Source organism: Pseudomonas sp. MH9.3 (genome assembly GCF_034354675.1).
Classification (GTDB): domain Bacteria; phylum Pseudomonadota; class Gammaproteobacteria; order Pseudomonadales; family Pseudomonadaceae; genus Aquipseudomonas.
Map to the genome: position 1 here is coordinate 3,382,720 of NZ_CP133785.1, position 55,928 is coordinate 3,438,647.

At 61.6% G+C, this 55,928-nt stretch carries 53 protein-coding genes, 1 other RNA gene and 1 pseudogene (2 of these 55 only partly in view); 22 read left to right on the top strand and 33 right to left on the bottom strand.

Annotated features, from left to right (window positions below; translation table 11 throughout):
* A protein-coding gene (locus RHM60_RS14985; RefSeq protein WP_057006451.1) for a glutamine synthetase family protein crosses the window boundary here: on the bottom strand, positions 1 to 1,068 show its 5' portion. Its footprint begins 291 nt before the window's first position; only the first 1,068 of its 1,359 coding nucleotides appear in the window; the start codon lies at positions 1,066 to 1,068; the stop codon falls past the left edge of the window.
* A 79-nt stretch (positions 1,069 to 1,147) separates the two neighbouring features.
* Entirely contained in the window at positions 1,148 to 1,387 is a 240-nt protein-coding gene (locus RHM60_RS14990) for a hypothetical protein (RefSeq protein ID WP_231422767.1), read from the bottom strand.
* Positions 1,388 to 1,665: 278 nt separating this feature from the next.
* Here RHM60_RS14990 and RHM60_RS14995 point away from each other — a divergent pair, with 278 nt between their 5' ends.
* Positions 1,666 to 3,042, top strand: coding sequence for a glutamine synthetase family protein (locus RHM60_RS14995; RefSeq protein WP_003234758.1), 1,377 nt, complete (start codon positions 1,666 to 1,668; stop codon positions 3,040 to 3,042).
* Positions 3,043 to 3,262: 220 nt separating this feature from the next.
* Positions 3,263 to 3,892, top strand: a complete 630-nt coding sequence (locus RHM60_RS15000) for a TetR/AcrR family transcriptional regulator (protein ID WP_209986129.1) — start codon at positions 3,263 to 3,265, stop codon at positions 3,890 to 3,892.
* A 109-nt stretch (positions 3,893 to 4,001) separates the two neighbouring features.
* On the opposite strand, the gene RHM60_RS15005 is transcribed toward RHM60_RS15000, so the two are convergent.
* From RHM60_RS15005 to argE, 10 genes are all read right to left on the bottom strand, one after another.
* On the bottom strand, positions 4,002 to 4,217 hold the full coding sequence (locus RHM60_RS15005; protein WP_003176783.1) for a TOBE domain-containing protein: 216 nt from the start codon (positions 4,215 to 4,217) through the stop codon (positions 4,002 to 4,004).
* Between the two features lie 19 nt (positions 4,218 to 4,236).
* On the bottom strand, positions 4,237 to 5,043 hold the full coding sequence (gene ssuB / locus RHM60_RS15010) for an aliphatic sulfonates ABC transporter ATP-binding protein (RefSeq protein WP_322212141.1): 807 nt from the start codon (positions 5,041 to 5,043) through the stop codon (positions 4,237 to 4,239).
* Complete coding sequence (gene ssuC, locus RHM60_RS15015) at positions 5,040 to 5,828, bottom strand: aliphatic sulfonate ABC transporter permease SsuC (protein WP_209986136.1); 789 nt, start codon at positions 5,826 to 5,828, stop codon at positions 5,040 to 5,042. The genes ssuB and ssuC overlap by 4 nt, the downstream gene beginning before the upstream one ends.
* Before the next feature lie 9 nt (positions 5,829 to 5,837).
* A complete protein-coding gene (ssuD, locus tag RHM60_RS15020; RefSeq protein ID WP_209986138.1) occupies positions 5,838 to 6,986 on the bottom strand; it encodes an FMNH2-dependent alkanesulfonate monooxygenase in 1,149 nt (382 codons plus the stop codon).
* Positions 6,987 to 7,011: 25 nt separating this feature from the next.
* On the bottom strand, positions 7,012 to 7,980 hold the full coding sequence (locus RHM60_RS15025) for a sulfonate ABC transporter substrate-binding protein (protein ID WP_322212142.1): 969 nt from the start codon (positions 7,978 to 7,980) through the stop codon (positions 7,012 to 7,014).
* Between the two features lie 97 nt (positions 7,981 to 8,077).
* The gene (ssuE, locus tag RHM60_RS15030) at positions 8,078 to 8,671 is read right to left on the bottom strand and encodes an NADPH-dependent FMN reductase (RefSeq protein WP_057006445.1); all 594 of its coding nucleotides are present in this window, start codon (positions 8,669 to 8,671) and stop codon (positions 8,078 to 8,080) included.
* 258 nt (positions 8,672 to 8,929) lie between these two features.
* Entirely contained in the window at positions 8,930 to 9,568 is a 639-nt protein-coding gene (locus RHM60_RS15035; RefSeq protein WP_057006444.1) for a peroxiredoxin, read from the bottom strand.
* Between the two features lie 269 nt (positions 9,569 to 9,837).
* Positions 9,838 to 11,226, bottom strand: coding sequence for an OprD family porin (locus RHM60_RS15040; protein WP_209986151.1), 1,389 nt, complete (start codon positions 11,224 to 11,226; stop codon positions 9,838 to 9,840).
* 605 nt (positions 11,227 to 11,831) lie between these two features.
* On the bottom strand, positions 11,832 to 13,130 hold the full coding sequence (gene argA / locus RHM60_RS15045; protein WP_209986156.1) for an amino-acid N-acetyltransferase: 1,299 nt from the start codon (positions 13,128 to 13,130) through the stop codon (positions 11,832 to 11,834).
* A 135-nt stretch (positions 13,131 to 13,265) separates the two neighbouring features.
* Positions 13,266 to 14,414, bottom strand: coding sequence for an acetylornithine deacetylase (gene argE / locus RHM60_RS15050; protein WP_231422769.1), 1,149 nt, complete (start codon positions 14,412 to 14,414; stop codon positions 13,266 to 13,268).
* Between the two features lie 158 nt (positions 14,415 to 14,572).
* Between argE and RHM60_RS15055 the strand changes: the two genes are divergently transcribed.
* From RHM60_RS15055 to RHM60_RS15080, 6 genes and pseudogenes are all read left to right on the top strand, one after another.
* A complete protein-coding gene (locus RHM60_RS15055; RefSeq protein ID WP_209986162.1) occupies positions 14,573 to 15,940 on the top strand; it encodes an inorganic triphosphatase in 1,368 nt (455 codons plus the stop codon).
* A gap of 316 nt (positions 15,941 to 16,256) precedes the next feature.
* A pseudogene (locus RHM60_RS15060) lies at positions 16,257 to 17,932 on the top strand (GspE/PulE family protein).
* A 76-nt stretch (positions 17,933 to 18,008) separates the two neighbouring features.
* Entirely contained in the window at positions 18,009 to 18,929 is a 921-nt protein-coding gene (locus RHM60_RS15065) for an SPFH domain-containing protein (protein ID WP_057006438.1), read from the top strand.
* 10 nt (positions 18,930 to 18,939) lie between these two features.
* Positions 18,940 to 19,386, top strand: a complete 447-nt coding sequence (locus RHM60_RS15070) for an NfeD family protein (protein ID WP_231422771.1) — start codon at positions 18,940 to 18,942, stop codon at positions 19,384 to 19,386.
* A gap of 66 nt (positions 19,387 to 19,452) precedes the next feature.
* A complete protein-coding gene (locus RHM60_RS15075) occupies positions 19,453 to 19,767 on the top strand; it encodes a DUF2388 domain-containing protein (protein WP_003234790.1) in 315 nt (104 codons plus the stop codon).
* Between the two features lie 161 nt (positions 19,768 to 19,928).
* Positions 19,929 to 21,071 carry a DegT/DnrJ/EryC1/StrS aminotransferase family protein gene (locus tag RHM60_RS15080; protein ID WP_322212143.1) on the top strand — a complete coding sequence of 381 codons (1,143 nt, stop codon included), beginning with the start codon at positions 19,929 to 19,931 and terminating at the stop codon, positions 21,069 to 21,071.
* A gap of 140 nt (positions 21,072 to 21,211) precedes the next feature.
* Here the strand turns inward: RHM60_RS15080 and gcvH are convergent, their stop codons facing one another.
* From gcvH to RHM60_RS15120, 8 genes are all read right to left on the bottom strand, one after another.
* Complete coding sequence (gene gcvH, locus RHM60_RS15085; RefSeq protein WP_209986175.1) at positions 21,212 to 21,595, bottom strand: glycine cleavage system protein GcvH; 384 nt, start codon at positions 21,593 to 21,595, stop codon at positions 21,212 to 21,214.
* A 53-nt stretch (positions 21,596 to 21,648) separates the two neighbouring features.
* Positions 21,649 to 22,731 carry a glycine cleavage system aminomethyltransferase GcvT gene (gene gcvT / locus RHM60_RS15090; RefSeq protein ID WP_209986178.1) on the bottom strand — a complete coding sequence of 361 codons (1,083 nt, stop codon included), beginning with the start codon at positions 22,729 to 22,731 and terminating at the stop codon, positions 21,649 to 21,651.
* Positions 22,732 to 22,888: 157 nt separating this feature from the next.
* Positions 22,889 to 24,505 (bottom strand): iron ABC transporter permease, encoded by a 1,617-nt coding sequence (locus RHM60_RS15095; protein WP_322212144.1) that lies wholly within the window; start codon positions 24,503 to 24,505, stop codon positions 22,889 to 22,891.
* A gap of 155 nt (positions 24,506 to 24,660) precedes the next feature.
* Complete coding sequence (locus RHM60_RS15100; RefSeq protein ID WP_322212145.1) at positions 24,661 to 25,665, bottom strand: extracellular solute-binding protein; 1,005 nt, start codon at positions 25,663 to 25,665, stop codon at positions 24,661 to 24,663.
* Between the two features lie 95 nt (positions 25,666 to 25,760).
* Positions 25,761 to 26,978: a 2-octaprenyl-3-methyl-6-methoxy-1,4-benzoquinol hydroxylase gene (locus RHM60_RS15105; RefSeq protein ID WP_322214624.1), complete on the bottom strand. Its 1,218-nt coding sequence runs from the start codon at positions 26,976 to 26,978 to the stop codon at positions 25,761 to 25,763.
* A gap of 99 nt (positions 26,979 to 27,077) precedes the next feature.
* Positions 27,078 to 28,265, bottom strand: coding sequence for a 2-octaprenyl-6-methoxyphenyl hydroxylase (ubiH, locus tag RHM60_RS15110; protein ID WP_322212146.1), 1,188 nt, complete (start codon positions 28,263 to 28,265; stop codon positions 27,078 to 27,080).
* Positions 28,262 to 29,584, bottom strand: coding sequence for a Xaa-Pro aminopeptidase (pepP, locus tag RHM60_RS15115; protein WP_209986189.1), 1,323 nt, complete (start codon positions 29,582 to 29,584; stop codon positions 28,262 to 28,264). Before pepP ends, ubiH begins: the two co-directional genes overlap by 4 nt.
* A 19-nt stretch (positions 29,585 to 29,603) precedes the next feature.
* Positions 29,604 to 30,161: a YecA family protein gene (locus tag RHM60_RS15120; protein WP_057006429.1), complete on the bottom strand. Its 558-nt coding sequence runs from the start codon at positions 30,159 to 30,161 to the stop codon at positions 29,604 to 29,606.
* Between the two features lie 138 nt (positions 30,162 to 30,299).
* Between RHM60_RS15120 and RHM60_RS15125 the strand changes: the two genes are divergently transcribed.
* The 4 genes from RHM60_RS15125 to RHM60_RS15140 all read left to right on the top strand — a co-directional run bounded on the left by RHM60_RS15125 (position 30,300) and on the right by RHM60_RS15140 (position 31,720).
* The gene (locus RHM60_RS15125; protein WP_003177365.1) at positions 30,300 to 30,509 is read left to right on the top strand and encodes a TIGR02449 family protein; all 210 of its coding nucleotides are present in this window, start codon (positions 30,300 to 30,302) and stop codon (positions 30,507 to 30,509) included.
* On the top strand, positions 30,506 to 30,823 hold the full coding sequence (locus RHM60_RS15130; RefSeq protein WP_003234809.1) for a cell division protein ZapA: 318 nt from the start codon (positions 30,506 to 30,508) through the stop codon (positions 30,821 to 30,823). The genes RHM60_RS15125 and RHM60_RS15130 overlap by 4 nt, the downstream gene beginning before the upstream one ends.
* Before the next feature lie 30 nt (positions 30,824 to 30,853).
* Positions 30,854 to 31,032, top strand: a non-coding RNA gene (ssrS, locus tag RHM60_RS15135) — 6S RNA.
* A gap of 58 nt (positions 31,033 to 31,090) precedes the next feature.
* Positions 31,091 to 31,720: a 5-formyltetrahydrofolate cyclo-ligase gene (locus RHM60_RS15140; protein WP_322214626.1), complete on the top strand. Its 630-nt coding sequence runs from the start codon at positions 31,091 to 31,093 to the stop codon at positions 31,718 to 31,720.
* Positions 31,721 to 31,727: 7 nt separating this feature from the next.
* On the opposite strand, the gene RHM60_RS15145 is transcribed toward RHM60_RS15140, so the two are convergent.
* The gene (locus RHM60_RS15145) at positions 31,728 to 31,874 is read right to left on the bottom strand and encodes a hypothetical protein (protein WP_163001020.1); all 147 of its coding nucleotides are present in this window, start codon (positions 31,872 to 31,874) and stop codon (positions 31,728 to 31,730) included.
* Positions 31,875 to 32,068: 194 nt separating this feature from the next.
* Between RHM60_RS15145 and RHM60_RS15150 the strand changes: the two genes are divergently transcribed.
* Both RHM60_RS15150 and RHM60_RS15155 read left to right on the top strand, forming a co-directional pair.
* Entirely contained in the window at positions 32,069 to 32,518 is a 450-nt protein-coding gene (locus tag RHM60_RS15150) for an EVE domain-containing protein (RefSeq protein WP_322212147.1), read from the top strand.
* A 102-nt stretch (positions 32,519 to 32,620) separates the two neighbouring features.
* Positions 32,621 to 34,612: an acyltransferase family protein gene (locus RHM60_RS15155; protein WP_322212148.1), complete on the top strand. Its 1,992-nt coding sequence runs from the start codon at positions 32,621 to 32,623 to the stop codon at positions 34,610 to 34,612.
* Here RHM60_RS15155 and RHM60_RS15160 read toward each other — a convergent pair.
* A complete protein-coding gene (locus tag RHM60_RS15160; protein WP_209986201.1) occupies positions 34,602 to 35,009 on the bottom strand; it encodes a flagellar basal body-associated protein FliL in 408 nt (135 codons plus the stop codon). The genes RHM60_RS15155 and RHM60_RS15160 overlap by 11 nt on opposite strands.
* 150 nt (positions 35,010 to 35,159) lie before the next feature.
* Between RHM60_RS15160 and RHM60_RS15165 the strand changes: the two genes are divergently transcribed.
* Together RHM60_RS15165 and glpT are read left to right on the top strand one after the other, a co-directional pair.
* The gene (locus RHM60_RS15165; protein WP_322212149.1) at positions 35,160 to 36,137 is read left to right on the top strand and encodes an NADPH:quinone oxidoreductase family protein; all 978 of its coding nucleotides are present in this window, start codon (positions 35,160 to 35,162) and stop codon (positions 36,135 to 36,137) included.
* 245 nt (positions 36,138 to 36,382) lie between these two features.
* Positions 36,383 to 37,720 (top strand): glycerol-3-phosphate transporter, encoded by a 1,338-nt coding sequence (gene glpT / locus RHM60_RS15170; protein WP_209986205.1) that lies wholly within the window; start codon positions 36,383 to 36,385, stop codon positions 37,718 to 37,720.
* Here the strand turns inward: glpT and RHM60_RS15175 are convergent.
* Positions 37,717 to 38,370, bottom strand: coding sequence for a gamma-glutamylcyclotransferase (locus RHM60_RS15175; RefSeq protein ID WP_003234823.1), 654 nt, complete (start codon positions 38,368 to 38,370; stop codon positions 37,717 to 37,719). The two genes, glpT and RHM60_RS15175, sit on opposite strands and share 4 nt — an antisense overlap.
* 221 nt (positions 38,371 to 38,591) lie before the next feature.
* Here RHM60_RS15175 and RHM60_RS15180 point away from each other — a divergent pair, with 221 nt between their 5' ends.
* Positions 38,592 to 39,074 (top strand): sn-glycerol-3-phosphate transporter, encoded by a 483-nt coding sequence (locus tag RHM60_RS15180; RefSeq protein WP_322212150.1) that lies wholly within the window; start codon positions 38,592 to 38,594, stop codon positions 39,072 to 39,074.
* 87 nt (positions 39,075 to 39,161) lie between these two features.
* Here RHM60_RS15180 and RHM60_RS15185 read toward each other — a convergent pair whose 3' ends face one another.
* The 6 genes from RHM60_RS15185 to RHM60_RS15210 form a co-directional block, all read right to left on the bottom strand.
* Positions 39,162 to 40,133 (bottom strand): CDP-6-deoxy-delta-3,4-glucoseen reductase, encoded by a 972-nt coding sequence (locus tag RHM60_RS15185; protein ID WP_209986211.1) that lies wholly within the window; start codon positions 40,131 to 40,133, stop codon positions 39,162 to 39,164.
* Positions 40,133 to 41,599 (bottom strand): 4-hydroxy-3-polyprenylbenzoate decarboxylase, encoded by a 1,467-nt coding sequence (gene ubiD / locus RHM60_RS15190; RefSeq protein WP_209986213.1) that lies wholly within the window; start codon positions 41,597 to 41,599, stop codon positions 40,133 to 40,135. The genes RHM60_RS15185 and ubiD overlap by 1 nt, the downstream gene beginning before the upstream one ends.
* A 59-nt stretch (positions 41,600 to 41,658) precedes the next feature.
* Positions 41,659 to 43,641, bottom strand: a complete 1,983-nt coding sequence (locus tag RHM60_RS15195; RefSeq protein WP_322212151.1) for an acyltransferase family protein — start codon at positions 43,639 to 43,641, stop codon at positions 41,659 to 41,661.
* 148 nt (positions 43,642 to 43,789) lie between these two features.
* Positions 43,790 to 45,049, bottom strand: coding sequence for a transcription termination factor Rho (gene rho / locus RHM60_RS15200; RefSeq protein ID WP_003176825.1), 1,260 nt, complete (start codon positions 45,047 to 45,049; stop codon positions 43,790 to 43,792).
* A 234-nt stretch (positions 45,050 to 45,283) separates the two neighbouring features.
* Complete coding sequence (trxA, locus tag RHM60_RS15205) at positions 45,284 to 45,613, bottom strand: thioredoxin TrxA (RefSeq protein WP_003234832.1); 330 nt, start codon at positions 45,611 to 45,613, stop codon at positions 45,284 to 45,286.
* A 119-nt stretch (positions 45,614 to 45,732) separates the two neighbouring features.
* Positions 45,733 to 46,428 carry a FadR/GntR family transcriptional regulator gene (locus tag RHM60_RS15210; protein WP_231422776.1) on the bottom strand — a complete coding sequence of 232 codons (696 nt, stop codon included), beginning with the start codon at positions 46,426 to 46,428 and terminating at the stop codon, positions 45,733 to 45,735.
* A 265-nt stretch (positions 46,429 to 46,693) separates the two neighbouring features.
* On the opposite strand from RHM60_RS15210, the gene RHM60_RS15215 reads away from it, so the two are divergent.
* From RHM60_RS15215 to RHM60_RS15230, 4 genes are read left to right on the top strand one after another with little or no spacing between them, the layout of a single operon-like run.
* Positions 46,694 to 47,479 carry a transporter substrate-binding domain-containing protein gene (locus RHM60_RS15215; protein ID WP_322212152.1) on the top strand — a complete coding sequence of 262 codons (786 nt, stop codon included), beginning with the start codon at positions 46,694 to 46,696 and terminating at the stop codon, positions 47,477 to 47,479.
* Between the two features lie 17 nt (positions 47,480 to 47,496).
* The gene (locus RHM60_RS15220; RefSeq protein ID WP_322212153.1) at positions 47,497 to 48,165 is read left to right on the top strand and encodes an amino acid ABC transporter permease; all 669 of its coding nucleotides are present in this window, start codon (positions 47,497 to 47,499) and stop codon (positions 48,163 to 48,165) included.
* A complete protein-coding gene (locus RHM60_RS15225; RefSeq protein ID WP_209986227.1) occupies positions 48,162 to 48,812 on the top strand; it encodes an amino acid ABC transporter permease in 651 nt (216 codons plus the stop codon). The genes RHM60_RS15220 and RHM60_RS15225 overlap by 4 nt, the downstream gene beginning before the upstream one ends.
* Positions 48,799 to 49,536 (top strand): amino acid ABC transporter ATP-binding protein, encoded by a 738-nt coding sequence (locus RHM60_RS15230; protein ID WP_209986230.1) that lies wholly within the window; start codon positions 48,799 to 48,801, stop codon positions 49,534 to 49,536. The genes RHM60_RS15225 and RHM60_RS15230 overlap by 14 nt, the downstream gene beginning before the upstream one ends.
* On the opposite strand, the gene RHM60_RS15235 is transcribed toward RHM60_RS15230, so the two are convergent.
* From RHM60_RS15235 to RHM60_RS15250, 4 genes are all read right to left on the bottom strand, one after another.
* Complete coding sequence (locus RHM60_RS15235) at positions 49,508 to 50,041, bottom strand: DUF1120 domain-containing protein (RefSeq protein ID WP_231422780.1); 534 nt, start codon at positions 50,039 to 50,041, stop codon at positions 49,508 to 49,510. The two genes, RHM60_RS15230 and RHM60_RS15235, sit on opposite strands and share 29 nt — an antisense overlap.
* Positions 50,031 to 52,502, bottom strand: coding sequence for a fimbria/pilus outer membrane usher protein (locus RHM60_RS15240; RefSeq protein ID WP_322212154.1), 2,472 nt, complete (start codon positions 52,500 to 52,502; stop codon positions 50,031 to 50,033). Before RHM60_RS15240 ends, RHM60_RS15235 begins: the two co-directional genes overlap by 11 nt.
* A 7-nt stretch (positions 52,503 to 52,509) precedes the next feature.
* Positions 52,510 to 53,208 carry a fimbria/pilus chaperone family protein gene (locus RHM60_RS15245; RefSeq protein WP_416195183.1) on the bottom strand — a complete coding sequence of 233 codons (699 nt, stop codon included), beginning with the start codon at positions 53,206 to 53,208 and terminating at the stop codon, positions 52,510 to 52,512.
* A 121-nt stretch (positions 53,209 to 53,329) separates the two neighbouring features.
* Positions 53,330 to 53,980, bottom strand: a complete 651-nt coding sequence (locus RHM60_RS15250) for a DUF1120 domain-containing protein (protein WP_322212155.1) — start codon at positions 53,978 to 53,980, stop codon at positions 53,330 to 53,332.
* Positions 53,981 to 54,427: 447 nt separating this feature from the next.
* On the opposite strand from RHM60_RS15250, the gene ppx reads away from it, so the two are divergent.
* On the top strand, positions 54,428 to 55,928 hold the 5' portion of the coding sequence (gene ppx, locus RHM60_RS15255) for an exopolyphosphatase (protein ID WP_209986242.1). Its footprint extends 2 nt past the window's final position; only the first 1,501 of its 1,503 coding nucleotides appear in the window; it begins with the start codon at positions 54,428 to 54,430; only part of the stop codon is in view: it crosses the right edge, with 1 base visible at position 55,928.

The window sequence follows — 55,928 nt, forward strand, 5'->3', positions numbered from 1 at the left end:
GTCGGCGCCTGGCAGGCGGTTTTCGACACGACGGTTCTGCGGGCCGGCATCCGGTACACGCAGGCCGACGGTGCGGTTCTCCTCGCCCCACTCCACGTTCACCGGCGCCGAGGTGTCGGGCAGGAAGCGGCGGAACGAGTTCACGTTGGGCGCAAACAGCGGCAGCAGTTCGGGGATGAATTTCTGCAGGCCGCCGATGTGATTGAGGAACAGCTGACTCATGGTCCCGTCTTCGTTGGAGAAGACGTTCTTGCCGGTGGCAATATCAATGATGCTCTGGTGCAGGTGCATCGCGCTGCCCGGCTCGCCGGTCATGGGTTTGGCCATGAAGGTGGCGGCCACGTTGTGCTTGAGCGCGGCTTCGCGCATGGTGCGTTTGAACACCAGAATCTGGTCGGCCAGGGACAGCGCGTCGCCGTGACGGAAGTTGATTTCCATCTGCGCGGTGCCGTCTTCGTGGATCAGGGTGTCGAGGTCCAGCTCCTGCAATTCGCACCAGTCGTAGACGTCTTCGAACAGCGGGTCGAATTCGTTGGCCGCTTCGATGGAGAAGGACTGGCGACCGGTCTCCGGGCGCCCGGAACGGCCAATCGGCGGTTGCAGCGGGAAGTCCGGGTCTTCGCAGCGTTTGGTCAGGTAGAACTCCATCTCCGGCGCCACGATGGGCTGCCAGCCTTTGTCGGCGTAGAGCTTGAGGACTTTCTTGAGCACGTTGCGCGGCGACAGCTCGATGGGGTTGCCTTGCTTGTCGTAGGTGTCGTGGATCACCTGGGCGGTGGGCTCGATGGCCCAGGGCACGAGGAACACGGCGTTCTGGTCGGGGCGGCAGATCATGTCGATGTCGGCCGGGTCGAGCAGTTCGTAATAGATGTCGTCTTCGACATAGTCGCCGGTCACGGTCTGCAACAGCACGCTCTCGGGCAGGCGCATGCCTTTTTCGGCGATGAACTTGTTGGTCGGCGAGATCTTGCCTCGGGTGATACCGGTGAGGTCGCCAATCATGCATTCGACTTCTGTGATCTTGTGGTCTTTCAACCAATCGGTGAGCTGGTCGAGGTTGTTACTCATAAATGCCTCTGGGCTGGGTTTCCTGGCGTCCATTAAAGGCCAGGCGTTGGTTGACGCAGCATCCGCGTCGTTTTTTCGTTCAGGGTAGGAGCTTACCTGCCATTTGCTGCAACGTTGCATTCCTCAGGCCAACCTTGTGCGTAATTTTGATCGGCGCGGCGGTCATCTGCGGCGTGATCGCAATCGAGGAGGCAAAAAAGAGGAAGACCCGGGCGTCAAGAATATTGGCCGGTGCGCGGTGCTTGGCGAGGCATAAATGGAGAGATGACAGGACTTGTCTGATACAGGTCAAGACGCCAACTGGCGGAAGGCGAGACATGAAGCACCCCGGTATTATTGCTGTTATGGGTTTGAATCGAGCTTAGCCTTGTTCATTTTTTTACACAACACCCCCGTAAAAAATACAACACGGCCCGCTTTAGGCTGCGACTCCCCAGCCGCGCAAACCCAAAAAAGCGCCGCAAAAAGCCCCAAAAAAGGCCACGCGGCGCTTTTTCAGGGCAAAAAAGGCCTCGCTTGACTTCGGCATGCCGTTCGGGTTGACTGAAACCAGAAAAGATCAATGATTGATATTTTTAACAACAAAGGTGTTGCATCATGTCGGTACCCCCGCGTGCCGTTCAGCTTAACGAAGCGAACGCGTTCCTTAAGGATCATCCTGAGGTTCTGTACGTAGACCTTCTAATTGCGGATATGAATGGTGTGGTGCGCGGCAAGCGCATCGAACGCACCAGTCTCCACAAGGTTTACGAGAAGGGCATTAACCTGCCTGCCTCTTTATTTGCCCTGGATATCAACGGCTCGACGGTGGAAAGCACCGGCCTGGGTCTGGACATCGGTGATGCTGACCGAATCTGTTATCCGATCCCCGACACCCTGTGCAATGAACCCTGGCAAAAGCGCCCGACCGCGCAATTGCTGATGACCATGCACGAACTGGAAGGTGAACCTTTCTTCGCCGATCCTCGCGAAGTGCTGCGCCAGGTGGTGAGCAAGTTCGACGATCTTGGCCTGACCATCTGCGCCGCCTTCGAGCTTGAGTTCTACCTGATCGACCAGGAGAACGTGAACGGCCGCCCCCAACCGCCCCGCTCGCCGATCTCCGGCAAACGTCCGCACTCGACACAGGTCTACCTGATCGACGACCTCGACGAGTACGTCGACTGCCTCCAGGACATTCTGGAAGGTGCCAAAGAGCAAGGCATCCCGGCCGACGCCATCGTCAAGGAAAGTGCCCCGGCGCAGTTCGAAGTGAACCTGCACCACGTTGCCGACCCGATCAAGGCCTGCGACTACGCGGTACTGCTCAAGCGACTGATCAAGAACATCGCCTACGACCATGAGATGGACACCACCTTCATGGCCAAGCCCTACCCGGGCCAGGCTGGCAACGGTTTGCACGTACACATTTCGATCCTGGACAAAGACGGCAAAAACATCTTTGCCAGCGAGGATCCCGAGCAGAACGCCGCATTGCGTCACGCGATCGGCGGTGTGCTCGAGACCCTGCCCGCCCAGATGGCGTTCCTGTGCCCGAACGTCAACTCCTACCGTCGTTTCGGCGCACAGTTCTACGTGCCGAACTCGCCGTGCTGGGGCCTGGACAACCGCACCGTGGCGATTCGCGTGCCCACCGGCTCGTCCGATGCCGTGCGTATCGAACACCGCGTGGCCGGTGCCGATGCCAACCCTTACCTGCTGATGGCTTCGGTCCTGGCGGGCGTGCACCACGGTCTGACCAACAAGATCGAGCCGAATGCACCGGTGGAAGGCAACAGCTACGAGCAGAACGAACAAAGCCTGCCGAACAACCTGCGCGATGCCTTGCGCGAGCTGGACGACAGTGAAGTGATGGCGCGGTACATCGATCCCAAATACATCGATATTTTCGTCGCCTGCAAGGAAAGCGAGCTGGAAGAGTTTGAACACTCCATCTCCGACCTTGAGTACAACTGGTACCTGCATACCGTTTAAGCGGTTGCGGTAGTTGAAAAGACGCTGCTGACTTCGGTCAGTGGCGTTTTTTTTGGGTTTATTCGGGGAGACCGAGGTGGATTCATCGGGGGCAAGCCCCCTCCCACACTGGATCTGTGACCACATTCAACATGTGGGAGGGGGCTTGCCCCCGATAGCGGTCTGGCAGACAACACACCTTCCTACTCATACAATGCCTGCTGCCTTGTAGGAGACTTCCATGTCCACCCGCCCCACCGTCACTCGCAAACCCCGCGCCCGCAGCCAGGCGCGGATCGACACGATCCTGGATGCCGCCCGCGCGTTGCTGGCCGCCGAAGGCGTGGCCGGTTTGTCGATCTACAGTGTGGCCAAGCGCGCGCAGATTCCGGCGGCGTCGGTGTACCACTTTTTTGCCAGTGTGCCGGCGTTGCTGCAAGCGTTGACGGCGGATGTGCACGCGGCCTTCCGTGCGGCCATCGAGGCCCCCATCGAGCATGACTCGCTCAAGCAATGGCGCGACCTGTCCGCTGTCGTCGAGCAGCGCATGCTTAGCATCTACGCGCATGATGCTGTCGCGCGCCAGTTGATCCTCACCCAGCACGGGCTCACTGAAGTGACCCAGGCCGACCGTCAGCATGATCTGGAGTTGGGGGATTTGATGCTGGCCGTGTTCAACCGCCACTTCGAGGTGCCGACGCTACCCAACGATGTGGACGTGTTTGCATTGGCGCTGGAGTTGAGCGACCGCGTGTATGCGCGCTCGGTGCATCAGCATGGGCGGATTACGCCGCGCATGGCGGAGGAAGGGATGCGGGTATTTGATGCGTATGTGGGGCTCTACTTGCCGGCGTACTTGCCCAAGCGGTAAGGGTGGCTGGGCGCGCCTCATCGGGGGCAAGCCCCCTCCCACACGTTGACCTGTGAACACATTCAAAATGTGGGAGGAGGCTTGCCCCCGATGACGGCCTCAAGAGCACTCACAACTTGGCAATCGACACCTCAGTGGATTTCACAAAGGCGATCACTTCACTGCCGATCACCAGTTCCAGCTCTTTGACCGAGCGCGTGGTGATCACCGACGTGACGATGCCCGAGGCGGTCTGCACGTCGATCTCCGACAAAACGTCGCCGACCACGATTTCCTTGATGGTGCCCTTGAACTGGTTGCGCACGTTGATGGCTTTGATAGTCATGGTGTTTTTCCTGTGTGGGTTATTGAGCCCAACGCAATTGCGTCGGCAGCGGTGAAACAGGTTCGGGTTCCGGCGGCACGCCGGGCAAGGACAGCACGCGGTTGAGCACTTCGGCTTCCAGTGCGGCCAGACGATAGGAACCACGGGCACGCGGGCGCGGCAGGTCGACGGTGAGGTCCAGGCCGATTTCGCCGTCTTCGATCAGGATCACCCGGTCGGCAATCGCCACGGCTTCGCTGACGTCGTGGGTGACCAGCAACACGGTGAAGCCGTGCTTTTGCCAGAGGTTTTCGATCAGTTGCTGCATTTCGATACGGGTCAGGGCATCCAGTGCGCCCAGGGGCTCGTCGAGCAGCAGCAGGCGCGGTTGGTGGATCAGCGCGCGGGCCAGCGCCACCCGTTGCTTCTGCCCGCCGGACAACGCCGCCGGCCATTCATCGGCACGCTCGGCCAGGCCCACCGCTTCCAGCGCGTCCAACGCCCGGGGGCGCCAGTTGCCCTTGAGGCCCAGGCCCACGTTGTCGATGATCTTTTTCCACGGCAGCAGGCGCGCTTCCTGAAACATCAGCCGCGTGTCTTCGATCGCCTCGTCGAGCGGCGCAGACCCGGCCAGCAACTGGCCGCCGCTGGCTTTATCCAGGCCCGCCAGCAGGCGCAGCAAGGTGCTTTTACCGCAGCCACTGCGACCGACCACGGCGACGAACTGACCGGCAGGGATATGCAGATCGATCTCTTTGAGTACTTCCCGCGCACCAAAGGACTTGCGCAATTTGCGCACCGCGAGCGGGATGCCCTTGAGCAGGCGCGGAGGTTGTTGAGCAGTCATGCCGCACCTCCCTTATGCACTTGATAGGCCGGGTGCCAGCGCAACCAGACCCGTTCCAGGCCACGCGCGGCCAGGTCGGCCAGTTTGCCGAGGATCGCGTACAACACGATGGCCAGCACCACCACGTCGGTTTGTAGAAATTCCCGCGCGTTCATCGCCAGGTAGCCGATGCCGGAGCTGGCCGAGATGGTTTCCGCCACGATCAGCGTCAACCACATGAAGCCCAGGGCAAAGCGCACGCCCACCAGGATCGACGGCAACGCGCCAGGCAGAATCACCTGCCAGAACAGGCTGAAACCGGACAAGCCATAGCTGCGCGACATTTCCACAAGTGCCGGGTCGACGTTGCGGATGCCGTGATAGGTGTTGAGGTAGATCGGGAACAGCGTGCCGAGGGCGACCAGGAAAATCTTCGCCGTCTCATCAATGCCGAACCACAGGATCACCAACGGAATCAGCGCCAGGTGCGGCACGTTGCGGATCATCTGCACCGAGCTGTCCAGCAAACGCTCGCCCCAGGTCGACAGACCGGTGATAAAGCCCAGCGCCAGGCCGATGCCGCCGCCTATCACGAAGCCCAGGCCGGCCCGCCAGCCACTGATGGCCAGGTGCGTCCAGATTTCGCCGCTGCGCACCAGATTGACCCCGGCCTCAATCACTGCGCTGGGCGCCGGCAGAATGCGCGTCGACAACCAGCCCGCCGACACCGACAACTGCCACACCGCCAGCAACAGAATCGGCAGCACCCACGGCGCCACGCGATGGCTCAATTTTTCAACATTCATGGCGTCCCCTCAGCTCTGTGACGCGGCTTTGGGAAGAATGTCGTTGGCGACCATTTCGCCGAACGGGCTGACATAGCCGGTGCTTTTCGGCTGCTCGGCCCGTTCGATATCCAGGTGCGGGAACAGCAGCTCAGCCACACGATACGACTCTTCCAGGTGCGGGTACCCGGAGAAGATAAAGGTGTCGATGCCCAGGTCCGCGTATTCCTTGACCCGCGCCGCAACCGTCGGGCCATCGCCCACCAGCGCAGTGCCCGCACCGCCACGCACCAGGCCGACGCCGGCCCACAGGTTGGGGCTGACTTCGAGGTTGTCGCGGCTGCCACCGTGCAAGGCGGCCATGCGCTGCTGACCCACCGAGTCGAAGCGCGCCAGGGAGGCCTGGGCGCGGGCGATGGTTGCGTCGTCCAGGTGGGAGATCAGTTTGTCGGCGGCTTTCCACGCCTCTTCGTTGGTTTCGCGCACGATCACATGCAGGCGAATGCCGAAGCGCACGGTGCGCCCGTGCTTGGCGGCCTTGGCGCGAACTTGCTCGATCTTTTCTGCCACTGCGGCCGGCGGCTCGCCCCAGGTCAGCACCATCTCCACCTGTTCGGCGGCCAAGTCCTGGGCGGCTTCGGAAGACCCGCCGAAGTACAGCGGCGGGCGCGGTTGCTGGATCGGCGGGTAGAGCAGCTTGGCGCCTTTGACGCTGATGTGCTCGCCGTCGTAATCCACGGTTTCGCCTTCCAGCACACGGCGCCAGATGCGAGTGAACTCCACCGAGGCCTGGTAGCGCTCTGCGTGGCTCAAGAACAGGCCGTCGCCGGCCAGCTCTTCCGGGTCGCCACCGGTCACCAGGTTGAACAACGCACGGCCGCCGGACAGACGATCCAGGGTTGCGGCCTGACGCGCGGCCACCGTCGGCGAAATGATGCCGGGGCGCAGAGCGACGAGAAATTTCAAGCGCTGGGTCACCGGGATCAGCGAGGCGGCTACCAGCCATGAGTCTTCGCAGGAACGTCCGGTGGGAATAAGCACCCCGCCGAACCCGAGGCGGTCAGCAGCCTGGGCGACTTGCTGCAGGTAGCCGTGGTCGACGGCACGCGCGCCTTCGGCGGTGCCAAGGTAATGGCCGTCGCCGTGGGTAGGCAGGAACCAGAAAATATTGAGGCTCATGGAGTTGTCTCCTGAAGAAATCGAATTACGGCGCTGTGGCCACGGTGGCGGGCGGTGTCCAGATCACGTCCTTGATGCTCAAGGGCTTGGGAATCAATTTGAGCTGGTAGAAGGTGTCGGCGATTTTCTGCTGGGCGGCGACCACTTCCGGGGTCAGGAACAGCGCACCGTAGCCCTGGCGTTTCACCGAGGTCAGGGTGATGTCGGCCGGCAGGCCAAGCAGCGGCGCCACCTGAGCGGTGACTTCCTGCGGGTTGGCCTTGGACCATTCGCCGACTGCGCGCACTTCTTCCACCAGCGCCTTGATCACCTCCGGGTGCTGTTGCGCGTAGGGTTTGGTGGCGAGGTAGAACTGGTGGTTGTCGGCGATGCCGGTGCCGTCACGCAGGGTGCGCGCCTGCAGCTGTTTCTCGGCGGCGGCCTGGTACGGATCCCAGATGACCCAGGCGTCGACACTGCCCCGCTCGAACGCCGCGCGGGCATCGGCGGGCGGCAGGAATACGGTCTGCACGTCGGTGTATTTGAGCCCGGCATCTTCCAGGGCACGCACCAGCAGGTAGTGCACGTTGGAGCCTTTGTTGAGCACGACTTTTTTGCCCTTGAGCTCGGCCACCGACTTGATCGTGGAATCCTTGGGCACCAGGATCGCTTCGCTGGTAGGCGCCGGCGGCTCGTAGGCCACGTAGAGCAGATCGGCACCGGCCGCCTGGGCGAACACTGGCGGGGTTTCGCCGGTAACGCCGAAGTCGATGGCGCCGACATTCAGGCCTTCAAGCAACTGCGGGCCGCCGGGAAATTCCGTCCATTGCACCTGCACGCCTTGGGCAGCCAGGCGTTTTTCCAGGCTGCCCTTGGCCTTGAGCAGCACCAGGGTGCCGTATTTCTGATAGCCGATCCGCAAAGTTTCGGCGGCCTGGGCGTTAATAATGACGCCGAAGGACACAGCCGCAGCAAACAGTGCGACCAGACCACGACGCAAGATGACAGTGCGCATGGCGCTCTCTCCAAATAGTGCGATGAGGGGGTTGGCTGCACCTGCTTGGCCGTTGGCGGCTGAGTAAGGTGAGTGTTACCGGATGTCGGGGTGAGGCTTAAATGCTCCAGCGAGCACTCAACAAACGTTCATTCAACACGTCCGGATCCAGCGGTTTTGGGCGGCGGGCCATGGCGCTGTAGAGCTGCTCAACGGCTTCGCGCAGTCGCGCCTCAAGCACCGGCACCAGTTGCGCCTGGACACTGCCCTCGCCGTAGGCGATCTGGCTGTCCTCAGCGAAAATGCCGTGCAGCAATTCCTGAGCCTTGAGCGCCGACAGCACCGGCTTCAAGGCGTAGTCCACCGCCAGCATGTGGGCGATGCTGCCGCCGGTGGCCATCGGCAGTACTACCTTGTGCGCCAGGGCGCGTTCGGGCAGCAGGTCGAGCACGGTTTTCAGCGCGCCGGAGAACGAGGCCTTGTACACCGGCGTGGCGATCACCAGGCCGTCGGCATTGGCCACCTGTTGCAACAGGTCGATCACCTTGGGGCTGTCGAAGCGCGCATGCAGCAAGTCTTCGGCCGGGAAGTCCCGTACCTGGTAACTCACCACTTCGACGCCTTTGTCTTGCAACCACTGACGGGTTTTTTCCAGCAGCACCCCGGAGCGGGAACGCTGACTGGGACTGCCTCCGAGTGTTACGACCAACATGCAGGAATTCCTTTGGGCAAGTGCCGGCGTTCGCTGTGTGGCGATGGCGCCAAGATGGAACAGACCTTAGCAGCAGATTTATATATCTATAAATCTTATTTTTTCATTTGTTTATTCCATAAATACATATGCGATTCATGGAAAGCCAGGCGAAAAAAAAGGCCGTCGAAACGGCCTGAAAAACCCCTGCTTTGTGAGCTGTGAAATGCGGCAAAAACTGTGGGAGGGGGCTTGCTCCCTCCCACATTGGGTTGTGTGTCAGCGGTTGGGTTGCGGGGTCAGGCGCAGGTACGGTTTCACGGCGCGGTAGCCCTTGGGAAAGCGCTTCTGGATCTCTTCCTCATCCTTGAGCGACGGCACGATCACCACTTCATCACCATCCTGCCAGTTGGCCGGGGTGGCGACCTTGTGGTTGTCGGTCAGCTGCAACGAGTCGATGACCCGCAGGATTTCATGGAAATTGCGGCCGGTGCTGGCCGGATAAGTAATGGTCAGGCGGATTTTCTTGTTCGGGTCGATCACGAACAGCGAGCGCACGGTGAGGGTATCGCTGGCGTTCGGGTGGATCAGGTCGTAGAGGTCCGAGACCTTGCGGTCGGCGTCGGCCAGGATCGGGAAGTTGACCACGGTGTGCTGGGTTTCGTTGATGTCTTCGATCCACTTGTGGTGGGAGTCCACCGGGTCTACGGACAGGGCAATGGCCTTGACGCCGCGCTTGGCGAATTCGTCCTTGAGCTTGGCGGTGAAGCCCAGCTCAGTGGTGCACACTGGCGTGAAGTCGGCCGGGTGCGAGAACAACACACCCCAGCTGTCGCCCAGCCATTCATGGAAATGAATGTTACCGGCGCTGGAATCCTGTTCGAAATCGGGGGCGATATCGCCCAGTCTGAGGCTCATGGCATGGCTCCTGGTGAGTGCTTATGGCGCCCACTGTGCATGCTTCGGCATTTATTTAAAAAGAATAAATAACGATTTATCCAGACGATAAAAGAATATTAAAAATCTGTTCACTGGACGCTGAGGCACGCGGGGATCAACATCGATTTCAAGGTTCGAGAAGGCCTTGAGACGCTGCAAAGAGGGATTCAGGAAGGGCTTGCGGGGGTTGAGCCCGACTTGAAGCAACACACCTTGCCCGGCATTGCGCCGGGCAAGGCTTTACGCTGTTACTTGAATGCGTAGCTGTAGCTGACGATTACACGGTTTTCGTCCTGATCGCGCGCTGCGGCAACATCGTTGCGCCACATAGCGTTTTTCCAGGCGACGCCGAGGTTTTTCAGCGGGCCTTCCGGGATCACGTAGGCAACGGTGATGTCACGTTCCCACTCGGACTGACCGGTGAACTCGGCACGGCTGCCGTTGACGGTGTCGATGTCGGTACCTTTGAGGTAGACGATACCGGCGGTCAGGCCAGGCACGCCAACCTTGGCGAAGTCATACGCGTAGCGAGCCTGCCAGGTACGTTCGCCAGCACGGGCGAACTTGGCGATCTGCATGTCAGTGGTCAGGTAAGCCGACGAACCGTCGCCCTGGTTCAACCAAGGGAAGTCGCTGTTACCGTTGCTGACCTGATAACCACCACCGAAGGTGTGGCCGGCAATGGTGTACAGGAACAGGCCGCTGTACAGGTTGTTGTCAACCTTGCCACGACCGGAGTTCACGCCGCTGTAGTTGCCCGACGAGAAGTAGGCCGCTTCGCTGCCGTTCTTGCCGTCATCGGAGCTGTGGAAGTAACGCAGGTCAGACTTCAATACGCCCGGGCCGATTGCCCAGTTGTGGGTCAGACCCAGGAAGTGCTGCTTGTAGAAATCTTCCAGGTTGCCGTAGTAGTACTGGGCAGTCAGGTCTTTGGTGATCTTGTAGTCACCACCGGCGTAGTAGAACTTGTTGCTGTCACGCCAGTTCACGCCACGGGTGTTGGCACCAGCGATCGACAGGTTGTCGACGTTGCTGGAGTTACGACCCTTGGCCTTTTCGATCTGACCGGCAACCAGCGTCAGGTCCTTGATGTCATTGGTGGTGATCTGGCCACCCTGGAAGGTCTGCGGCAGCAGACGACCGTCGTTGGTCACGATAACCGGCAGCTTGGGTTGCAGCGTACCCAGCTTCAGTTCGGTCTGCGAGATCTTGGCTTTGGCAGTCAGGCCCAGGCTCGAGTAGTTATCAACGGCTTCGCCATTGGACTTGCTCGGGAACACGGTGCCGCCGTACGAACCAGGGCTGGTAGCGGTCGCCGGGCTCGCGCCGTTGGTGCCGCCGCCCGAATCCAGGCGAATGCCCAGCAGGCCGATGGCATCAAGACCGAAGCCTACGGTGCCTTGGGTGTAGCCGGAGATGAAGCGCAGATCGAAGCCCTGGCCCCATTCTTCCTGCTTGCTCTGTACACCAGCGGCCTTGTTGGCAGCACTGCCGGCAGCCGCGTCGCGGTTGTCGGTGTTGATGTAAAAGTTACGCACACCCAGCGTTACTTTACTGTCATCGATGAAACCGGCAGCGCCTGCTTGCTGGGCGATTGCGCCCAAAGCTACAGCCACAGCCAAGGTGGACTTCTTCATGTACCGCTCCTCTCGTTTCTAATTTTTGTGTTTCTTTGGTCGCGGGTCTGACGCCCTCGATCCACAGATGCGCGATTAGCACCGGTTAGTGACTGACAAGTCAATCGTAACCTTGTGTGTCTACTACCTTCGTCTAATCACAGTTGATTTGGTCCGTGCAGGGTAATGAGTTTCTCATACACCCAAAAAGAATTATTTCATCCTTTTTCATACGATTCAGGAATAAGACTTTGCAGGGCAGCGAACCGGTCAGAGTAGACGAGTTGCCGCGCAACCTAATTCCTAAAGGGTATTATTCAGAGCTTTTTTAGATCGTTTAGGACACTGCAGACGTCATTCACGACCAGAAAGGCGGCGCCATCATGGCTAAGCGCTATCCTGGCGTCAATTTGTTACAGTTTTTGTGTCACTAATAATTTCTTTGGTTGTCCAAGCGGCCGATTTGATCGCTGGCAATTGTTGTATCGGCGCGCTTTCACGGTTCTGAAGTATTGAAACAAATGTGGGGGCTTGCTCCCGACGGCATTCGATCAGTCAACACATCAGTGACTGAGCTAAGGCCATCGGGAGCAAGCCACCTCCCACATTTTTGATGTGTGCTGTCTTTACAGCGCCTTTTCGAAGATCTTGGAATTGCGCTGATAGTTGTACAGCGACGCCCGCGCCGAAGGCAGGCGGTCTACGCTGCTGGGTTCAAAGCCGCGCTCGCGGAACCAGTGCGCGGTGCGCGTCGTAAGCACGAACAAGGTCTTCAAGCCCTGGGCCCTGGCACGGCCCTCGATACGCTCGAGCAACACATCACCGCGCGCGCCATGGCGGTATTCCGGGTTCACCGCCAGACAGGCCAGCTCACCGGCGTCGGAATCGGCGATCTGGTACAGCGCGGCGCAGGCGATGATCATGCCTTCGCGTTCCACCACGCTGAACTGCTCGATCTCGCGCTCCAGCACTTCCCGCGAACGGCGTACCAGAATGCCCTGCTCTTCCAGCGGGCTGATCAGGTCAAGCAAACCGCCGACGTCTTCAATTGCCGCCTCGCGTACCAGTTCGAATTGCTCCTGGGCCACCAGCGTGCCGCCGCCGTCGCGGGTAAACAGCTCGGTGAGCAAAGCGCCGTTCTCGGCGTAGCTGACGATATGGCTGCGCCCCACGCCGCCGCGGCAAGCCTGGGCGGCAGCGTCGAGCAGTTCAGCCTGATAATTGCTGCCCAACCGCTGCAGGTGCGCCGGCACTTGCTGTGGACGCAACTCACGCACCAGGCGACCATTTTCGTCGATCAGACCAAGGTCGGCGCCAAACAGCAGCAATTTGTCGGCAGCCAGGTCGATGGCGGCGCGGGTGGCCACATCTTCACAGGCCAGGTTGAAGATCTCGCCGGTGGGCGAGTACCCCAGCGGCGACAGCAGCACGATGGAGCGTTCGTCGAGCAGGCGATTGATGCCCTTGCGGTCGACCCGGCGTACTTCGCCGGTGTGGTGATAGTCCACGCCGTCGAGCACGCCGATGGGCCGCGCGGTGACCAGATTGCCACTGGCCACGCGCAGGCGTGAACCCTGCATGGGCGATGAGGCCATGTCCATGGACAGGCGCGCCTCGATGGCGATGCGCAAGTGCCCGACCGCATCGATCACACATTCCAGGGTGGCAGCATCGGTGATGCGCATGCCTTCGTGATAAGCCGACGTAAGGCCACGCGCCTCAAGGCGGGTTTCAATTTGCGGACGCGAGCCATGCACCAGCACCAGCCGCACACCCAGGCTGTGCAGCAGCACCAGGTCGTGGACGATATTGCCGAAGTTGGGGTGGTCCACACCGTCGCCAGGCAACATGACCACAAAGGTGCAATCGCGGTGGGCGTTGATGTAAGGGGAAGCGTGACGAAGCCAATTGACGTATTCGGGCATAACACCTGGGCCTGTAATAAAAAGCAGCCGAAAAAGGAAGGATCGTGAAAGCGCACGGCGGGCTGATGGTTATCGTCGGAACAGGCTTGGCGACACGCTCACTCTCCTTCTATGGACGTACAGGCAGGGGTTAATTTATGCAGGTTTGAGGCAGTAATGTTCGATCAGTTCGCGCAATAACTGCACTGTAGGCGTCAAGCGTGACATTTCGAGGTACTCGCCCGGCTGGTGCGCACAGGCGATATCACCAGGGCCGAGCACCAGGGTTTCGCAACCAAGGCGCTGAAGATAAGGCGCTTCGGTGCCAAACGCCACTGCTTCGGCACGATGGCCGGTCAAACGCTCCGCAACCCGCACCAGTTCGGCGTCTTCGGGCTGTTCGAACGGTGGCACTTCGGGAAACAGCGGCGCGTAGTCGATTTGGACGTGATGGCGCTCGGCCAGAGGTGCGAGTTTCTGCCGGATAGCGGCACGCAGCACTTCAGGGTCCATGCCCGGCAATGGCCGCAGGTCGAACTCCAGGGAACACTGGCCGCAAATGCGGTTGGGGTTGTCGCCGCCGTGGATGCAGCCCAGGTTCAGGGTGGGCTGCGGCACGCTGAATTGCGGGTTGCGGTATTCGCGCTGCCAGGCCAGGCGCAGGCCGCGCAGTTCGCCGATGGCATCGTGCATGGCTTCAAGGGCGCTGTGCCCCAGGCTCGGGTCCGACGAATGGCCGCTGCGGCCGAGGATGTCGATGCGCTCCATCATCACGCCCTTGTGCAGGCGGATCGGCCTCAGGCCAGTGGGCTCGCCGATCACCGCTGCGCGGCCCAGCGGACGGCCCGCTTCGGCCAACGCCCGGGCGCCGGACATGGAGCTCTCTTCATCGCAGGTGGCGAGAATCAGCAACGGCTGTTTGAACGGCTGGTCGAGCAGCGGCAACACCGCTTCGATGGCCAGGGCGAAAAAACCCTTCATGTCGCAGCTGCCCAATCCTACCCAGCGGCCGTCAACTTCCGTCAGCTTGAGCGGATCGGTCTGCCACAAGGCGTCATCATACGGCACCGTGTCGCTGTGCCCGGCCAGCACCAGCCCGCCGGGACCGCTGCCGAAGGTGGCCAGCAGGTTGAACTTGCCGGGGCTGACCTGCTGGATGTCGATGGCAAAGCCCAGATCGCCCAGCCAACTGGCGAGCAGATCGATCACCGGACGGTTGGTCTGGTCCAGAGACGCCTGCGTGCAACTGACCGATGGCGCGGCAATCAGCGCGGCGAATTGCTCTTTCAGGGTAGGTAACGGCATGCGCGGCCTCTCGACTTCACGGATGGGGCCCACTATAGAGCCATCTGCACGACACAATAAACCGTTGCGGCGCGTTGCCGGGCTCAGTCCTGTACACTGCACGGCCTTGGCAGCCACTCTTTTCCCCGGCTGCGCTCCCGATCCTGGATTTTCCGGCCATGCAGAAAGAAACCGAAATCAAGCTCCGCGTCAGCCGCGAAACCCTCGCTGCGCTGCGTGAGCACCCGCTACTGAAAAAACGCAACAAAAGTGGCTGGGAACGCCGTGAGTTGATGAACCAGTATTTCGACACCCCCGAGCGCGACCTGGCCCAGGCCAAGGTTGCCCTGCGCCTGCGCAAGGACGGTGACGAGATTATCCAGACCCTCAAGACCCGTGGCCAAAGCATCGCCGGCCTGTCGGAACGCAACGAGTACAACTGGAACCTGCCCAAAGCCAAGCTCGACGTGAAGAAACTCGACGGCGAATGCTGGCCCGAGCAACTGGCCGAGCTGGACAAAAAGACCCTCAAGCCGATCTTCACTACCGATTTTGTGCGCGAGCGCGCCGAAATCGCCTGGGGCCGTGGCAAAGCCAAGGTGGTGATCGAAGCCGCCCTGGACCTGGGCCACGTGGTGGTCGGCAAGCAGAAAGAAGAAATCTGCGAGCTGGAACTGGAGCTGCGCGAAGGCGAACCGGCGGCCCTGCTGGAACTCGCCGCCGAGCTGGCCGCCACGCTGGCGCTGATGCCGTGTGACATCAGCAAGGCCGAGCGCGGCTACCGCCTTTACGACGCCGGCAGCTACTCCCTGAGCCTGCCGGCGCCGCAGATCCACGCCGAAATGCCGCTGGACGACGCCTTCGCCGCGATCATGTGGCACCTGCTGGGCAGCAGCCAGCGCCTGGCCGAGCAATACCGGTTCAACGGCCATTGGCGCCTGTTGCAGGACTGGGTCGATCACCTCGGCGAACTGCGCGCCCTGATCGGCAGCCTCGGTCAGGCGGCGCCGCGCCAGTCCACCAGCGAACTGCGCAGCGCACTCGATGCCCTGCTCGAAGACTGGCGCCCGCTGGTACAGGCCGGTGACGACGACGAAGACATTCGCAAAGCCGCGCCGGAGCAGTTCGCCGAAGAGCTCGAAGACGTGCGCTGGGGCCTGTTCTCATTGAACACCTCGCGCTGGCTGCTGGCCCGCACCTGGACCGCCGAGCGCACTGTGCGCGGCAACCGCCAGGGCGCAGCGCAACTCACCAACTGGCTGCCGCGCCTGCTGGCCGACGATGCCGTCGCCCTGCAACTGCCGCGCTACCAGCAGCAACCCGAAGACCTGGCCGAGCAACTGCCGCGCATCGAGCGCATCCAGGCCTGGCTGCATCACGCACGTCAGGTGGTGGATATTGCCGAGCTGGACCGCCTGTACGGCGAGCTGAACAAGCTGGTGCAACTGGCCAACCAGCCGATCACCGATGAGTCGCTGGACGCGCGGATGCATCAGGCGATTGCGGTGTATCAGAACCGGGCGTGGAAAACGTTGCTGCGTCTGTAATACCAAACCACGGCCCTGTGGCGAGCGGGCTCGCCCCGCGTTGGGGTGCGAAGCGCCCCCAATCGAGCAAAACGCGGTGTACCTGATACGGCTCAGCGCCTGACTTTGGGGCTGCTGCGCAGCCCAACGCAGGACAAGCCTGCTCGCCACAGGGAATCTGCGCTTAACTGAACGGCATTAGGGCAAGCCCGCTCGCCACGGGGATGTGGCGGCCTTAGCGTTGTTCAGCGTAAAAGCCTGCAATACACCCTGAGAGGCAAAAATACAGCACCTGACTAGCCTGAGGAGACGTCCAGCGCTTCTCAGGTAAATCTGCATGTCTGTTGATCACCGTTTGCAATTGCACGCGTTGCTGCCGCCTCTGGTCGAGGCCGGGCTGGTCGCAGCCGACGTCGCACAGCGCCTGTCGACATCGCCCGCCGGCAACCGGCACCCGCTGGAACTCATCGCGGCCCAGGGCGCCGACCTGGAAGCGCTGACGCAATGGCTCGCCCGGCAGGCCGGACAACCTTATCTGCGCATCGACCCGCTGAAGATCGACGTGGCGACGGTGGTGCCGCTGATGTCCCACGCATTCGCCCAACGTCACGCGATCCTCGCTGTGGCCGTGGATGCACACACCGTCACCGTCGCCAGTGCCCAGCCCTATGTCACCGAGTGGGAAGCCGGCCTGGCGCAGGTGCTCAAACGCTCGATAAAGCGCGTGGTCGCCAACCCCCAGGCAATCGAGCACTGCATGGGCGAGTTCTACCGCGTGGCGAAGTCGGTGCGCGGCGCGGATCAGAAAATCGCGGCGCCTGCCAATGTCGAACTGCTCAACCTCGGCGGCAGCGATCAGGAGCCGGATGCCAACGACGCGCATATCGTCACGATCGTCGACTGGCTGTTGCAGTACGCCTTCGGCCAGCGTGCCAGCGATATCCACATCGAACCTTGCCTGGACCAGGGCCGCGTGCGCTTTCGCATCGATGGGCTGCTGCATGATGTCTATCAATTCCCGCCCCAGGTCACGATGGCAGTGGTCAGCCGCCTGAAAAGCCTGGGCCGGATGAACGTGGCGGAAAAACGCAAACCCCAGGACGGCCGCCTCAAGACCAGAAGCCCTGCGGGCGCCGAGGTGGAGTTGCGTCTGTCGACCTTGCCCACGGCCTTTGGCGAGAAACTGGTGATGCGGATTTTCGACCCCCAGGTGCTGCTCAAGGACTTCGACCAGCTCGGCCTGTCGCCCGAAGACCAGCAGCGCTGGCACGCCATGACCAGCAAGGCCCATGGCATCATCCTGGTCACCGGACCGACCGGTTCCGGCAAGACCAGCACCCTCTACACCACGCTCAAGCGACTGGCGACCCGCGAGGTCAACCTGTGCACGGTGGAGGACCCGGTCGAAATGGTCGAGCCGGCGTTCAACCAGATGCAGGTGCAGCACAATATCGACCTGACCTTCGCCAGCGGCATTCGCGCCCTGCTGCGCCAGGACCCGGACATCATCATGATCGGCGAGATACGCGACCAGGAAACCGCCGAAATGGCGATCCAGGCCGCGCTTACCGGGCACCTCGTGCTGTCGACCCTGCACACCAACGATGCGCCCAGCGCCATCAGCCGCTTGCAGGAGCTGGGGATTGCTCATTATTTGATCAAAGCCACCTTGCTGGGGGTCATGGCCCAGCGTCTGGTACGCCTGCTGTGCCCCGCCTGCAAGCGCGTTGCGGGCGATAGCTGCGAGGCCGTGGGGTGCGCAGAGTGCCGTGACAGCGGTTACCGAGGCAGGGCCGGCGTCTACGAAATCATGGTGATGGATGAGGCGCTCACGACACTGATCACGCCCGGCACCGATGTGCAGGCATTGCGCAAGGCGGCGTTGCGGCAAGACATGCACAGCCTGCGGATGGCCGGGTTGCTGAAGGTACAGGCCGGGCTGACCACCCTGGCCGAAGTGCTGCGGGTCACCCCTGGAGATTCAGAAATAATCCTTTGATTGTCGGACAATGAAACCGTCTTATCGGCGACAACCCCGTTACAATCGGCCGAACGTCGTTTTACCGACACCATCAGATAGGGAATCGCAATGCAGATCGGAACCGTACTGCTTCTTTTCGTGGGTTTGGCCATCGCCATTCTTTTCATGGGCTTCAAGGTGGTGCCCCAGGGCTACCAGTGGACGGTCGAGCGTTTTGGCCGCTACACCAACACCCTCAAGCCTGGCCTCAATATCATCATTCCGGTCATGGACCGCATCGGTCGCAAGATCAACGTGATGGAAAGCGTGCTGGATATCCCGCCCCAGGAAGTGATCACCGCCGACAACGCCACTGTGCAGATCGACGCCGTGTGCTTCTTCCAGGTGGTAAACACCGCCCAGGCGGCCTACGAGGTCAACAACCTCGAACACGCCATCCGCAACCTGCTGCAAACCAATATCCGTACCGTGCTCGGTTCCATGGAACTGGACGCCATGCTCAGCCAGCGTGACGGCATCAACGAAAAGCTACTGCGCACCGTCGACGAAGCCACGGCGCCGTGGGGCATCAAGATCACGCGTATCGAAATCAAGGACATCAGCCCGCCGGCAGACCTGATGGCTGCCATGTCCGGGCAGATGAAGGCCGAGCGAATCAAGCGTGCGCAGATTCTCGAAGCCGAAGGCCTGCGCGCTTCGGCGATCCTGACCGCCGAGGGCAAGAAGCAGGCGCAGATCCTCGAGGCCGAGGGTAGCCGACAGGCCGCATTCCTGGAGTCTGAAGCCCGTGAGCGTCAGGCCGAAGCGGAAGCCCGCGCCACGCAAGTGGTGTCGGAAGCAATCGCGTCGGGCAACGTGCAGGCGGTCAACTATTTTGTCGCGCAAAAGTACATCGACGCCCTGGGCAAGCTGGCGTCGGCCAACAACAGCAAGGTGATCCTCATGCCGCTGGAAGCCAGCCAGGTGATCGGCGCCATCGGTGGTATCGGCGAGATCGTCAAGGCAACGTTCGACAACAAGAAAGGCTGAGACCATCGCCATGTGGGAATTCCTTCAGCATCTGTCGTTCTGGGACTGGTTGGCACTGGGTACCGTGTTGTTGATTCTCGAGGTGTTCGGGGCCGGCGGGTATCTGCTGTGGATGGGCATCGCGGCCGCTGCGGTGGGCGTAATCAAGTTCGTGGTGCCATCGCTGGGGCTGGAATGGCAACTGCTGCTGTTCGCCCTGCTGTCGATTCTGACGGCGGTGTACTGGTGGAAGCGTCAGCGCAGCAGCGCCAAGGCGAGCGATCAGCCGGGTCTGAACGAGCGGGGCTCGGAGCTGATCGGCCGCACCTTTGTTGTGCATCAAGCCATTGTGGATGGCCGGGGCAAGGTGAAAGTCGGCGACGGTGTATGGATGGTGACCGGCCCAGATACGCCTGCAGGCGCTCAAGTGCGGGTGATCGGCCAGGACGGCGTGGTATTGAAAGTCGAAACTGTTTAGTCATGATTGAACTCGATTGGTCTGATTACAATCAAACCCAACAGACAACCACCGGAGTCACCTACCATGCGTCTTAAATATGCTGTCGCAACCCTCGCTGTGCTATCCCTCCCAGTCGGTTCAGCCATGGCCGACAGCTTCTGGCGCAATGTCATCTCGTCGGGTGCCACGACCGGCTCCACGTACCTGACCTTCAAGGACCACAAGATGGTGGTTGCCGCTCAAGACGACGCAGGCAGCTTCGTTGCCAGCGACGGCGGCATCCGCGGCCCTTACCTGGAAGCCGCCATGCAGAAGGTCCGCGCCGACAACCCTGGCCTGCAGGCCACGGACATGCAACTGGCCAACGCCATTCTCGCGAAGAATGCCGTTACCGAGTGATACCTGCTCTAAAGGATGCCGCTTTTTCAAGCGGCATTTTTTTGCCTGCCAGCTGACAATTCGTTCACCGGCGACAGGCTATATTCAGTCGAACCGTGCAACCATGCCGGGCACTCACAGCCTTTATTCGTCGCCACTCTGAAACGGATGCCTTCCTCGTCATGAGCCAACAGCCCTTCCTGCCGTTTTCCAAACCCACCATCGATGAAGCCACTATCTCGGCGGTCGGCGATGTGCTGCGCTCCGGCTGGATCACCAGCGGGCCGAAAGTGCAGGCATTCGAAGCACAGCTGTCGGAATATTTCGGCGGGCGCCCGGTACGCACGTTCAACTCGGGCACCTGCACCATGGAGATTGCCTTGCGCATCGCCGGTATCGGGCCGGGCGATGAAGTCATTACCACGCCAATCTCGTGGGTCGCTACAGCCAACGTGATTCTGGAAGTGGGTGCAACGCCGGTGTTTGCCGATATCGATCCGGTCACCCGCAATATCGATCTGACGCAGGTGGAAGCGGCCATTACCCCGCGTACCAAGGCGATCATTCCGGTATACCTGGCCGGTTTGCCGCTGGATATGCCAATGCTTTATGCACTGGCCAACAAGTACAACCTGCGCATCATTGAAGACGCCGCCCAGGCCCTGGGCTCCAGCTGGGATGGCGAGCGAATCGGCGCCACCGGCGACTTCGTTTCCTTCAGTTTCCAGGCGAATAAAAACATCACCTCGTCCGAGGGCGGTTGCCTGGTATTGAACAACGCCGAGGAAGCACGCCTGGCGGAAAAATACCGCCTGCAGGGTGTTACCCGCACCGGCTTTGACGGCCTGGACGTGGATGTGTTGGGTGGCAAGTTCAACATGACTGATATCGCCGCTGCCATCGGCCTGGGCCAGTTCGCCCATATCGAAAAAATCACCGCCCACCGCCAAAATCTGGCGCGGCATTACTTCCAGTGCTTCGGCAGTGATTTTGAACAGGCATACGGCGCGCAATTACCGCCAGCGGACTTCGAAAACAGCAACTGGCACCTGTTCCAACTGGTGCTGCCGGAACGCCAGGACGGCTTGCCCGCCCGCGCGACGTTCATGGAGCAGATGCAGGCCCATGGCGTCGGCATCGGTTACCACTACCCACCGATCCACCTGCTGAGCCTTTATCGGGCACAGGGTTTCAAGGAAGGCATGTTCCCGGTGGCGGAAAAAGTCGGCCGTTTGATTGTGTCGTTGCCGATGTTTACGGCAATGACCAAGGCGGATGTGGAACGAGCGGTAGCGGCGGTCAAAGCGGTACTGAACGCGAACTGAAAAATCCGGCTCCCCTCAACCCAATGTGGGCGCTGGCTTGCCTGCGATGACATCACTGCGGTGTAACTGATACACCAAGGTATCTGCATCGCAGGCAAGCCAGCGCCCACACTGGTTTGTGCTGTTTCAACGCTTTGCGTTTACTCGCCGATAGCAGCCTTGTAGCCGGCGGCGTCCAGCAGTTTATCCAGATCAGCCGGGTTGCTTGGCTTGAGCTTGAAGATCCACGCGCCGTAAGGGTCGGAGTTCAGCAGCTCGGGGCTGCCACTCAGCTCTTCGTTCACAGCGATCACTTCGCCAGCCACTGGCGCGTAGATATCCGAGGCGGCCTTCACCGACTCAACCACCCCCGCCTGCCCTTCGGCTTCAAACGTGGCGCCCACTTCGGCCAACTCAACAAACACCACATCCCCCAGCGCTTCCTGGGCATGGTCGGAAATCCCGACGGTCACCGTGCCGTCGGCTTCCAGACGGGCCCATTCGTGACTTTCGGCAAAACGCAGTTCGGCAGGGATAGTGCTCATATTCTGTGCCCTCTAGAAGGAATGTCAGCGGCCAAATGGCCTGCCGGAAATAGTTAGATCAGTGTCTTGCCATGGCGCACGAAGGTCGGTTTGACCACCCGAACCGGGTACCACTTGCCGCGGATTTCCACCTCGGCCCGGTCGGCCGTCGCCGTCGGTACACGCGCCAGGGCAATGGATTTGCTCAGCGTAGGGGAGAAACTACCACTGGTGATCTCTCCTTCGCCAACATTGGCGATACGAACCACCTGATGAGCGCGTAAAACGCCGCGTTCTTCCAGGACCAAACCCACCAGCTTGAACTGCACACCCGCCGCCAGTTCGGCTTCCAGCGCCGCGCGCCCGATGAAGTCGCGCTCCGCCGGCTCCCAGGCAATGCTCCAGGCCATATTGGCCGCCAGGGGCGAAACGTCCTGATGAATATCCTGACCATACAGGTTCATGCCCGCTTCCAGGCGCAGGGTATCGCGGGCGCCGAGGCCGATGGGGGAAATACCGGCACCGACCAGGTCGTTGAAAAATCCCGGAGCCTGCTCGGCTGGCAGGACAATTTCCAGGCCGTCTTCGCCGGTGTAGCCGGTGCGAGCGATAAACCAGTCGCCGTCGGCCTGGCCTTCAAAGGGCTTGAGCTGGTGGATCAGGGTGCTGCGGGATTGGGTCACCAGCTCGGCGATTTTCTGTCGGGCATGGGGGCCTTGAATGGCGAGCATCGCCAGTTCCGTGCGCTCATGCAGTTGCACCTGGTAGTCACCAAGCTGCGCCTGCATCCAGGCCAGGTCCTGGTCACGGGTGGCAGCGTTGAACACCAGCCGGTAACCGGTCTGGGTGCGATAGACGATCATGTCGTCCACCACGCCGCCCTGCTCATTGAGCATGGCGCTGTAAAGCGCACGGCCGCAGCCATGTAAACGATCGACGTCATTGGCCAGCAGGCGCTGAAGCCACTCCCTGGCCTGAAGGCCTGTGACATCGACCACGGTCATGTGGGACACATCGAACACCCCGCAGTCGCGTCGCACCTGATGGTGCTCCTCAACTTGCGAGCCGTAGTGCAGAGGCATATCCCAACCGCCAAAATCGACCATTTTCGCGCCCAGGGCGAGATGCAGGTCATACAGAGGCGTACGCTGTCCCATGGGTTTCTCCTTCCGGGCTTGGCGAAGATGCGCAGGCTTGCCATATGCGCTGGACACCTTTTAATCACAAGGCCTGCAGCCACGCACAGCGACCCGATCCGAAAGACGGCGCGCACCGAATGCCGCGCATTGTAGCCGCAAGCTGTAGGACTGGCACCTAGCCGATTGGCCGGGCCGAGCGACGAATCAGGCCGATGACGGGCAACAGGCCGACACACACCAGCGTCAAAGCCGGCAGCGACGCCCTTGCCCACTCGCCTTCGCTGGTCATTTCAAAGATCCGCACCGCCAGCGTGTCCCAGCCAAACGGGCGCATCAGCAGGGTCGCGGGCATTTCCTTGAGCACATCGACGAACACCAGCAGCGCCGCGCTCAGGGTGCCCGGCAGCAACAGCGGCAGATACACTTTGCAAAACAGTCGTGGCCCACTGACCCCCAGACTGCGCCCCGCTTCAGGCAATGACGGGCGGATGCGCGCCAGGCTGTTTTCCAGCGGCCCGTAGGCCACCGCAAGGAACCGCACCAGATACGCCAGCACCAGCGCCAACAGGCTGCCCAGCAGCAACGGCTTGCCCGCACCGCCCAGCCAGCCGGACAGCGGCACCACCAGCACGCGGTCCAGATAGCTGAACGCCAACATGATCGACACCGCCAGCACCGACCCCGGCAACGCGTAACCGACGTTGGCCAGGCTGACGCCGGAGCGAATCGCCCGGGTCGGCGCCAGACGGTTGGCGAACGCCAGCAGCAGCGCCACGCTGACGGTGATGAGCGCCGCGATACCACCCAGATAAAGGGTGTGCACGATCAGCCCCGTGTAACGTTCATCCAGATCGAAGCGGCCACGCTGCCAGAACCACACCACCAACTGCAGCATCGGAATCACAAAGGCACAGGCGAACACCAGACCACACCAGGCAGTGGCCACCGCCGCCTTGACCCCGCGCAAGTGATACAGCGCCTTGCCCCGTGGCCGATCATTGCCGGGTCGGCTCGCGCCCCGCGCGCGCCGCTCGCCGTACAGCACCAGCATCACCACCAGCAGCAAAAGGCTGGCCAGTTGAGCCGCGCTGGACAGGCTGAAAAAACCGTACCAGGTCTTGTAGATCGCGGTGGTAAACGTGTCGAAGTTGAACACCGAGACCGCGCCAAAATCCGCCAGGGTCTCCATCAACGCCAACGCCACGCCCGCACCGATCGCCGGCCTGGCCATCGGCAACGCGACGCGCCAGAACGCCTGCCACGGCGATTGCCCGAGTATCCGCGCCGCCTCCATCAGGCCTTTGCCCTGGGCCAGGAATGCGCTGCGCGCGAGCAGATACACGTAAGGGTAGAACACCAGCACCAGCACGATGATCACGCCGCCGGTGGAGCGCACGCGCGGCAGGCGCAAGCCGCTGCCGAACCCTTCGCGCAGCAGGCTCTGCACCGGGCCTGCAAAATCCAGCAGGCCGACAAAGACAAAGGCCAGTACATACGCCGGAATCGCAAAAGGCAGCATCAACGCCCAGTCGAGCCAGCGCCGTCCGGGGAACTCGCAGAGGCTGGTCAACCAGGCCAGGCTGACGCCCACCAAGGTCACACCGACGCCAACGCCAAGCACCAGCGTGAGCGTATTGCCCAGCAGGCGTGGCATCTGGGTATCCCACAGGTGGGCCCAGATTTGTGCATCAACAGTTTGCCAAGACAGCAACAGCACGCTCAGTGGCAATAGCACCAGGGCGGCGACGGTGAACACCGGCAGGTACCAGCGGTGTTGGGCGGGGTGGGCCAAGAGCAAACTTCCTGCGAATGACGATCCAAAGGCAAAACACAGTGTGGGAGGGGGCTTGCTCCCGATAGCGGGTTGTCAGTCTACTCATCAGTAACTGATCCACTGCTATCGGGAGCAAGCCCCTCCCACATTTTGATCTGCGGCGTTTTACACGTTCAGTTCCAGCCAGCGCGATCCATCAGGCGAATCGCCTCAGCCTGACGCTTGCCCGCTACTTCCACCGGCAAGGTATCGGCCACGAACTTGCCCCAGGTCGCCACTTCGGCAGAAGGCGGCACCGCCGGGTTGGCCGGGAACTCCTGGTTCACATCCGCAAAAATCTTCTGCGCCTCAGGCGTGGTCATCCACTCCACCAGCGCCTTGGCGGCGTCCGGGTGCGGCGCGTGCCTGGTCAGGCCGATGCCCGACAGGTTGACGTGCACGCCACGGTCGCCCTGGTTCGGCCAGAACAGCTTCACCGCCAACTCCGGCTTCTGCTTGTGCAGGCGACCGTAGTAGTAGGTGTTGACGATGCCCACGTCGCATTGCCCGGCGTTGATCGCCTCCAGGACCGCAATGTCGTCGGAAAACACGTCGGTGGACAGGTTGTTGACCCAGCCCTTGACGATTTCCTCGGTCCTGGCCGCGCCGTGGGTTTCGATCAGGGTGGCGGTCAGCGATTGGTTATAGACCTTCTTCGCCGTGCGCAGACACAGGCGGCCTTCCCATTGTTTGTCGGCGAGGGCTTCGTAGGTGGTCAGTTCGCCCGGTTTCACCCGGTCGGTGGAATAGGCGATGGTACGCGCGCGCAGGCTCAAGCCGGTCCAGGCGTGAGCGGATGAGCGATATTGCAACGGGATGTTCTTGTTGATGACCGCCGAGGTGAACGGTTGCAGGATGCCCATGTGCTCGGCCTGCCAGAGGTTGCCGGCGTCGACGGTGAGCAGCAGGTCGGCGGTAGCGTTTTCGCCCTCGGCCTTGATGCGCTGCATCAGCGGCGCTTCCTTGTCGGTGATGAACTTCACCTGCACGCCGGTCTTTTGGGTGTAGGCGTCGAACACCGGTTTGATCAGTTCGTCGATGCGCGAGGAGTAGACCACGACCTCGTCGGCTGCCTGGGCGCTGCTGCAGCCGATCAGGGTGAGTGCCAGGGCAGTCAGGAGGCGCTTGGGTGCCGACATGGGGGCGGTCGCTCATTTGCAAAAAGAGGGCAAATGATAAGGACTCACATTTGGTAACGCTTGGTGGAGGCGTTACCAGATGTTGCACGGCAGTGTCAGGGTTTCGCCAACTCCGGCAGATCCCCGGTCAGCCCCAACGCCTGGCGAACGAACACAGCCTTGGCTTCAGGCATCCGATTGACCACCTTCAACCCGGTATTACGCAACCAGCGCAACGGCAGTTGATCGGCCTGGAACAGGCGCTCGAAGCCTTCCATCGCCGCCATCAACGCCAGGTTGTGCGGCATGCGCCGACGCTCGTAGCGGCTCAGGACTTTCACCTCGGCCAGGCGTTCACCGCGCTCGCTCGCCGCCCGCAGCACCTCGGCCAGCACCGCAGCATCGAGCAACCCCAGGTTAACGCCCTGCCCCGCCAGCGGATGAATCGCGTGGGCCGCATCGCCGATCAGTGCCAGGCCTTCGGCCACGTAGCGCTTGGCATGACGCTGGCGCAAAGGCACGCAGACGCGCGGCTCGGCGCTGACCACCGTTCCCAGCCGCCCTTCGAATGCGCGCTCCAGCTCACGGCAGAAGCGTTCATCATCCAGCGCCGTCAAGCGTTCGGACTCAGCTGGCGTGGTCGACCACACAATCGAACACCATTCCTGCTGCCCGTCCCGCTCCAGCGGCAGAAATGCCAGCGGGCCGGTATCGGTGAAGCGCTGCCACGCCGTACGCTGGTGCGGCTGGCTACTGCGCACGCTGGTGACGATGGCGTTGTGCAGGTAATCCCATTCGCGGGTGGCGGTGCCGGTCAGGCGGCGCACGGCGGAGTTGGCGCCATCGGCGGCCACCACCAATGGCGTACGCAGCTTGCGGCCATCTGCCAGGGTCAGCAGCCAATCGTCGCCGGAACGACGCATCTGCTCCAGGCGTGCATTGGCCAGCAAGCCCAGGTCGCAGTCGTGCAGGCGATCGAGCAAGGCGTCCTGCACCACACGGTTTTCAACGATATGCCCGAGCACGTCGGCGTGCACACTGGCCGCTGAAAAGTGGATCTGCCCGGTGCCGCTGCCGTCCCACACCTGCATTTCGCCATATGGGCTGGCGCGGCGCGCCACGATGCCATCCCACACGCCAAGCCGTTCGAGGATGCGCTGGCTGGCGGCCGACAAGGCGCTCACCCGCGGCTCGAACGCTGCGTCTGGGTCAAACGGCTTGACGCTCAGCGGGCTGCCATCGAGCAGCAGCACCTGCAGGCCACTGCCCTGCAACGCCAGCGCCAGGGCGCTTCCGACCATTCCGGCCCCGACAATCAGCACATCTGCGCGCATGTCCATGCTTTAAACCTGCCTCGCTGGCGGCCTGCGCCGCACGTAAAGGGTTTTGCCGACGCACCTGATCAAGCAAGGCATCGTCGATAAAGAATTCACTCACACATCTGAGCGCGTGCCCAGGCCCATGGCCTGACGGGCGAACCAGCGCTTGGCCGGCGGCAACAGGTCCAGGCCCAGCAGGCCGAGGTTACGGCCCAATGCCACCAACGGCTGGCCGCTGCCAAACAGGCGCGTCACCTGGTCGGAGAAGCCCACGGTCAGTTGCTGATCGCCGCGCTGACGGTCGCGATAAGCCTGCAAGGTCGCGAGGTCGCCCGGCACTTGCGGACCGGCCAGCAGGGCTTCGGCCAGGGCATCCGTATCGCGCAGGGACAGGTTGAAGCCCTGCCCGGCAATCGGATGCAGGCTATGGGCCGCATTGCCAAGGATCGCCAGGTGCGAGCGCACTTGTTCTTCAGCCTCCACCAGAGTCAGCGGGTACAAATGACGCGCGCCGACTTGCTTGAACGTGCCCAGGCGGTAGCCGAACACGCTCTGCAGTTCGCTGAGGAAGCTGCGCTCATCGAGGTCGACCAGGCGCTGGGCATCCATGCCGATGCGGGTCCAGATCAGCGCGCAGCGGTTGTCCGGCAGCGGCAGCAAGGCCATCGGGCCGTCATCGGTAAAACGCTCGAAAGCCTCGCCGTTGTGGGCTTCGCTCGGGGTCACATTGGCGATCAGCGCGCTCTGGTTATACGGCCGGGTTCTGACGCCGATGCCGAGCTGTTCACGCAAGCTGGAACGGCCACCATCGGCCAGCACCGCAAGGTCGCAAGACAGCACCGTTTCATCGTTGAGGGTCAGGCGATAGCCGTCCGGCAACGGCTCCAGACGCGTGACTTCCGCCGGGCAGCGCCAGCTCACCACGTCTTTATCAAGGCTCTGCCACAGGCATTGGCCGAGCCAGGCGTTTTCCACCACATAGCCCAGGGCCGGCACGCCTTCCTCCAGAGCGGACAGGCGCGCGGTGGAGAAACGGCCACGGTCAGACACGTGAATCTGCTTGATCGGCTCGGCGCGGCGGGAAATGTCCTGCCAGACGCCCAGCCGCTGATAGATCTGCCGCGCGCCGAATGACAGCGCCGAGGACCTCGCATCGTAGCTTGGCTGGTAGCTATCGCCCGGGGCGAAGGGTTCGATCAGCATGATCTTCCAGCCCCGCGCCTTGGCGCCGGCCTGCAATGCCAGCGCCAGGCTCGCGCCCACCAGACCGCCGCCGACAATCGCCAGGTTGACCCGGCTCATCGCGCAGCCGCCATCAGCGCTTCGATTTCGGCCACGGTCTTGGGCACGCCGCCGGTCAGGATTTCACAGCCCTTCTTGGTCACTACCACGTCGTCCTCGATGCGCACGCCAATGCCACGCCATTTCTTTGCCACGTTCTGATTATCCGGGGAAATATAGATACCCGGCTCCACGGTCAATACCATGCCCACTTCCAGCACACGCCACTCGCCACCGACCCGGTATTCACCGACATCGTGCACGTCCATGCCCAGCCAGTGGCCGGCGCGGTGCATGTAAAACGCGCGGTAGGCTTCGCTGGCGATCAACTCGTCGACATCGCCCTGCAGCAGCCCGAGGCTCACCAGCCCGGCGGTGATCACGCGCACGGTCGCCTCGTGGGCCTGGTTCCAATGTTTGTTCGGCGCGATCTCGGCAAAGGCGGCTTCCTGGGACGCCAGCACGATCTCATAGATCGCCTTTTGCTCGGCCGAGAACCTGCCGTTGACCGGCCAGGTGCGCGTGATGTCGCTGGCGTAGCAGTCGATCTCGCAACCGGCGTCGATCAGCACCAGATCGCCGTCCTTGAGCAGCGCGTCATTCTGCTGGTAATGCAGGATGCAGCTGTTGCGCCCGGCGGCAACGATGGAGCCATAGGCCGGCATTTTCGCCCCACCCTGGCGAAACACGTAATCCAGCTCGGCTTCGAGGCTGAACTCATGCAGACCGGCGCGACTGGCCTGCATCGCCCGCACATGGGCCGCGCAGGAAATGCGCGCGGCCTCGCGCATCACCCTGAGCTCTGCCGCCGACTTGTACAGACGCATGTCGTGCAACAGATGATCCAGGGCCACGAACTCTTTGGGCGGCTGGGCGCCCAGGTGGGCTTTGGAACGGATCACGTTGATCCACTCCATCACATGGCGGTCGAACTCGGCATTGCTGCCCATGGCCGAATACACCCGGTCGCGGCCTTCGATCAGGCCGGGCAGGATGTCGTCGATATCGGTGATGGGGAAAGCGTCGTCGGCGCCAAAGTCGCGGATCGCGCCTTCGGTGCCGGCGCGCAGGCCGTCCCACAGTTCGCGCTCGGCGTTGCGCTCGCGGCAGAACAGCACGTACTCGCCGTGCTGGCGACCGGGCATCAGCACGATCACCGCCTGCGGTTCAGGGAAGCCGCTCAGGTACTGGAAATCGCTGTCCTGGCGGTAGACATGCTCGACATCACGATTACGAATGGCCACCGCAGCGGCCGGCAGAATCGCGATGCTGTTGGGTTCCATCTGCGCCATGAGCGCCTTGCGGCGCCGGGTGTATTCCGCTTTGGGGATATGGATCATGGGCAGAGGGGCTTCCTTTTTAGTGCAACGACGGCTTGGGTGCAGCGGGCTCAGCGGACTTTTTGGTCTCGGTGAACAGCAGCAGCGGCGCCACGCGCAGGTATTCCATGACCTCCATGTAATCGCCTTCGCCGTCTTCGGATTCTTCCAGGGCATCTTGCACCTGGGAGATGGCGGCGAGGTCCTGCAGCACTTCCCTGGCGTCGGTGCTCAGCTCCAGGCCGCCGGCGTTCACGCCGAAACCGTGGAGGAAGCCCTGGCACCACTGGCCCAGCGCAGCGGCGCGGTCGGCCAGCGGTGCGTCGTCGGAAGGCAGCAGCAGGACGACGGTGACGTCATCGCCGGTCAGCTCGCCTTTGACCATCTCTTGCAGGCCGATCAACGCGTTGCGTACGTTATCGGTGGGTTCGGTCTCCAGCAGCTCGGCCACATCGGCCAGCCAGTTGTCGGCATCGAAGCCGACACCGGTGCAACTGCGGCCCAACAGCACGCCGTGCAGTTCGGCAGGCGAGCAGGGGTGGCCGCTGGTGCTCAGCAGTTTGGAAAAGGCATCGTACGGGGAGTTCTGAATAGGCATGGTGAGCTAGGCGCCAGACGGCGCAATGTCTAGAATGGAGCGCTGTATCCTAGCACCGGCAGACGTACCAAGACTATCGAGGGCGTCAGATCGTTTATCCTGCAGTTGCCATTCATCAGACAAATCCAGTGGAACCCAATGGAAGACACCGACCTGCAAGCGCTGATGGCCAGACTCGAATTGCTAATTGATCGGGTCGAGCAACTTAAGAGTCAAAACGGACTCCTACTAGCTCAGGAAAAAACCTGGCGCGAGGAACGCGCTCACCTCATTGAAAAAAACGAAATCGCCCGGCGTAAGGTCGAATCGATGATTTCGCGCCTGAAGGCCCTGGAGCAAGACTCATGAGTTCAAGCAATAGCGTTACCGTGCAGATCCTCGACAAAGAATATTCGATCATCTGCCCCCAGGAAGAACGCAACAACCTGGTGAGCGCTGCCCGCTACCTGGACGGCAAGATGCGTGAAATCCGCAGCAGCGGCAAAGTGATCGGCGCCGACCGCATCGCCGTGATGGCCGCGCTGAACATCACCCACGACCTGCTGCACAAGCAGGAACGCCCCGATGTACAGGCCAGCGGCTCGACCCGCGAGCAGGTGCGCGACCTGCTCGACCGCGTCGATCTGGCGCTGTCCAGCGATTCGGACGCAGCCAAGGGCTGATTGCCAAGTCTGTTTAAGGTATACTCGCCCCACTCCCTGGCGTGCTTGCCAGTCGGCGATGTCCCGGAGCCGATTCGCACTACCCTGGAAGTTGCACGTTGGGCTGGTGTGCATGTCCGCTAGACGGAAAGCCTTAAAGCCTACTGCTTCTTCCACCTTGAACTTTCGGGTTCAAGGGCTTAGTCGACAGCGGTTCTGTCGGGGAGCCTGAATTCCCAAACTCAATGCCAGTCTTCGGACTGGCATTGTTTTATGAGCCGAATACCCATGACCGAACCTGCGCCGCTTTCCCGTCCGCAACTTCGACGCATGTTGCGCAAGGCCCGTCACGCCCTCACGCCGAGCGAGCAGCGCCAGGCCGCCCTGGGCCTGTATCGGCAACTGGCACAGCACCCGCTGTTTCGCCGGGCCAAACATATTTCCCTGTATCTGCCGACGGACGGCGAAATCGATCCGCGCCTGCTGCTGCGTGCGGCCCAGCGCCGGGGCAAGGCCACCTACCTGCCGGTGCTGAGCGCCTGGCCGCGAACCAAGATGGTGTTCCAGCGCGTGCGTCCTGGGGAGGCATTACGGCCCAACCGCTTTCGCATTCTGGAGCCGCGGGTGAATGCCCGCCGCCAGCGCAAGGTGTGGGCGCTGGACCTGGTGCTGCTGCCGCTGGTGGGGTTCGATGATGTTGGCGGACGCCTGGGCATGGGTGGCGGATTCTATGACCGCAGCCTGGCCTACCTCGCCCGCCGCAGGCACTGGCGCAAGCCTACGCTGCTGGGCCTGGCCCATGAATGTCAGAAGGTTGATCGTCTGGCGCAGGCCAGTTGGGATGTGCCGTTGGCAGGCACCGTCACTGACAGGCAATGGTATATCGCAGGAGCGCCACTGGAATCAGCGGCGCCTTGAAGCGGGGTTAACGCTTGTACTGTTGCTGCACGGGAGAGAGCTGAGCCGGCGCATCGGTCTTGTTTGTCCACAAGCTTTGCGCATACCCGGTGGTCACGACGCCCAGACCAAATAAAATCACCAAAATCCATAGTAAATCCGGTTTACGTTGCATCGATTGCCCCCCTTCAGGCATCTCGTACACGATGACAACAACGTTCCAAAGTAGTCCGTTGCAGCTGCGTCAAGCTTAAAAGCCGGCATTCTGCGGTAACGTGAACCAACACGCAAACCTTGGCGCCAACCGACTGTCGGTTTGTCATGGAATTGCCCGACAGCTCGCCCAACGCCTTTTTCAGGAACCCGACAATGGCCTACTGGTTGATGAAATCCGAGCCCGACGAACTCTCCATCGACGGCCTGCAAAAGCTCGGCGAAGCCCGCTGGGACGGAGTGCGTAATTACCAGGCGCGCAACTTTCTGCGCGCCATGGCCGTGGGCGATGAATTCTTTTTTTACCATTCCAGCTGCCCAGAGCCCGGCATTGCCGGCATCGGCAAAATCATCAAGGCCGCCTACCCGGACCCGACCGCGCTGGAGCCAGAAAGCCACTACTTCGACGCCAAGGCCTGCGCCGATAAAAATCCGTGGAGTGCGATCGATGTGGCGCATGTGCAGACGTTTCCCAAGGTGCTGGGCCTGGGTTACCTGAAACAGCAAGCCGCGCTCGCCGAGTTGCCACTGGTGCAAAAAGGCAGCCGTTTGTCGGTGATGCCGGTCACGGCTGAGCAATGGGCAACCGTGTTGGCGCTGCGCTGAGCGCACGCAACACCTGGACGCATACCTGTCCGAACGGCTAGTCGCGGCGGACCACAGGGTTTGGCAGAATCGTCGACCCCGTTGTCCAGGAAGGAAGATCCCGTGACGCGTTCCACCTGTGCTTACCTACCCGCCATCGACGGCATGCGCGCCATAGCCGTGCTCAGCGTGATCATTTTCCACCTGGATTTTCTCGACCTGCTGCCCGGCGGATTCACCGGCGTCGACCTGTTTTTCGTCATCTCAGGCTATGTGATCAGCCAATCCCTGTGGGAGCGCCGTGACCTGACTCTGGGCGCGTACCTGAAAGACTTCTACCGTCGCCGCCTGCTGCGCATCATGCCGGCGTTGCTGGCGGTACTCTCTGTGAGCTTCATGCTGTCGGCGATGTTCACGCCGCAGTTCTGGCTCAGCGAACTGATCGACCGTACGGGCCTCGCGGCGTTCTTTGGCCTGAGCAACTTCGTGCTGGCCTGGAATACCGACACCTATTTCTCCCCCACTGCCGAACTCAACCCTTACCTGCACACCTGGTCGCTGGGGGTTGAAGAGCAGTTCTACCTGATCTTTCCGGCATTGTTTTTTATCTGGTTACGCTACCGGCAACGCGTTGCGATCGTGTGGGCCGTGCTGCCGTTGATGGCCGCTGCTTCGTTGATCGTCGGGGCCTATCAGGTCAACGCCGCGCCGCTGTCGGCGTTCTACCTGCTGCCCGGGCGCTTTTGGGAACTGGCTTCGGGAGCGCTGCTGTTCCAGCTCATCGGCACGGTGCCGCGCTTCAACCGATGGGCTCCTGCCATGTTGGCCGCCGGTCTGGGTTTGGTCATCGTCGGTTTGCTGTTCGCCAACCCCGGCCAATTCCCGTTCCCCTGGGCGATGGTCAGCGTGGCGGGCGCGCTCTCGATGCTCGCCGGAATCGTGCTGCAAGCCGATCAACCACCCGGTGCGCTGCAACGCCTGCTGCAAAACCGGGTGGTGACCTACCTCGGCCGACTGTCGTATTCGCTGTACCTGTGGCATTGGCCGGTCGCGGTGTTCCTGCGCTGGACCACCGGGCTCGAGCTGCTTGCGGTGCAACTGCTTTACCCGGTGCTGGTACTCGCCCTCGCGGCAGCGTCCTACCACTGGATCGAGATGCCGATTCGCACCGGCCGCTCCGTGGTGCAACGCCAGGCATGGCCTGCGATTGCCAGTGTTGCGGGCGTCACCGGGCTGCTGTGGCTGGGGGCGCAGTGGGTATCGACGAACGCATCGACCCTGTCACTCAGCCAGACCCGCGACAGTTACACCTGGTATGCCTACAAACATTATCCACAGGAAGACTTTGAAACCCTCGATGACCCGCGTGTGCAGGGACGCCAGCTGTTCGTCATGGGGGACTCGCATACGGCGGCCTACCGCACCTTGTTGAAGTTGATCTCGCTCAAGCTCGGGGTGACGGTGGTGGAATATGAACAAGGGGGTTGCGCTGTCGCCAGCTTGATCGGGCCGGACCCCGTGCGCTGCGCCCCGTCGCGCGAAGCCCAGCTCAAGCAGATCGAGGCCCGCGCCAAGCCGGGTGACGTGGTGTTCCTGGCCTCCCTGCGCATGCCTGAACTCACCGCCCGCCCGTGGCGCGAAGGTGAGTCAGCGATAATCGATGAAGCCTTGAAAGAACTGACTGACAAGAACATGGAAGCGGCGCGAACCGATGCCGAGCGATTATTGCAACGCCTGCAGGCGGCGCAGCTCAACATCCTGATCGACGCCCCCAAACCTGTGTTCAAGGCCGCGCCCAATCGTTGCGCGGACTGGTTCAATCGCATGAACCCGGTGTGCGAGCCGGGCCTGACGATGGAGCGCAATCAGCTTGAGCGGCTGCGCGCGCCGCAGATGCAATTGCTGCGACAACTGGAGACGCGTTATCCGGCCTTGCATACCTGGGATCCGTTGCCGCTGTTATGCCCCGGTGCCACCTGTTCGGCCTACGAGGAAAACGCCAAACCGTTGTTCTTCGACTCCAACCACCTCAGTGGCCATGGCAACCGCGTACTGGAGCCCGCGTTTACCGCAGCCTTGCTGAAGATATGGGAGGTGCCGCCGGTTACTGAATGATCAGGTTGTTGAACAACAGGTCTTCCACCATCGGCTTGCCGGTCTCATCGTTCATGACCTGCTGGGTTTGCTTCAGAGCTTCCTGACGCAGTTTTTCCTTGCCTTCGACGGTGCTCATGGCTTCGTTGGTCTGTTGGGTAAACAGCGCCACCAACTGATTACGGATCAGCGGGTCATTGGCCTTGACCGCCGCAGCCGCTTCGGTACCGGTGACACGCAGGGCAATATCGGCTTTGAACACCTTGAGTTTCGCCGTGCCATCGAGGCCATAGTTGCCCACGAACGGCGGGGTCAGGCTGATATAACTGACCTTCGGCGCCTCACCTTCCTTGGCCTCTTCAGCCTGAGCCGCCATCGGCAAGGTCAGGGCCAGCATCAACAGGATCCACGCTTTCACAATTCATTCCTCACATTTGGTTGCCAAGCAGCATAACGCCAGCGAGGCAGAGCACAAGCTTATGGCGACTCATCAGGCCCGGGCATGCTCGTTGACCCACGGGCGTTCCCTCCTACACTTATCGGCCAAGACGCCAAAAGGAATAGTCCGATGAAAGCTGTGCTGTGCAAAGCCTTCGGCCCCGCCGAAACCCTGGTGCTGGAAGATATCGAAAGCCCGGCGTTCAAAAAGAACGAAGTGCTGCTGGACGTGCACGCGGCCGGGGTGAATTTCCCGGACACTCTTATTATCGAGGGCAAGTACCAGTTCAAGCCGCCCTTCCCGTTCTCACCGGGCGGCGAAGCGGCCGGGGTGGTCAGCGCAGTCGGCGAAAAAGTCAGCCACCTGAAAGTCGGCGACCGCGTGATGGCTCTGACGGGCTGGGGCAGCTTTGCCGAACAGGTCGCCGTTCCCGGCTACAACGTACTGCCGATCCCGCCGAGCATGGACTTCAACATCGCCGCCGCCTTCAGCATGACTTACGGCACCTCGATGCACGCGCTCAAGCAACGGGCCAACCTGCAACCCGGCGAGACTCTGCTGGTACTCGGCGCTTCCGGGGGCGTGGGCCTGGCCGCCGTGGAAATCGGCAAGGCCATGGGCGCGCGGGTGATCGCCGCCGCCAGCAGCGCCGACAAACTCGCCGTGGCCAAGGCGGCCGGCGCCGATGAACTGATCAACTACAGCGACGCCAGCCTCAAGGACGAGGTCAAGCGCCTGACCGACGGCAATGGCGCCGATGTGATCTACGACCCAGTGGGTGGCGACCTGTTTGACCAGGCCATCCGCGCCATTGCCTGGAACGGCCGCTTGCTGGTGGTCGGTTTTGCCAGCGGACGCATTCCCGAACTGCCGGTGAATCTGGCACTGCTCAAGGGGGCGGCGGTGGTCGGCGTGTTCTGGGGCTCTTTCGCGCAGCGTCAGCCGCAGGACAATGCGGCGAACTTTCAGCAGTTGTTCACCTGGTATGGCGAAGGCCGGTTGAAACCGCTGGTGTCGAAAATGTATCCGCTGGATCAGGCGGCCCAGGCGATCAACGACCTGGGGCAGCGCAAGGCTGTCGGCAAAGTGGTCGTCCAAACTCGCTGAATGCAGTGAAATGCAATCACTGCGGGAAGGGGCTCGCTCCCGATTGCTGACCCACCGCTATCGGGAGCAAGCCCTCGCCCACATCTGCAGCGCTGATGTGCCCTGGCGCGCAATCACGACTCGCACTTATCCATTTACGACGTGTTCGGATTTCTTGTGTTTGCCCATGAGAGGCGGCGCTATTTTCGGTAACGAAACTGTAACATTCGCATCCGCAGTCAAAACAAGAAATCTGGAGCTCTTGAATGTTTGCTTTCTTTCGTCCTGCCGCGCACCAGGCGCCCCTGCCTGAAGAAAAGATCGACAGTACCTATCGACGACTGCGCTGGCAGATCTTCGCCGGTATTTTCATCGGTTACGCCGGTTACTACCTGCTGCGCAAAAACTTCTCCCTGGCCATGCCCTACCTGATCGACGAGGGTTATACCCGTGGTCAACTGGGCCTGGCGATGTCGGCGATCGCGATTGCCTACGGCCTGTCCAAGTTCCTCATGGGCCTGGTGTCCGACCGCTCCAACCCGCGCTACTTCCTGCCCTTCGGCCTGCTGGTGTCGGCGGGTGTGATGTTCATTTTCGGTTTCGCACCTTGGGCAACGTCCAGCGTGACCATGATGTTCATCCTGCTGTTCATCAATGGCTGGGCCCAGGGCATGGGCTGGCCGCCAAGCGGGCGGACCATGGTGCACTGGTGGTCGCAGAAAGAGCGCGGCGGCGTGGTGTCGGTGTGGAACGTGGCGCACAACGTCGGTGGCGGCCTGATCGGTCCGCTGTTCCTGCTGGGCATGGCCTGGTTCAACGACTGGCATGCAGCCTTCTACGTGCCGGCGACCGTGGCGTTGCTGGTGGCGGCGTTTGCCTTCATCACCATGCGTGACACGCCGCAATCGGTGGGCCTGCCGCCCATCGAGCAATACAAGAACGATTACCCGGAAGGCTACGATGCCAGCCACGAAGAAGAATTCAGCGCCAAGGAAATCTTCGTCAAGTATGTGCTGCGCAACAAAATGCTGTGGTACATCGCGCTTGCCAACGTCTTCGTTTACCTGCTGCGCTACGGCGTGCTGGATTGGGCGCCAACGTACCTCAAGGAAGCCAAACACTTTACCGTCGACAAGTCATCGTGGGCCTACTTCTTCTACGAGTGGGCAGGTATTCCGGGCACGCTGCTGTGCGGCTGGATGTCGGACAAGATCTTCCGCGGCAACCGTGGCCTGACCGGCATTGTGTTCATGGCCCTGGTGACCGTGGCGACTCTGGTGTACTGGCTCAACCCACCGGGCAACCCGACTGTCGATATGATCGCCCTGGTGTCGATCGGCTTCCTGATCTACGGCCCGGTGATGCTGATCGGCCTGCAGGCGCTGGAACTGGCGCCGAAAAAGGCCGCCGGCACCGCTGCAGGCTTCACCGGTCTGTTCGGTTACCTGGGTGGTTCGGTGGCCGCAAGTGCCGCCATGGGCTACACCGTGGACCATTTCGGCTGGGACGGTGGCTTTGTGTTGCTGATCGGCGCGTGCCTGCTGGCGATTGCGTTCCTGATCCCGACCCTGTGGCACACCAACAGTGTCAGCTCGGCGCGTTAATCCGCCGCGCAATCCTTGATACAACGCTTGAGCCGCGCCTCCAGGTTTTTATCTGGCATGGCGTGGCTGCGCAGGGCGTTGACGGTCTGCTCGACATAATCGCGAGTGGTGCCGTAACGCCCGCAAGCGCTCTGCAGTACGTGATTGAGCACGATATCGGGCAAGTTGCCGGCATAGCTGGGCAAGTGTCGCTCCAAGACAAATCCCAGCGCCTGAACCTGACTGCCATCTTCCAGACGGCAGCTGAGCCAGTGCGGCTTGTAGGAGGGGTAAGGCATCTCGCGCTGCCACAAGGCGTAAAGCGACGCCTCCAGTTGATCTTCCGGCAAGCGATAGGCGAACCCGCTGCACGAGCCGCCGCGATCAAGCCCGAATACCAGCCCCGGCAACTCCGGCGTACCCCGGTGCTCGTGGGACCACAGGTACAGCCCGCGATGATAGCCATGCACCCGTGCCCGCACGCGTTCGGTCGACGAACATTCAGGGCGCCAGATTAACGAACCGTAAGCAAACAGCCACACCGGCCCACCCTTGTGCCGCGCCATGGTGGCCTGCATCGAGCTCATCAATTGTTCGTGAGTGAGTTGCGGCCCCAGATCGAGTCGCGGAGGGTAAGCCAATTGCAGAAGATCGGTTTCTATGGCGGTCATGGCGAAAAGCGGTGCGCCTCCTGTGTATTACCAGTTGTGAGGGACTTTACCGCAATAGAACGCAGCGCTGTAAGCGCATGGCCCACCTTTGGTCAGGATTGAGCCCGGCACTTCCGCTACTTTCAGCCCCGGTTCAGCCTTGTAACGCGTCCCGGCGCCAGAATGGCGCACGCGTTACGGCCCGTTGTCCGCTCCTCACACTGACTACCGAGGTCGCCTCCATGAAAAAGATCCGACTGCCAGGCCTGCTGTTTCTGGCCCAGGCCACCACCGCTTTCGCTGCAGAAGTGCCAGCGGCCGAAGACGACAAAGGCTTCTGGTATGCGCAGACCAGCGTGTATACCCGGCACTTTTCGCCCGACCCTGACCACAACAACAAACAGAATCTGATCGGCCTGGAACGCAATGAGGCCTCAGGTTTTGTGTATGGCGGGGCGACGTTTCGCAACTCGTTCGGCCAGCGTTCGTACTACGCCTACGCAGGCCAGCGCTATGACATGGCGAATTACCCCGTCTACCTGAAGATCACGGGCGGGGCGATCCAGGGCTATCGCGGTAAATACCGCGACAAGATCCCACTGAACCGGCTTGGCGTGGCGCCGGTGGTTATCCCGTCGGTGGGCACGTATTACGGGCCGGTGGCGGCGGAGGTGGTGTTGCTCGGGTTCAATGCAGTGATGCTGACCACGGGCGTGCGATTCTAGGTCCGAGACCCGGCTCACCGCCGTGCATAGGGGTTATGTGGCGAGCGGCACGCGGTGCGTCTCGAACATTGTCCACGCTGCCAAGCCTCAGGGGCGTGGGGCGTAGGCGAACACGTCAGCGCGCATCTGGTGGGCGTCCATGCCTGCTTCGACCAGCGCATCAAGGGTGCCGTAGATCATGGCGGGTGAACCGCTGGCGTAGACGTGCACCGCCGTAAGGTCGGTGATGTCTTCGCACACGGCTTCATGCAGCAATCCGCAGCGCCCTTCCCAGCCGCACAGGTCGCTGACCACCTTGTGCAGAAACAGGTTGGGCAATTGCAGCCACTGGTCCCAGTGTTCGATTTCGTAGAAGTCTTCCGGGCGCCGCACACCCCAGTACAGGTGCACCGGGTGTTTGAAGCCCGACGCGCGGCAGTGCTCGATCAGGCTGTTCATCTGTGCCATACCGGTGCCGGCGGCGATCAGCACCAGCGGACCGTCCGGCAGCTCGGCCAGGTGCGTATCGCCAAACGGCAATTCGACGCGGGCCATCCGGTCTCGCTGCAATTGTTCGAGCAAGTCGCGGGCGCTGTCCTCGCGCACCAGCACATGCAGTTCCAGCTCGCGCCCGGAATGGGGCGCCGACGCCAGGGAAAACGCCGACTTTTTCTCGCCATTGTCCCGCTCGATCATCAGGTACTGCCCGGCGTGGTAACGCACCGCCTTGCCGGCCGGTGCAAGCAGGCGCACGCGCCATACATCGCCACCGACCTCGACGCATTCACTCAATTGGCACGCCAATTTGCGCAACGGCAACTCTCCCGGCGCCAGCACGCCATCCCACAACACAATGCAATCTTCCAGCGGCTCGGCGATGCAGGTGTAGAACTCACCATGGTCGAGCACCTCGCCATTTTGTTGCACGCGCCCTTCCACCAGCAGCGCCACGCACACATGGCACACGCCATTGCGACACGCCTGGGGGCATTCGTAGCCCAGGCGGCGTGCGCCTTCGAGGATTCGCTCGCCGGGGACAAGCTCCAATACAGCGCCGGAAGGTTGCAGGGTTACACGCATCAATCTATTCCCAATTCTTTCCAGATCGCATCGACACGTGCCGTGACAGCTTCATCCTTGACGATCACCCTGCCCCACTCGCGGGTGGTTTCGCCCGGCCATTTATGCGTGGCATCCAGGCCCATTTTCGAACCCAGACCCGACACCGGCGAGGCGAAGTCAAGGTAGTCGATCGGCGTGTTATCGATCATCACCGTGTCGCGCTTGGGGTCCATGCGCGTGGTGATGGCCCAGATCACGTCATTCCAGTCGCGGGCATTGATGTCGTCGTCGGTGACGATAACGAACTTGGTGTACATGAACTGTCGCAAAAACGACCACACACCCAGCATTACCCGCTTGGCATGGCCCGGGTACGACTTCTTCATGGTCACGATGGCCATCCGGTACGAACAGCCTTCGGGCGGCAGATAGAAGTCGGTGATTTCCGGGAACTGCTTTTGCAGAATCGGCACGAACACTTCGTTGAGCGCCACGCCGAGAATGGCTGGCTCATCGGGCGGGCGGCCGGTGTAGGTGCTGTGATAGATCGGCTTGATGCGATGGGTGATGCGCTCCACGGTAAACACCGGGAAGCTGTCGACTTCGTTGTAGTAGCCGGTGTGGTCGCCGTAGGGGCCTTCATCGGCCATTTCGCCCGGATGAATCACGCCTTCAAGGATGATTTCGGCAGTGGCCGGCACTTGCAGGTCGTTGCCACGGCATTTCACCAGCTCGGTGCGGTTACCCCGCAACAGGCCGGCGAACGCGTATTCGGAGAGGCTGTCGGGCACCGGGGTCACGGCACCCAGGATCGTGGCCGGGTCGGCACCCAGCGCCACGGAGACCGGGAACGGCTGCCCGGGATGCTTTTCGCACCACTCGCGGAAATCAAGGGCGCCGCCACGGTGGCTCAGCCAGCGCATGATCACCTTGTTGCGGCCGATCACTTGCTGACGGTAAATGCCGAGGTTCTGGCGATCCTTGTTCGGGCCTTTGGTGACGGTCAGCCCCCAGGTGATCAGCGGGCCGACGTCACCGGGCCAGCAGGTCTGCACAGGGAGCATGGCCAGGTCCACGTCATCGCCTTCGATGACCACTTCCTGGCACACCGCGTCCTTGACCACCTTGGGCGCCATGGCAATGATCTTGCGAAAGATCGGCAGCTTCGACCAGGCATCCTTCAAACCCTTGGGCGGCTCGGGCTCCTTGAGGAAGGCCAGCAGCTTGCCGATCTCGCGCAGCTCGCTCACGGACTCGGCGCCCATGCCAAAGGCCACGCGCTCGGGTGTGCCGAACAGGTTGCCGAGCACCGGGATATCAAAGCCGGTCGGGTTCTCGAACAGCAGCGCCGGGCCCTTGCTGCGCAAGGTGCGGTCGCAAATCTCAGTCATTTCCAGCACCGGGGAAATCGGCATCTGGATGCGTTTCAACTCTCCGCGCTGCTCAAGTTGCTGCACGAAATCCCGAAGATCCTTGAATTTCATTAACCCTGCCACCCGTAAAATAGGCTTACATCCTACCTGCTCTGAGGACGGCTGGCAGCTTAATTGGCCGTCAGCCCCCGTGATTGGAGCGAACTGAACAAGGGCTCCAGGAACGCCTCGATGTGCCGCGCGCCCACGTCGGACAGGTGATTATCGTCGGTGTACAGCGCGCGCCCATTGAGTTCGACCCGGCACAGGCCATCGGTGCCACACAGCTGTGGCGCCGGGTCCAGCACCCTTACACCGCTGTCGGCGGCGGCCAATTCGTCGAACAGGTTGGCGATGAATGCCTCGCGCGCCAGGTGCTTGGCGATCGTCAGTCCTTCACGGTCCACCGGCCGGTGCATCATGGCCAGGCGGCTGAGGCGATACGGCACGATGATTTCCTGCAGCGGCACCTCCTTGACCAGCCATACACGGTGCCCCGCTGCACGCAGGCCCTTGATGCGCGCGCGCATGCCGTCGGCGAAGCGTTGTTCAGCTACCGCGCGTACGTACTGGCCGGTGCTCGGGTCTTTGAGCGCATGCTCCTTGTCACCGGACATCTGCCCATACAGATACAGGCTCCAGCGTGCCGCCAGCACCACATCGCTGATCGGCCGTTCGCTCATGGCTTTCTCGACGCGTCGATTGAAATGCGCGCAGCGGGCAATGTTTTCCAGGCCATCCAGCGGCACACAACCGGCGAAACTGGCCTCCATCAAGCTGATGTCGTGCTTCTTCGCGCCGATTTCGAGCGCCGGGATCAAAGCAGTGGCATGGCTGTCGCCCCACACCAACGCAGACACCGCCGGATTTTTCGGACCGAAGTGACAGAACAGGCGCTCATCGGGCGTGTCCTTGTCTGCCATGCAGGCCATCAACTCGGGGCTCCACTTCTTCGCCTGGGCATACCGCAGCGCCTGCTCGGACAAGCGCGACGGCACCCCATCGGCCTTGCGCAGCGCCACGCCCGTGAGGCCGATGGACAGGATGCCAACCGCTGCCGCAACGAGAATCGCCTTGCGTGTTGCCAGCAGACGCTTCTCCCTGAAGGGGGTTTCCACAAAGCGCCAGGACAGATAGCCCAACACCAGGCTCAGCAGCATCAGAGCGCCCAGTTCCGTGGCGCTCAAGCCATCGACCGCCGCGTAGTTGGCGTACACGAATACCGGCCAGTGCCAGAGGTACCAGGAGTACGAGATAAGCCCCAGGCCCACCATCACCTTCGAGCTCAGCAGGCGGCCCACCCAGGTGTATTGCTGCCCGTTGGCCCAGATCAGTCCGACCACGCCAAGCACCGGCAGCAGAGCGGCGGCGCCGGGGAAGGCTGTCTGTGAATCGAAGCCGAATACGGCAATCAAGATCAACCCCATCGCCCCCAGGCTGACCCACTGGGCCAGGGCCGGTGAGGCGCGCCACTCACGCGCGGGCAGCACCGCCAGCATGGCGCCGGCGAGCAATTCCCAGGCGCGCAAATGCAACAGGAAGAAAGCTTTTTGCGGTTCATGCTCCACCGCCCAGACGCTCATGCCGAACGACACCAGCAGCACGCCGAACAGGGCCAGGCGCCAGTGCTTCAAGCGGCTTGAAAGCAGGGTCAGTAGCAAGGGAAAGAGGATATAGAACTGTTCTTCGACCGCCAGCGACCAGGTGTGCAGCAGCGGCTTGATGTCGGACGCCGCCTCGAAATAGCCGTGCTGGCGCGCAAACAGCAGGTTGGAGGTGAAGATCACCTGATAGTGCGCCGCCCGCCCCAGCTCCTCATAGTCTTTGGGCGCCAGCAGGAACCAGCCCGCCACCAGCGTCGCCACGATCATCACGAACAGCGCCGGCAGAATGCGCCGGGCACGCCGCGCCCAGAACTCCACAAAACTGAAGCGCCCGGCCTGGCGTTCGCGCCATATGATCGAGGTGATCAGGAAACCCGAAATCACGAAGAACACATCAACGCCAACAAAGCCGCCGGTGACGCCCGGCACGCCAAAGTGAAACAACACAACAGCCAGAACCGCGATAGCACGCAGGCCATCAATGTCTCTTCGGTAAGCAAGAACAGTCATAAATCAATGTCAGCCAGATACGAATGGGGATGAGCGTAGACGCACTCGTGTTTTTTTGTGTCTCAACTGACACGTATGCCGCGAACCGCTCATTTGTGACACAAAAAAATGGCGCCCCAAAGGGCGCCATTCTCACGGACCTGAAGTGTTATTTACGCTTCATCGACAAGAAAAACTCGTCGTTGGTCTTGGTGGTTTTCAGCTTGTCGATCAAAAACTCGATGGCAGCGACTTCATCCATCGGGTGCAGCAGCTTGCGCAGGATCCACATGCGCTGCAGTTCGTCGTCAGCCGTCAGCAACTCTTCGCGGCGGGTGCCGGAACGGTTGATGTTGATGGCCGGGAACACGCGTTTTTCAGCGATGCGACGGTCCAGGGGCAGTTCCATGTTGCCGGTACCCTTGAACTCTTCGTAGATCACTTCATCCATCTTCGAGCCTGTTTCAACCAGCGCGGTGGCGATGATGGTCAGCGAGCCGCCTTCTTCGATGTTGCGCGCGGCGCCGAAGAAACGTTTCGGTTTCTCCAGAGCGTGGGCGTCGACACCACCGGTGAGTACCTTGCCGGAGCTCGGGATCACGGTGTTGTAGGCACGCGCCAGACGGGTGATGGAGTCGAGCAGGATCACCACGTCCTTCTTGTGCTCGACCAGGCGCTTGGCCTTTTCGATCACCATTTCGGCAACCTGCACGTGGCGGGTTGGCGGCTCGTCGAACGTCGAGGCAACCACTTCGCCGCGCACGGTGCGCTGCATTTCGGTCACTTCTTCCGGACGCTCATCGATCAGCAATACGATCAGGTGAACTTCAGGATTGTTACGCGCGATGTTTGCGGCAATGTTCTGCAGCATGATCGTTTTACCGGCTTTCGGCGGGGCGACGATCAGACCGCGCTGGCCCTTGCCGATCGGCGCGCACAGGTCGATCACGCGACCGGTCAAGTCTTCGGTGGAACCGTTGCCGGCTTCCATCTTCATGCGCACGGTCGGGAACAGCGGGGTCAGGTTCTCGAAGAGAATCTTGTTTTTCGCGTTCTCGGGACGATCGAAGTTGATCGTATCGACCTTGAGCAGGGCGAAATAACGCTCGCCTTCCTTCGGAGGGCGGATCTTGCCGACGATGGTGTCACCGGTGCGCAAGTTGAAGCGACGGATCTGGCTCGGCGAGACGTAGATATCGTCCGGGCCGGCGAGATAGGAAGCGTCTGCAGAGCGGAGGAAGCCGAAGCCGTCCTGGAGAATCTCCAGCACGCCATCACCGGAGATTTCCTCGCCGCTTTTTGCGTGCTTTTTGAGCAGGGAGAAAATCACGTCCTGCTTGCGCGAACGGGCCATATTTTCTATGCCCATTTCTTCGGCCAGTTGGAGCAGGTCGGTAATCGGCTTTTGCTTGAGTTCAGTCAGATTCATATAGGAATGACGTAATCATTTATGGAGGGGGGAAATTAAGCTTTTGGCTTAATGAGGCCGCGCCGCAGAGAAGGCGACAGGATCGCGTACTAATCGAAAAGGAATGCGTCGGCGACGGCTTGCAGGGGGCAGTGGAGAAACCAGTGCGGGGCCGAATGTACCACCTGAATTTCGGAGCGTCCAGCCCTGTTTCACGAAAAAGCCCCGCGATTTGCGGGGCTTTTTTGACGACGCTTAGATGTTGGCGTCGAGGAAAGCTTGCAGTTGGGACTTCGACAGCGCGCCAACCTTGGTGGCCTCAACGTTGCCGTTCTTGAACAGCATCAACGTAGGGATACCACGCACGCCATGCTTGGCCGGGGTTTCCTGGTTCTCGTCGATGTTCAGCTTGGCAATGGTCAGCTTGCCTGCATACGTGGTTGCAATGTCGTCCAGGACCGGGGCGATCATTTTGCAAGGACCGCACCACTCTGCCCAGTAATCAACCAGTACAGGGCCGGTAGCCTTGAGTACATCAGCTTCGAAGCTAGCGTCGCTAACGTGTTTGATAAGATCGCTGCTCATGGAAGTCTCCAGGTTGTAAGCAAAAAAACGTCGCCCATCATAGCCGCCCTTCCCCCGTTCAGGAAGTCGCCTCTGATTGAGTGTTGCTATGGCGGCGCATGAGTTTGGGTATGAGCCACTCAAGGCGAGACGGGGGTCACGAAGGCGATCCCGGTGCGCAACGCTGCATTGCGTACGTGTTCCTGCATGGCTTTCTGCGCCGCTGCGCTCGCGCGCCGGGCCAGGGCGCGCAGGATCCTGCGGTGTTCCTGCCAGGTCTCCATCGCCCTCTCCGGCCGGATGAACGGTAGCTTCTGGCTTTCCAGGAACACCTCGGCGCTGGCACTGAGGATGCTCACCATCGCCTGGTTACCGCTGGCGAGCAGGATGCGTTGGTGAAAGTCGAAGTCCAGCCGCGCCGCCGCTTCGAAATCGCCGGCCCTGAGCACCTTGCGCATCGCCTCGACATTGTCTTCCAGGCCATCGAGTTCATCGAGGGTCAACGTCATCGCCGCCAAACCGGCGGCGAACCCTTCAAGGGCATAGCGCAATTGAAAGATATCCAGCGGCGTGGCCTGCGCTGCAAACGGCCAGGCGAACCCGGGCGACTCCTGCGCCGCCTGCACGAACACGCCTTTGCCCGGCTGCACACTGACCACGCCCAAGGCACTCAGGGACGACAACGCCTCGCGCAACGACGCGCGGCTCACCCCCAACTGCAGCGCCAGGTCACGCTGGGACGGCAGTGCATCGCCCGCGCAGAAGCCTTGCTCCTTGATCAGTTTGCGGATGGCCTGCAAGGCCGCTTCCGGTACGGCTTGGGCGATGGAATGCATAAAAAACTCAAGGTTCCAGTCAACTGAGCGGCTAGTTGTAAAGCTATTCCGGGCCGTCGGCAAGCCACGCCCCAAAGGGGCTCGTGCGGTTTTGGCGACGCTCGAAAAAGGTGCGAAAAGCCCGCGAACTGTTCAGACCAGTAAGACCACCGGAACTCAGCAAATTGCGGCCCCGCAGACGATTCAGGGAAGGCTGGCATGGGCTGTGCAATCACGCACAGCAGTCGAATTCAGAACCCCCCTTCGCCCTTCCCGGAGAGTTGCCATGACCAAGCGCTACAGCGCCCTGCTCACTGCCCTGTTTGCCAGCATGATGCTGAGCCAGGCGCCCGCCCAGGCCAACGGTCTGGACGATATCGTCGCCCGTGGCACCCTGAAGGTCGCCGTGCCCCAGGACTTCCCGCCGTTCGGTTCGGTCGGCCCCGACATGAAGCCGCGCGGCCTGGACATCGACACTGCCAAGCTGCTGGCCGACCAGCTCAAGGTCAAACTGGAGCTGACGCCGGTCAATAGCACCAACCGCATCCCGTTCCTCACCACCGGCAAGGTCGACCTGGTGATCTCCAGCCTGGGCAAGAACCCCGAGCGCGAGAAGGTCATCGACTTCTCCCGGGCCTACGCGCCGTTCTACCTGGCCGTATTCGGCCCGCCTGACGCCGCCGTCAGCGCCACCGACGACCTCAAGGGCAAGACCATCAGCGTCACCCGCGGCGCCATCGAAGACATCGAGCTGAGCGCCGTGGCGCCCAAGGAAGCGACCATCAAGCGCTTCGAAGACAACAACTCGACCATCGCTGCCTACCTCGCCGGCCAGGTCGACCTGATCGCCAGCGGCAACGTGGTGATGGTGGCAATCAGCGAGCGCAATCCCAAGCGCGTGCCGGCGCTGAAAGTGAAACTCAAGGATTCGCCGGTGTACGTGGGCGTGAACAAGAACGAGCCGGCACTGCTGGAGAAGGTCAACCAGATCCTGGCGGCGGCCAAGGCCGATGGCAGCCTGGAAAAGAACGCACTGCAGTGGCTTAAAGAGCCATTGCCTGCCGACCTCTGATACCACGGAGCTGAGTTATGGCGTATCAATTTGACTTCGTGCCGGTGCTGGCCAACACCGACCTGCTGTTACGCGGCGCGCTGTTCACCCTTGAGCTGACGGCCATCGGCGCGATCCTGGGGGTGACCCTGGGCATCGTCGGGGCGGTGGTGCGCGCATGGAAGATCCAGCCATTCGCCTGGTGCTTCGGCGTCTATGTCGAGTTGATCCGCAACACGCCGTTTCTGGTGCAGTTGTTCTTCATCTTCTTCGGCCTGCCGTCCCTGGGCCTGAAAATCACCGAATGGCAGGCCGCCGTGCTGGCGATGGTGATCAACCTTGGGGCCTATTCCACCGAGATCATCCGCGCCGGCATCCAGGCTATCCCGCGTGGGCAACTGGAAGCCGCGGCGGCGCTGGCGATGACGCGCTTCGAAGCGTTCCGCCACGTGGTGCTGCTGCCTGCGCTGGGCAAGGTGTGGCCGGCATTGAGCAGCCAGATCATCATCGTGATGCTCGGTTCGGCGGTGTGTTCGCAGATCGCCACCGAAGAACTCAGCTTTGCCGCCAACTTCATCCAGTCGCGCAATTTCCGTGCGTTTGAAACCTATGCCCTGACCACCCTGGTGTACCTGTGCATGGCGCTGATGATTCGTCAGTTGCTCAACTGGATCGGGCGCCGCTTTGTGATGAGGAACGCCCAATGAGTGATTTTTCGTTCTGGGACATCGTGCGCAACCTGCTCACCGGCCTGCAATGGACGCTGTTGCTGTCGCTGGTGGCCTTCGTCGGCGGCGGCGTGATAGGCCTGCTGGTGATGACGATGCGCATCAGCCGCAAGGCCTTTGCGCGCAATGTGGCGCGCGGCTATATCGAACTGTTCCAGGGCACGCCGCTGCTGATGCAGCTGTTCCTGGTGTTTTTCGGTGTGGCCCTGCTCGGCGTGGATATCTCGCCCTGGCTCGCCGCCGCGATTGCCTTGACCCTGTTTACCAGCGCCTACCTGGCCGAAATCTGGCGCGGCTGCGTCGATTCCATCGCCAATGGGCAGTGGGAAGCCTCGGCCAGCCTGGCGCTCAACCCGCTTGAGCAACTGCGCTACGTGATCCTGCCCCAGGCGCTGCGCATTGCCGTGGCACCCACCGTGGGTTTCTCGGTGCAGGTGGTCAAAGGCACCGCCGTGACCTCGATCATCGGTTTCACCGAACTGACCAAGACCGGCGGCATGCTCGCCAACGCCACCTTCGAACCCTTCATGGTCTACGGCCTGGTGGCCCTTGGTTACTTTCTGCTCTGCTACCCCTTGTCCCTCAGTGCGCGCTACCTGGAAAGGAGACTGCATGCCTCTGCTTAGAATTTCCGCCCTGCATAAGTATTACGGCGATCACCACGTCCTCAAGGGCATCGACCTGACCGTTGAAGAAGGCCAGGTGGTGGCGATCATCGGCCGCAGTGGCTCGGGTAAATCCACCCTGCTGCGCACCCTCAACGGCCTCGAATCGATCAACGACGGCGTGATCGAAGTCGATGGCGAATACATCGATGCGGCACGCGCCGACCTGCGCAGCTTGCGGCAGAAAGTCGGCATGGTGTTCCAGCAGTTCAACCTGTTCCCGCACCTTACCGTTGGCGAAAACGTGATGCTCGCGCCCCAGGTGGTGCAGAAAGTGCCCAAGGCCAAAGCCGCGCAGCTCGCCAGGCAGATGCTGGAGCGCGTGGGGCTCGGGGAAAAGTTCGACGCTTTCCCCGATCGCCTGTCCGGCGGCCAGCAGCAGCGCGTCGCCATTGCCCGCGCGCTGGCCATGTCGCCCAAGGTGCTGCTGTGCGACGAAATCACCTCGGCGCTGGACCCGGAACTGGTCAACGAAGTGCTCAGCGTGGTGCGTCAACTGGCCAGGGACGGCATGACGCTGATCATGGTCACCCACGAAATGCGCTTCGCCCGCGAGGTCGGCGACAAGCTGGTGTTCATGCACCAGGGCAAGGTGCATGAAGTGGGTGATCCGAAGGTGTTGTTCGCCAACCCGCAAACGGCGGAACTGGCCAACTTCATTGGTTCGGTGGAGCAGCCGGGCTGACCAGTTCGAAACTGCCCTGCCCTTGCAGCAATGTCCGGTAGCGCACCTGCAAGGCGTCGGCGGGCAGTTCGGCGTCGATCTCGACCTGAGCCGTCAATCGTCGACCTGTGGCCTGCGCCAGCAAGGTCTTGCCAGGCAGCAAGCGGCCATCGTCGGGTTCGCCTGACGACTGCGCTGCACGCCATTGCACAGGCCGCCCATCCACCTGCGCATGTTTGAGACTCAGGCGAAAACGCCCCTCGCGCCCAAAGCGATAGCCCTGCCCGTCAGCCGCCGCGCCATTGAAGCGCACACCGATGGCCGCGGGCGCAAGACACAGGATGTTCAAGTGCAGCGTTCGCGTTCCGAGGGCGACGGTGGCGCGGTCATCGAGGCTTTCGCGGTGAACCACGCCGTACTCGACCTGGGGCTGGCTGAGGGACAGTCGGCAGTTGTCGGCCCGCGCGGCATGGCTCATCACGCCGCCCCAGAGCATCAGGCACAGGGCCATGGGTTTAAAGCGCATGACACACCGCCGTCGTGGTTTCATATAGTTTCTCGTCGTCAGGCTTGCTGTCGGTTTCAAGGCGCAGCACGCAGGTGGAGGCATTCGGCAGCGTCACGCGCAGGCTTTGCGGCCCCTGAACGTCGCTCAGGTAGATCATGCCGTCGCCGACCACGCTGGTCAGGAAGCGATTGTCCTTGCCGAATACCGGCGATCCTTGAGTCAACGGCTTGCCCTGGTTGTCCTGCGCCTGGACCAGCACACGGCGCACCTTGACCACCTCGAAATCCAACGTACTGACGGAGCCACGCTCGGCGGTGAGGACCTGGGTGCCGTTTTTGAGGTCGACGCGTTTGGGCAGCGAGCGGGTCTGCACTTCGACACGGCTGTGGGTGTAAGCGGGCAATCCGGCAATCACCGCCTGCCCGGTAAAGTCGGTCCATACCGGCCCCTGGGGGGTATCGACCCTGGCCGAGCCAATGTCGCCCACCGACACGATGCCGAAGGTGTCCTGTACGGTATACGGCGAAAACGTCACGCCGCGCTTGTGGGCCACCACGCCTCCGCGCAGCTGCCCCGAGTAGGTGGCGCCCTGTGGGTCGCGGCTGACGCCCAGGCCGACCTGGGTATAGCGCGGCAACATGTTCAACTGGCCGCGAACCGATTGCTCGCGCGCCGAAACATCGCGCTCAACCGCCACCTCGTAGTTCACCGATTCGTTGACCCGTTCACTGAGGGCCGTGCCTGCATTGAGCTGTTGCCCGCGACGGCTGACGTAGCTGCTCAGGCGGCGGTCATCGCCCAACGGCACGCTGACCTGCAAGCGCACCGAAAGGTCGTTGTCCATCCCCCGATCCCGGCGGTTCTCCAGCGCCGCCGTATGCTCACGTGCCTGCCTGCCGCCCACTCGGGAGTCGGCGATCAGGGTCACGTCGGCGCCGCTGAACGTTTTGTTCCACGACGCAAATACGTGCTCGAGCGATTGCCCGTCAAATTGTGCGCTGCGGCTGTATCCCACGCTGAAACCACCCAGTGCCGGATCAACCCAGGTCATGCCCGCCGTGTACTGGTTTTTGAAGCGAGAATCCAGGGTATCCAGCCGTGAGGATCGTCCGGCTTCAAGAACCTCGCGATAACCAAGGCTTTGAGTGGTGGCGCTGAGGGTGACGTCAAGGTCGGCATACACCGGACTGCTCAACGACAAGGTGCTGCGCGCTCCGGACACCGCGTCGCGTGTGTCGCGGGACAGGTTATGCCGGGTGCTCACGGAAACTTTCTGGAAGAACACGCTACCCAGGCTCGCCCCGACGGCGCCGTAATCCTCGCTGCCCAACACACCCAGGCCCGCCGATGTGGAGCCGCCCAGGCCCCAGGTGCCGCTGCCCATGACAACCGAAGGCGTCTGGTTTTCGCCGGGTGCCGATTCACGCACCTTGCCCACCGACAGGTAGTAACCCGGCGCCGCCTGCGCAGCCCCCTGGAACGAGGCCGCCGGCACGACAAAACTGCGCCTGGCCCCGCGCACATCAATGACGCTCACCTCCAGGTCGCTGGTGCCGTTGAGCAACGGCAAACCGGTCAGCCGGAAAGGCCCCTCGGGCACCAGTGTGGTGTGGATCAACACCCCGGATTGGCGCACCTCGATTCGCGACTGACTTTGGGCCAGCCCCTCAACCACCGCATTATTGCTGCCCGCTGGCGTGCGTGACTGACCGTCGGGCGCCAACTGGAAACCGGAAAACTGAACACCGCCAAACACTGGACTGTTGCTGGACAACTGCCCCGCCTGAAACGTGGAATGCAGCGCTGCTATATCTCGCTGGGCGTAGGCGTACAGATGCTCGGTGCGCGCCTTGCCATCGTCGGACACATAGAACTGGCGACTGCGCACGATCCAGTCGCCCAGGTTGAAACCGGCCTCGGTATAGGCCGACACATACCGGCTGGACCCACTGCGCGAGCGGCTGTCAAAGCCCAGCACGTCATAATTGAACAACGCCGCCGCACCGCCGCTGGAAAAACCCGTGGCCTCCCATTCAGGCGCACGCAGTGACTGGGTCGGCACGACCAGCGTGACTTCGTCCGAGCCGGGGCGCAATCGCACCATGGTCGTTGGGAAGGCGCCCAGGAAGTCATGGCAGGCCTGGTCCGGCGTCGCACCTTCGCGCAGCACCCCGGCGGGCTTTACCAGCCCGGCCTTGGCCAGAAGCCCTGGGGTAAAGCACAGCTGGCCGCTGGAATCGAATTGCGCATCCACCAACCCCAACGGGTTGCCGTTGACGCGCAAGCCCACCACCTGAGAGCCCTCGCGAAAACGCGCGGCATTGCGAAAATAGTCGGAGACCCTGGGGTCGATGCCATGGGCGTTCAGGGCCACGAGATCAAAGCCTTCTCCCACCTCCAGCGCCGATGCGAAGCCGGGCAGGCCGCACAGCGTCGCCAGTCCGACAAGTATCGTGGGTCGGCGTTTGGGTCTGCTCATACGCCGATCAACCCCCGCTGGCATTGATCGTGGTCCGGTAGTTATCCACCGAGAAGCCATAGACCGTTGCCGGTTGAATCTCGACGGTGGACACGCCGGCCATACCGCCTTCGACCGTGGCGCGCAGGGTTTCCCCCGGCAGAATGTAAGTGCGCGGTAACGTCGCCACGCCCGTTTTGGGAAGCAGACGCACTTCGGGTGCCAGGCGCACCACGTAGGCGCTGTCGTTTTGCACCGACAGATGTTCGCCAACCCGCGTCCACTTGAGTAACTCCCATGGCGATTCATGCCGAGGCAAACCCTTGGGGTGCAGGATCAGTGGCAGGTTCTGGCGCAACGTGATGCCAATGGTCGCGCCGCCCGCCGCGCGCGCCTGGGGAATGCCCTCGAATGACACGCGCTTGAGCCGCTGGGTCTTGAGCGGCGTTTTCAGGGTGCTGATGAACCGCACCAATTGAATATCGCCCGCCTCCACCCGCGTGACAGGCGGCGTGACAATGACCAACGGCTCGTGATCCTCGGGCACGTTCTCCACCACCGAATGAAGAAGCGCCGGTCCGTCATCGGTGTTGATGATATTGATCGTGGCTTCGCCGTCTTCCTCATACAGCATGACCAACGTGCTTTCAGGTCGCATGCCACCCGCCACTGCGACCGTCGACAAACAGATACATACACTTGCACTCCAAAGAAGTGCCTTGCTTATTATTGAAAGACCACGCACGTGAGTTCCCCATGACTTGCAAAGCCACTGCCGATAATTAAGCACCCATATAAAAACAGCCGACAAGAAATGAATCGCTTCTTTATCGGCTGCACACTGTTACTTAGAGGTAACTCAGCACCAGCGTGGCGCGACCGTCGATAGTGACGTCACTGCTCAAGTTCAGGTCCTGTGCCTTGTTGATAACCGCTTTGACGGCAATGGTGCCGGTCATTTGAGTCACCGATACCGGGCTGAGAGATGAACTATTGCGCCACGAATACTGGCTGGGCACCTGGGCAACCTTGCCGTCGCTGGTTTGCCAGGCACCGCTGCTGCTGGTTCGCATGATGGGATAGAGAGTTGTGGCCGAAGACCTCAGGTCTTTCAGGGTGATCGAGTAGCCACCGGTTCGCCTGCTGGCGACAGAGCCGAGGCCATAGTTCTGCGCTTCGGTGAAGCCTGCGCCCAGGATACCAGGGACCTTGCTGCCGGCTTGCAGGTCGGTAAACGCCAGCCCGAACCTGGCGGGTGTGGAACCGCAGTTGATCGACAGCGAGGTGGTGCGCTCTTCACGCGGATTGAACGCCGTTTGCGACAACTCGCCGGAACGAATGACGCCGTAATCGATGGTACCGCTCCCCGTCAAACTGAGGTTGCAGGAGGCCGGTGTGATCGTCCCCCTGACAGACAACTGGGCACTGGTGGAGGCCTGGGCATTGACCGCAGCCGCCAGACACGCAATAACAAATGTCATTCCAACAATGTTTTTCATAATCATCCTGTCACTGAGAGTTATCAGGTGCATTTACTGTTTTTGAATTCCAAAAACATAAATAAATAACACCACGGCAAAATCGCCGAGTGACAGTCTGTCGCTTTGTCAGCCCGCAGAAGAATAAGACAACACGTCAATTACTGTGGGAACCATTAAAACCAACTGCCGTTTTAAACGCCCTGCGGCTGTAAGCAAACTCAAAACACAGATGAGAACTTAATCGTTGCAGTTGTAGCCGGAATCGCCGTCAGCTTTACAACAGCGCAAGGTCAAAAATTCCTACATAGTCATCCGCAACTTTCAACATAGGTACAGAGCAACAGCTTAAATTTCCTGCAACACCCCTCTGCAAAAGGCCCCAGGAAAATTACCGCAGCACTACGCGTTGGCGCCAGCGGTCGATCGTGGCACGATGGCAAGGTTATCGACCGAGAGCCCCAAACCATGCCGCAATCCCAAGCCAAGAATCTGTCCCTGATCGCTGCCATAGACCTGGGCTCCAACAGCTTTCACATGGTCGTGGCCAAGGCCCAGAACGGTGAGATCCGCATCCTTGAGCGGCTCGGCGAAAAAGTGCAGTTGGCGGCCGGCATCGACGACGCGCGCCAGCTCAACGAAGAATCCATGCAGCGCGGGCTCGATTGCCTCAAGCGCTTTGCCCAACTGATCAACGGCATGCCACTGGGCGCGGTGCGCATCGTCGGCACCAATGCCCTGCGTGAAGCGCGCAACCGGGGCGAATTCATCCGCCGTGCCGAAGAGATCCTCGGTCACCCGGTGGAAGTCATCTCCGGCCGTGAAGAAGCGCGCCTGATCTACCTCGGCGTGTCCCACACCCTCGCAGACACCCCCGGCAAGCGTCTGGTGGCGGACATCGGCGGCGGCAGTACCGAGTTCATCATCGGTCAGCGATTCGAGCCACTGCTGCGTGAAAGCCTGCAGATGGGCTGCGTCAGCTACACCCAGCGTTATTTCAAGGACGGCAAGATCACCCCGGCGCGCTATGCCCAGGCCTACACCGCCGCGCGGCTGGAGATCATGAGCATCGAGCATGCCCTGCACCGCCTCACCTGGGATGAGGCCATTGGCTCCTCCGGCACCATCCGCGCCATCGGCCTGGCCCTGAAGGCCGGCGGCCATGGCACCGGCGAAGTGAATGCCGAAGGGCTGGCGTGGCTCAAGCGCAAACTGTTCAAGCTGGGCGATATCGAGAAAATCGACTTCGACGGCATCAAGCCCGACCGCCGCGCCATTTTCCCGGCCGGCCTTGCGATTCTCGAAGCGATCTTCGACGCCCTCGAGCTGCAACGCATGGACCACTGCGACGGCGCCCTGCGTGAAGGCGTGCTTTACGACCTGCTGGGCCGTCATCACCACGAAGACGTGCGCGAGCGCACCCTCACCTCGTTGATGGAGCGTTATCACGTCGACCAGGAACAGGCCGCCCGCGTGGAGCGCAAGGCGCTGCATGCGTTCGACCAGGTGGCCGCCGACTGGGACCTGGAAGACGGCGTCTGGCGCGAGCTGCTGGGCTGGGCCGCCAAGGTGCATGAGGTGGGCCTGGACATCGCCCACTACCATTACCACAAGCACGGCGCCTACCTGATCGAGCACTCGGACCTCGCCGGCTTTTCCCGGGAAGACCAGCAAATGCTTGCGCTGCTGGTGCGCGGCCATCGCCGTAACATTCCCAAGGACAAGTTCGCCGAGTTCGGCGACGACGGCATCAAGCTGATCCGCCTGTGTGCGCTGCTGCGCTTTGCGATCCTGTTCCACCACATCCGTGGCACCCAGGAAATGCCCCAGGTCACCCTGCGCGCCAACGGCGACAGCCTGGACGTGGTGTTCCCCGAAGGCTGGCTGGACGAGAACCAACTGACCCAGGCGGACTTCGCCCAGGAAGCCGAGTGGCTGACGCGGGTGGGGTTCAGCCTGAACCTGCGCT

What these genes read in the sequence shown, in the direction of transcription:
- RHM60_RS14990 (WP_231422767.1), bottom strand. Translation starts at nt 1,387, where the DNA reads ATGTCTCGCCTTCCGCCAGTTGGCGTCTTGACCTGTATCAGACAAGTC.
- RHM60_RS14995 (WP_003234758.1), top strand. Translation starts at nt 1,666, where the DNA reads ATGTCGGTACCCCCGCGTGCCGTTCAGCTTAACGAAGCGAACGCGTTC.
- RHM60_RS15000 (WP_209986129.1), top strand. Translation starts at nt 3,263, where the DNA reads ATGTCCACCCGCCCCACCGTCACTCGCAAACCCCGCGCCCGCAGCCAG.
- RHM60_RS15005 (WP_003176783.1), bottom strand. Translation starts at nt 4,217, where the DNA reads ATGACTATCAAAGCCATCAACGTGCGCAACCAGTTCAAGGGCACCATC.
- ssuB (WP_322212141.1), bottom strand. Translation starts at nt 5,043, where the DNA reads ATGACTGCTCAACAACCTCCGCGCCTGCTCAAGGGCATCCCGCTCGCG.
- ssuC (WP_209986136.1), bottom strand. Translation starts at nt 5,828, where the DNA reads ATGAATGTTGAAAAATTGAGCCATCGCGTGGCGCCGTGGGTGCTGCCG.
- ssuD (WP_209986138.1), bottom strand. Translation starts at nt 6,986, where the DNA reads ATGAGCCTCAATATTTTCTGGTTCCTGCCTACCCACGGCGACGGCCAT.
- RHM60_RS15025 (WP_322212142.1), bottom strand. Translation starts at nt 7,980, where the DNA reads ATGCGCACTGTCATCTTGCGTCGTGGTCTGGTCGCACTGTTTGCTGCG.
- ssuE (WP_057006445.1), bottom strand. Translation starts at nt 8,671, where the DNA reads ATGTTGGTCGTAACACTCGGAGGCAGTCCCAGTCAGCGTTCCCGCTCC.
- RHM60_RS15035 (WP_057006444.1), bottom strand. Translation starts at nt 9,568, where the DNA reads ATGAGCCTCAGACTGGGCGATATCGCCCCCGATTTCGAACAGGATTCC.
- RHM60_RS15040 (WP_209986151.1), bottom strand. Translation starts at nt 11,226, where the DNA reads ATGAAGAAGTCCACCTTGGCTGTGGCTGTAGCTTTGGGCGCAATCGCC.
- argA (WP_209986156.1), bottom strand. Translation starts at nt 13,130, where the DNA reads ATGCCCGAATACGTCAATTGGCTTCGTCACGCTTCCCCTTACATCAAC.
- argE (WP_231422769.1), bottom strand. Translation starts at nt 14,414, where the DNA reads ATGCCGTTACCTACCCTGAAAGAGCAATTCGCCGCGCTGATTGCCGCG.
- RHM60_RS15055 (WP_209986162.1), top strand. Translation starts at nt 14,573, where the DNA reads ATGCAGAAAGAAACCGAAATCAAGCTCCGCGTCAGCCGCGAAACCCTC.
- RHM60_RS15065 (WP_057006438.1), top strand. Translation starts at nt 18,009, where the DNA reads ATGCAGATCGGAACCGTACTGCTTCTTTTCGTGGGTTTGGCCATCGCC.
- RHM60_RS15070 (WP_231422771.1), top strand. Translation starts at nt 18,940, where the DNA reads ATGTGGGAATTCCTTCAGCATCTGTCGTTCTGGGACTGGTTGGCACTG.
- RHM60_RS15075 (WP_003234790.1), top strand. Translation starts at nt 19,453, where the DNA reads ATGCGTCTTAAATATGCTGTCGCAACCCTCGCTGTGCTATCCCTCCCA.
- RHM60_RS15080 (WP_322212143.1), top strand. Translation starts at nt 19,929, where the DNA reads ATGAGCCAACAGCCCTTCCTGCCGTTTTCCAAACCCACCATCGATGAA.
- gcvH (WP_209986175.1), bottom strand. Translation starts at nt 21,595, where the DNA reads ATGAGCACTATCCCTGCCGAACTGCGTTTTGCCGAAAGTCACGAATGG.
- gcvT (WP_209986178.1), bottom strand. Translation starts at nt 22,731, where the DNA reads ATGGGACAGCGTACGCCTCTGTATGACCTGCATCTCGCCCTGGGCGCG.
- RHM60_RS15100 (WP_322212145.1), bottom strand. Translation starts at nt 25,665, where the DNA reads ATGTCGGCACCCAAGCGCCTCCTGACTGCCCTGGCACTCACCCTGATC.
- RHM60_RS15105 (WP_322214624.1), bottom strand. Translation starts at nt 26,978, where the DNA reads ATGCGCGCAGATGTGCTGATTGTCGGGGCCGGAATGGTCGGAAGCGCC.
- ubiH (WP_322212146.1), bottom strand. Translation starts at nt 28,265, where the DNA reads ATGAGCCGGGTCAACCTGGCGATTGTCGGCGGCGGTCTGGTGGGCGCG.
- pepP (WP_209986189.1), bottom strand. Translation starts at nt 29,584, where the DNA reads ATGATCCATATCCCCAAAGCGGAATACACCCGGCGCCGCAAGGCGCTC.
- RHM60_RS15120 (WP_057006429.1), bottom strand. Translation starts at nt 30,161, where the DNA reads ATGCCTATTCAGAACTCCCCGTACGATGCCTTTTCCAAACTGCTGAGC.
- RHM60_RS15125 (WP_003177365.1), top strand. Translation starts at nt 30,300, where the DNA reads ATGGAAGACACCGACCTGCAAGCGCTGATGGCCAGACTCGAATTGCTA.
- RHM60_RS15130 (WP_003234809.1), top strand. Translation starts at nt 30,506, where the DNA reads ATGAGTTCAAGCAATAGCGTTACCGTGCAGATCCTCGACAAAGAATAT.
- RHM60_RS15140 (WP_322214626.1), top strand. Translation starts at nt 31,091, where the DNA reads ATGACCGAACCTGCGCCGCTTTCCCGTCCGCAACTTCGACGCATGTTG.
- RHM60_RS15145 (WP_163001020.1), bottom strand. Translation starts at nt 31,874, where the DNA reads ATGCAACGTAAACCGGATTTACTATGGATTTTGGTGATTTTATTTGGT.
- RHM60_RS15150 (WP_322212147.1), top strand. Translation starts at nt 32,069, where the DNA reads ATGGCCTACTGGTTGATGAAATCCGAGCCCGACGAACTCTCCATCGAC.
- RHM60_RS15165 (WP_322212149.1), top strand. Translation starts at nt 35,160, where the DNA reads ATGAAAGCTGTGCTGTGCAAAGCCTTCGGCCCCGCCGAAACCCTGGTG.
- glpT (WP_209986205.1), top strand. Translation starts at nt 36,383, where the DNA reads ATGTTTGCTTTCTTTCGTCCTGCCGCGCACCAGGCGCCCCTGCCTGAA.
- RHM60_RS15175 (WP_003234823.1), bottom strand. Translation starts at nt 38,370, where the DNA reads ATGACCGCCATAGAAACCGATCTTCTGCAATTGGCTTACCCTCCGCGA.
- RHM60_RS15180 (WP_322212150.1), top strand. Translation starts at nt 38,592, where the DNA reads ATGAAAAAGATCCGACTGCCAGGCCTGCTGTTTCTGGCCCAGGCCACC.
- RHM60_RS15185 (WP_209986211.1), bottom strand. Translation starts at nt 40,133, where the DNA reads ATGCGTGTAACCCTGCAACCTTCCGGCGCTGTATTGGAGCTTGTCCCC.
- ubiD (WP_209986213.1), bottom strand. Translation starts at nt 41,599, where the DNA reads ATGAAATTCAAGGATCTTCGGGATTTCGTGCAGCAACTTGAGCAGCGC.
- RHM60_RS15195 (WP_322212151.1), bottom strand. Translation starts at nt 43,641, where the DNA reads ATGACTGTTCTTGCTTACCGAAGAGACATTGATGGCCTGCGTGCTATC.
- rho (WP_003176825.1), bottom strand. Translation starts at nt 45,049, where the DNA reads ATGAATCTGACTGAACTCAAGCAAAAGCCGATTACCGACCTGCTCCAA.
- trxA (WP_003234832.1), bottom strand. Translation starts at nt 45,613, where the DNA reads ATGAGCAGCGATCTTATCAAACACGTTAGCGACGCTAGCTTCGAAGCT.
- RHM60_RS15210 (WP_231422776.1), bottom strand. Translation starts at nt 46,428, where the DNA reads ATGCATTCCATCGCCCAAGCCGTACCGGAAGCGGCCTTGCAGGCCATC.
- RHM60_RS15215 (WP_322212152.1), top strand. Translation starts at nt 46,694, where the DNA reads ATGACCAAGCGCTACAGCGCCCTGCTCACTGCCCTGTTTGCCAGCATG.
- RHM60_RS15220 (WP_322212153.1), top strand. Translation starts at nt 47,497, where the DNA reads ATGGCGTATCAATTTGACTTCGTGCCGGTGCTGGCCAACACCGACCTG.
- RHM60_RS15225 (WP_209986227.1), top strand. Translation starts at nt 48,162, where the DNA reads ATGAGTGATTTTTCGTTCTGGGACATCGTGCGCAACCTGCTCACCGGC.
- RHM60_RS15230 (WP_209986230.1), top strand. Translation starts at nt 48,799, where the DNA reads ATGCCTCTGCTTAGAATTTCCGCCCTGCATAAGTATTACGGCGATCAC.
- RHM60_RS15235 (WP_231422780.1), bottom strand. Translation starts at nt 50,041, where the DNA reads ATGCGCTTTAAACCCATGGCCCTGTGCCTGATGCTCTGGGGCGGCGTG.
- RHM60_RS15240 (WP_322212154.1), bottom strand. Translation starts at nt 52,502, where the DNA reads ATGAGCAGACCCAAACGCCGACCCACGATACTTGTCGGACTGGCGACG.
- RHM60_RS15250 (WP_322212155.1), bottom strand. Translation starts at nt 53,980, where the DNA reads ATGAAAAACATTGTTGGAATGACATTTGTTATTGCGTGTCTGGCGGCT.